Genomic DNA, 45,852 nt, shown 5'->3' on the forward strand with positions numbered 1-45,852 from the left:
CGCATCGTTCCGATCACCCAGAACGACGTGAACAGCGCCCGCTAGTTTCGGGTCGCAGCAAACAAAAAAGCCCTCCGGCGCCAGTCGTCGGGGGGCTTTGTCGTCTCCGATGAATACGGGTTGGCGCTGGTCCAGTGCTCGCTATCGACCGCGCAGGAAAACCTGCCCGTCGAAATAGCACTGGTTCGGATCGTTCGGGTTCAGCGCGTGACCGGCGGCAACGCAGCTATCGTAATCGGTGACATAGTCGCCGTCGAAGGCGTTGTTCGGGGTCGTGCACGCGGTTGCCAACAGCAGGGCCGACCCTGCAATCAGGCCCCGGATGATGCTCGCCATCCGCCGCTACATCATCTTCGGCGTCGAAAAGACGCGCACGATTTCCGGCTCGAAGCTTTCAAGGCTGTCGACTTCGAAATCGGGATCGAAGGCCGGCGCATCCCAATCGTCGACCAGCTTGCAGGCGAGGGGATACCAGCTCTCGTCCTTGTGATCCTCGCGCAGCGTCGTCGGCTTGCCCATGTAATTGTAGTAATAGGCGCCCTGGAAATCCTGGTGCCACTTGATCGTGTGGTAGAGATCGTCCGACACATAGGGCTTCAGCAATTCGGCCGCGATCGCGCCGTGGTTGGGCACCGACATCGTCTTGCCGATATCGTGGCAGAGCGCGGCGACGATTTCCTCGTCGCTCGCCTCGTCGCGCCGCGCCAGCGTCGCCGTCATCAGCGAATGGTGCAGCTGGTCGCAGCCGAAACCGAGCGTCAGCTCGCCCAGATCGCGCAGATGTTCGATGATCCGATAGGGCGCGGACGTCTTGTAATGCTCCTGGTGCTGCTTGCCGATTTCAATCCAATGTTCGGGTTTTCCGTCCTGCATCCGCGTGAAGGATCGGTTGACGGGGGCTTCGGGTGCATGGGTCGCCATGGTCGTTTCTCCTTGCCGCGACATCGCCTGCGGCTTTTCCTTTGTCCCGTCCGCTATTAAGAGGCGCAAAAGCCCAAGGGGGACGGTTTGGATTTTATCATAGCATCGATTGCCGCGTCAGGCGATACATTGCGCTGGGCCGAGCTCGGCCTGTCGCCGGTCGCGCTCGATCTCGGCTTCTTCCAGCTGCGCTGGTACAGCCTTGCCTATATCGCCGGGATCATCATCGGCTGGTGGTATCTGCTGAAGCTGATCGCGAAGCCCGGCGCGCCCATGGCCCGCCGCCACGCCGACGACCTGGTATTCTATGCGACGCTCGGCATCCTGCTCGGCGGCCGGCTCGGTTATGTGTTGTTCTACAAGCCGCTTGAATATCTGAACAATCCGATCGAGATCGTGCGGGTCTGGGACGGCGGCATGTCGTTCCATGGCGGCGTCATCGGCGTCAGCCTCGCTATCATTTTGATGGCGCGCAAGCACAAGCTCGATTGGCTGCGGATCCACGATTATGTCGCCTGCACCATCCCCTTCGGCCTGTTCTTCGGGCGGCTGGCGAATTTCGTGAACGGCGAGCTTTGGGGCCGTCCCGGCGATGTTCCCTGGGCGATGGTCTTCCCGCGCGCCGACGAGCTCGCCCGCCATCCGAGCCAGCTTTACGAAGCGGGTCTCGAAGGCATCGGGCTGTTCCTGCTGCTCTGGTATCTGTTCTGGAAGACCGAGGCCCGGCTGCATCCGGGCAAGCTCGTGGGCGTTTTCCTGGCCGGATACGGCGTCGCGCGCTTCACGGTCGAATTCTTCCGGGAGCCCGACGATCATCTCGGCTTGCTCTGGTTCCAGATGTCGATGGGGCAGTTGCTGACGATCCCGATGCTGATCGGCGGCATATGGCTGATCGTCACTGCAAAGGGCCGCTATGAGCAGGCGAAACCCGATCGCGCGGGAGCCGAGGCGGCGGGATGATATTCGCCGGCAATATCCTCCCCTGCAAGGGGAGGGGGACCGCGAAGCGGTGGAGGGGTATGACCATCGGCGATATGCGCATCGCTGATGTTTACACCCCTCCGTCAGCCCTCCGGGCTGCCACCTCCCCTTGCAGGGGAGGATTTGTACCCGCGCCGCGATGAGCGACACCGATCTCGCCGAGCGCTTCGCCCGAGAAATCGCGGCGGAAGGGCCGATGCCGCTCGTTCGCTTCATGGCCGGGGCGAACGCGCATTATTACGCGACGCGCGATCCGCTGGGCGCCGAGGGCGATTTCGTCACCGCGCCCGAAATCAGCCAGATGTTCGGCGAGCTGATCGGCCTGTGGCTCGCCGATCTGTGGACGCGTGCAGGAAGCCCGCAGAACGCGCATTATGTCGAGCTGGGGCCGGGGCGCGGGACGCTGGCCGAGGACGCGCTGCGGGCGATGCGTGCGGTGCGATTCGAACCGCCGATCGATCTGGTCGAAACCAGCCCGGTGCTGCGCCGGATGCAGGCGGAACGGCTGCCGACCGGACGGTGGCACGACGATTTTGACGAGGTTCCGAAAGGCGGGCCGCTGCTGATCGTGGCCAATGAATTTTTCGATGCCCTGCCGGTCCGCCAGCTTTGTCGGGACGAAAATGGCTGGCGCGAACTGTCGGTCGGATACGGAGACGAGGGCTTTGCCCCGGTGATGTCGGGACCGGACCTGACGGCGCTCGTTCCCCCGGCCTTGCGCGATGCCGAGCCCGGCAGCGTGATCGAAACGTCCGCCGCGACGACGGCCGTTGCCGGAGCGCTGGCTTCGCGGCTGGCCGAACATGGCGGCGCCGCACTCGTCATCGACTATGGCTATGAGGGCCCGGCACTGGGCGATACGCTGCAGGCCGTATCGCGTCACGCCTATGCCGATATCTTCGCTGCGCCCGGCACGCGGGACCTGACCGCCCATGTCGATTTTGGCGAATTGGCGCGGATCGGGAGGGAGGCCGGTCTGCAGGTTCACGGCCCGGTCGAGCAGGGCATGTGGCTCGAATCGATGGGCCTCGGCGCGCGCACCGCGGCGCTGGCCAAGGCCGCGCCCCATTGCCGCGAGGAACTCATCGCGGCGCGCGACAGGCTGACGAATCCCACGGAAATGGGGCGGCTTTTCAAGGTTCTGGCATTTACGTCACAGTCCTGGCCCGATCCGGCGGCATTTTGATTTCCATGCGTTGCATCACGCGGCATGACCGCTAAAGAAGCGGGCCGTTTGCGACGATTGAGACGATGACGAGCAAGATCGATATCATTGAGGCTGATGCGCTGTCGGGCGTACGGCACGGCTTTCTGGGCCGGACCGGCGGCGTTTCGACGGGCCTGTACGAGAGTCTCAACGTCGGAATCGGCTCCGACGATGTGCTGTCCGACGTCGAGACCAATCGCCGCCGTGCGCTCGAGGCCGTGGCGAAACGCGCCAAGCTGGTCACGCTGCATCAGGTCCATTCCGCTGATGCCGTGATCGTCGACAAGCCATGGCCGGACGACATGCGTCCTGAGGCGGATGCCATGGCGACGAACCGCCCCGGCATCGCGCTCGGCATCCTCTCGGCCGATTGCGCGCCGATCCTGCTCGCCGACACCGAAGCCGGCGTCATCGGCGCGGCCCATGCCGGGTGGAAGGGCGCGATGACCGGCGTCACGCGCTCGGTCGTCGAAAAGATGGAAGAACTCGGCGCCGAGCGCAGCCGGATCGCTGCCGCGATCGGCCCGTGCATCGGCCGCGGCAGCTACGAAGTCGACGATGCCTTCCGCAAGCGCTTCGAAGCGATCGAGGAAGAGAATGAGCAGTTCTTCCGCGAAGGCGCCCCGGGCCACCATTATTTCGATCTCGAAGCCTATGTCGCCTCGTGGCTCACCTATCTGGAGGTGGGCGCGATCGAGCGGCTCGAACTCGATACCTATGCCAATGAGGACCGCTTCTTCAGCTATCGCCGCGCGACGCACCGGGAAGAGCCCGATTACGGGCGGCAATTGTCTTTGATCGTGTTTTAACGGCGCGCACACCGCCATGCTGAACTTGTTTCAGCATCCATATGCTCTACCGTCTCGAGAATACGGCAAAAGCCGAGCATATAGACCCTGAAACGCGTTCAGGGTGACGGGGGAGCGCAGATGTCGGCCAAAACCTACGGCTTTTTTGGTGGGCTGATCGCATTCGCTGCGATACTCGCATTGCCTGCGCCCGAAGGGATGACGCCGGAAGCCTGGCGCGTCACTGCGCTCACCGTGCTGATGGCGAGCTGGTGGATGACGCAGGCGCTGCCGCTCACCGCGACGGCACTGCTGCCGTTCGTGGCGCTTCCCTTTATGGGCGTGATGACGACCGGCGAGGTGGCCGGGGCCTATTATTCGCCGATACTTTTCCTCATTCTGGGCGGGGCGTTCGTAGCGCTGGCGATCGAGCGGACGGGGCTGCACCGGCGGCTTGCGCTCGCCATCATCTCGCGATCGGGCAAGACGACATGGGGGCTGCTGCTCGCCTTCATGACCTCGACCGCGATCCTCTCGATGATCGTCTCCAATACCTCCACCACGCTGATTATGGTGCCGATTGCCGTCGCCGTGCTCGCGGCGGGCGGGATGAAGGAGGGTGAGACAGACGGCTTTTGCGGCGCGCTCCTGATGGGCATTGCCTTTGCCGCCTCGATCGGCGGACTGGGAACGCTGGTCGGATCGCCGACCAACGCCATTGCCGCCGGGCTGATGAACCGGACGCTCGGCACCGAGATCGATTTCCTGACCTGGGCGACATACGGCATCCCCGTCGTCCTGATCGGAATCCCGCTGTGCCTCGCGATCCTCGTGCGCGTGCAGAAGGTCGGGCGGCGCGATTTCGATCTCGACCATGCACGCGAGGCGATCGGCGATCCGGGCGAATGGACGTCGCCCGAACGGCGGCTGGTGCCGGTGATCGCGCTCGTCGTCGGCGCCTGGGTGGCGCTGCCCTTCTTCCAGTCGATGCTGCCCGAAGGCGCGATCCATGACGGCACGATCGCGATCCTGGGCGGGCTGCTGCTCTTTGTCCTGCCCGACGGAACCGGGCGGCCGCTGCTGAACTGGCTCGAGGCGAATCGCGCGCCCTGGGACGTGATCATGCTGTTCGGCGGCGGGCTGGCGCTTGCTTCGGGCATTATCGAATCGGGTCTCGGCACCTGGCTCGGCGAAGCGCTCGAACCGCTGGAGACGGTCAACGTCATAGTCATCGCGCTGGCGTTGACGGCGCTCGTCGTCCTGATCACCGAATTCGCCTCCAACGTCGCCACGGCGAGCGGCGTCATGCCCGTCGTCGCGGCGCTGATCGTCGCGACCGGCGCCGATCCCATGGTCCTCGCCATGCCCGCCGCGCTGGCCGCGAGCTGGGGCTTCATGCTGCCATCGGGCACCGGGCCGAACGCCATCGCCTGGGCAACCAACCACATCGCGTTGCCGCGGATGTTGAAGTCCGGTTTCCTCCTCGATATTCTGGGTATCCCGATGATCGTCGGCGTGACGTTCATCGTGGCAAGTTTGGCCGGATGAGGGAGAGGCGTTCCTGCGGAGGTTAGGAACGCGCAGCGCAGGCTGGGCCCCTCCGGTCAATTCGGCTCCTGCCTTCCTGGGAGCGTGACAAGGAAGGATACTCCCCATGGCGAAGACCCCCAAGATTCCCGATACGACGCTCAGCCCCGACGAGACCGAGGCCGATCTCACCGGCACGACCCCGCGCCGCAAGCCCAAGCCCGAGGTCGAAAAGATCGGCAACCGCAAGCTGAAGCCCGCGACGCTGATGATGGGCCATGGCTTCGATCCGACGCTGTCCGAAGGCTCGCTCAAGCCGCCGATCTTCCTGACATCGACCTTCGCCTTCGAAAGCGCGGCCGCCGGCAAGCGGCATTTCGAAGGCATTACCGGCAAACGCCCGGGCGGCGCCGAGGGGCTTGTCTATTCGCGCTTTAACGGCCCCAACCAGGAAATCTGCGAGGATCGCTTGAGCGTCTGGGAAGATGCCGAGGAAGCGCTCGTCTTCTCCAGCGGCATGTCGGCGATCGCAACGGTGCTGCTCGCCAATGTCCGGCAGGGCGATGTCGTCGTCCATTCGGGCCCGCTCTATGCGGCGACCGAAACGCTGATCAACCGTGTGCTCGGCCGGTTCGGCGTGACCTTTATCGATTTCCCCGCCGGCGCGAGGCGCGAGGAGGTGGACGCGGTCCTCGAACAGGCCAAGGGCCGCTGCATGGGATCGGGCCGCGTCGCGATCGTCTATCTCGAAAGCCCGGCCAACCCGACCAACGCGCTCGTCGATATCGAGATGGTGCGCCAGGCCGTCGACGCTGCGTTCCCGGACGATCCGCCGCCCGTCGCGATGGACAATACCTTCCTCGGCCCGCTCTGGCAGCAGCCGCTGAAGCATGGCGCCGATATCTCGATCTACAGCCTCACCAAATATGTCGGCGGCCATAGCGATCTCGTCGCCGGCGGCGCGATGGGCGACAAGAAGTGGCTCGATCCGATTCGCGCGATGCGCAACACGATCGGCACGATCACCGATCCGAACACAGCGTGGATGTTGCTCCGCAGCCTCGAAACGGTCGAACTGCGGATGACGCGGGCGGGTGAGAACGCGCAGAAAGTGTGCGAATTCCTGCGCGATCATCCCAAGGTCGACGGCGTCGGCTATCTCGGTTTCCTCGAGGAAGGGTCGAGCCAGCGCGATATCTACGACCGGCATTGCTCGGGCGCGGGCTCGACCTTCTCGGTCTTCATCAAGGGCGGCGAGGAAGAGAGCTTCCGCTTCCTCGACGCGATGAGGATCGCCAAGCTCGCCGTCAGCCTCGGCGGCACCGAAACGCTCGCCAGCCATCCTGCGGCGATGACGCATTTGTCGGTTCCCGATGCGCGCAAAAAGGCGCTCGGCATCACCGACAATCTCGTGCGTGTGTCGATCGGCGTCGAGGATGCCGACGATCTGATCGCGGACTTCATGCAGGCGCTGGAAAAGGTCTAGGCGCTGGGCAACCCGTTCGCCGCCATCGAATCCGATGCCGAGCTTCTCGCGAGGGCCGAACAGGCCAGCCGCGAAGGAGACCGGCGCACGGCGATGATGGCGGCGAAGGTGTTGCAGAGCCGCGGTCATGCGGCCGAGGCGTGGCGGCTGTTCGCCGATCTGCGTCAGGCGAAATGGGCACGGCCCGATGTTGCGCCCGCCTGGGACGGCGAGCCGCTCGACGGCAAAACGCTACTGGTGGCGGATGCCGACCGGCAGATCGTGCCGCTGATGCGGATGGCGCGGTTTCTGGGTCCGGCGGCGGAGCGGGTGGCGAAGGTCGTCGCGCTGACCGACCCAAGGCTGGTTGCGCCACTGCAGCGGACATTTCCTACGGTGGATGTGCGGGCGCATGGCGATGACGAGGCGTTGCCGCCTGTCGATTTCGTCGCGTCCTATGATAGGCTCGGTCAGCATCTGCTGGGCGACAGGGATGCGCGGGACGGCTTCGTGCCGCTGCTTGCCGATCCCGAACGGGTGGCACGGTTCCGGCAAGCCGCTGCCGGTGGCGGACCCCGCATCGGCATTGCGTGGCACAGCACCAATGACGACAAGGCGCTGCCCGCGCTAGGCGACTGGGCGGCATTCATGGCGCAAACCAACCCGCAATTCGTCTCGCTGCAATATCGCGAGGACGAGTTCGGTTTCGCGGAGCTGGAGGAGCGATCCGGCGGCAAGCTGGCCCGCGTCGAAGGTGTCGACCATTTCCACGATATCGACGCGCATTTCGCGGCCATCGCCAGCGTCGACCTGCTCGTTTCGATCAGCAACACCACTGCGCACGCGGCAGGGTGTCTCGGTGTGCCGGTCGTCGTCCTGCTCGACGAGGGTCAGGTGAATATGCACTGGGCGGCGCAGGGCGAGGCGGACTGGTTCTTCCCGAGCGCGCATCTGTTGCGCCGGGCCGGGCGGCCGTGGGGCGCGGTCTTCGAAGAGGCGGAGCGCGCCATAGACCGGCTTGGCCGCTGATTTCGATTGCGTGCTGGACAGCGCGGCCCCCTCTATGGTGAAGACCCGCCATGGCGAAGCCGCTCAAGATTTTCATCGGCTATGACAGCCGCGAAGATATCGCCTGGCGGGTCTGCCGCCACTCGATCCAGCGCCATGCCAGCGCCGACATCGAAGTCTACGCCATCCGGCAGGACGAGCTGCGTCGTCGCGGCCTCTACACCCGCCCGCCCGACGCCGCGACGACGGAGTTTTCGCTGACGCGCTTCCTGACCCCGCATCTCGCCGATCATGACGGCTGGACGATCTTCGCCGATTGCGATTTCCTGTTCACGGCCAACATTACCCGCGTGTTCGACGATCTGGAGCCGGACAAGGCCGTGCATGTCGTCAAGCACGACTATGAACCCGTCCGCGCGACGAAGATGGATGGCCGCAAGCAGACCGCCTATCCGTGCAAGAACTGGTCGTCCTTCATGCTGTTCGATGGCGCGCACCCGGCCTGCAGGGCGCTGACACCGCAGGTGGTGAACAGCGCGACGCCACTCTTCCTGCACCAGTTCCAATGGCTTCCCGACAAAAACCTGATCGGATCGCTGCCGCTGACCTGGAACTTCCTCGAGGGTGAATATCCGGTGCCCGATGCGCCGCCCAACGCCATCCATTTCACCAATGGCGGGCCGTGGTTCGATGAGTGCCAAGACGTCGCCTTCGCCGATCTGTGGCGCGAGGAAAAGGCATTGATGGAGCAGGTCGCCGCGTGATCGACTTTCTCGGCCTCGGCGCGATGAAGGCGGGGAGCAACTGGCAGCGCCGCTGGCTCGCCACGCATCCCGGCATCTTCGTCGCGCCAGAGGAAATGCATTACTGGACAGGCCGCAGCCGTCTCTCCCGCGAACAATATCACGCGGCTTTCGCGGAGGCGCGAGAGGAGCAGGTCGTCGGCGAGATCACGCCCAAATATGCGGTGATGGACGATGCAGGCGTCGCCGCTTTGCGCGACTACAATCCCGATCTGCGGCTGTTCTACTGCCTGCGCAACCCGATCGACCGGGCCTGGGCGCATATTCGCATGGGGCATATGCAGGAGCGGCTCGACCTGACCCGCGCCAGCCATGATCGCATCCTTAAGCTATTCGTGCGCTGGGTGCGCCATGGCGAATATCGCGAGAATATCGCGCGATGGCGGCGGCATTTCAGCGCCGAACAGCTGCACGTCTTTCTGTTCGACGACATGATGGCCGATCCGGTCGCAACGCTCGAAGCTATCGCCCGCCATATCGGCGCCGCCCCCGGCCATTTCGAGAAACTGCCCGAAGCGGACCACCGCAAGCTCACCGATCGCGTGTTCGCGGCGGACGAGATCGCCATCCCCGACAGCGTGCTCGATCATCTGCGTAAGGATTCTGCCGAACCGATTCGTGCGCTCGGTGCCGATCTCGGTCGCGATCTGAGCCATTGGGTGGAGCAGCCCCTCGGTGCGCCGCCTTCCTAAGCCTGCGCGAACGCCGCCGCGCGCTTCAGTTCCTGATAGGCTTCGATCACGCGCTGCAGCTTTTGCTCATAGCCGCGGTCGCCGCCATTGCGGTCGGGGTGATATTTGCGGAGCAGCTCGGCATAGCGTCTGCGAAGTTGCGCGCGATCCGCGTCGGTTTTCAGGCCCAGGATTTGCAAATTGCGGCGATCGCGGTCGGTGAGCGGGCGGCCGTCGGTGCGCGGGGCGCGGACGCCTTGGCGGAAGCGGGCGCCGATGGCGTCGAGCGGGTCGGTGAAGTCCTGCCATTTCGGCGTCGGGCTCGCGCCGCCGCTGGCGAAGGAGCGCGTCTCCCGGTCCCAGCCCGACCAGGGGCGCTGCGCCTGCCAGATCGCGTCCTCGTCCATCCCTTCGAAATAATTATAGCCGGCGTTGAATTCGCGGACATGGTCGAGGCAGAGCATGTAATAATCGCCCGGCCCGTCGAACCCGCCGCGCCGGTGCCGTGTTCGGGGCGCGCGAAATTCGCCGGCCTCCATGCAACCCGGATGGTCGCACGTCCGTTCGTCCTCATGGACGCGGCCGTGAAATCGGTCTCTGTTGGGGTTCGAGGCCAAGGGTGCTCCTGATTGGCAAAGCCGTGCGCGAAAGGACTATATAAGGACGATGACCGACGAACCGAAAGGCCCTGTTGCCGCAGAAATCGAAAAGCGTCTCATCGACGCGCTCGGCCCGACGCATTTGCGCGTCGTGAACGAGAGCGACCAGCATGCCGGCCATGCAGGTTCGCCGGGGACGGGCGAATCGCATTTCGCGGTCGAGATCGTCGCGCTGCAGTTCGAGGAGATGAGCCGCATCGAACGCCAGCGCGCCGTGAACAAGGCGCTGGGCGACCTGATGCGGGACAAGGTCCATGCGCTGCGCATCAATGCGCGGGCGCCGGGCGAGATCGCGGAGTGAGCGCAGTGCGAGACAGGCACGCGGCGCGCCTGCTCGTGATCGACGCGGCGGACAGGCTGCTGCTGTTCCGCTTCGATCCCGGCGACCGGCCGCCCTTCTGGGCGACGGCGGGCGGCGAATGCGAGGCGGGCGAGAGCTATGAGGATGCCGCACGTCGCGAACTGCTCGAGGAAACGGGAATCGCGGCCGAACCCGGCGAGGCGGTCGATGCCAGGGATTCGATCTTCGTGACGTTCGAGGGCGAGAAGGTGCATGCCGTCGAGCGCTATTTCGCGATCCGCGTGGCCGAGACCGCAATCGATGTTTCGGGCCATAGCGACATGGAGCGCCGCGCGATGCGCGAATATCGCTGGTGGACCGCCGACGAACTCGCCGCGTGCGAGGAACGCTATTACCCGCCCGACCTGCCCGATCTATTCGCTCGCCAGAGGGAGAACGCCGCATGACCAGCCCGATCATCCAGACCGTCGAACCCGCCACGCACGATCTCGGTGGTTTCAAGGTGCACCGCGCGCTGCCGTCGCGCGACCGCACGATGGTGGGGCCGTTCGTCTTCTTCGATCAGGCGGGCCCGGCGACGCTCGATGCCGGGAAGGGCGTCGATGTCCGCCCGCATCCGCATATCAACCTCGCGACGGTGACTTACATGCTGCGCGGCCGCTTCGAGCACCGCGATTCGCTCGGCACGGTGCAGGTGATCGAGCCGGGCGCGGTGAACCTGATGACGGCGGGGAAAGGCATCGTCCATTCCGAACGCTCGCCGGAAGAGGACCGCGCCGGTGCGCAAGACCTGTTCGCTGTCCAGACCTGGCTCGCGCTGCCCGAGGCCGACGAGGAGATGGACCCCGCCTTCCAGCATGTCGCCAAGGCGGACCTGCCGGTGATCTCCGGCGACGGCGTGGAGGCGCGGATCATCATGGGCAGCCTGTGGGGCGAAACCGCGCCGACCGCGACCTATGCCGGGACGATCTATGCCGACATCCTGCTCGACATCGGCGGCGCGATCGAAATCGAAGCCGAGGCCGACGAGCGGGCCCTCTATTTGCTCGATGGCGAGGCGAGCCTCGACGGCCAGCCGCTCGAACAGGGACGGCTCTATGTGCTGCGCCCCGGCACGGAAGCGATGCTGCGGAGCGAGCGGGGCGGGCGGATCGTGCTGCTCGGCGGCGAAGCCTTTGCCCGGCCGCGCCATGTCTACTGGAATTTCGTCTCCTCGCGCCGCGACCGGATCGAACAGGCGATCGAGGACTGGAAGCAAGAGCGGTTTCCGCTCGTCCCCGGCGATGCCGAGGAGCGGATTCCCTTTCCCAAGGACAAGCCGAAGACGGTGAGTTATCCGTAGTGTCTGCAGTGCCCACCATTGCGAGCGGAGCGAAGCAATCCAGAGCCACAAGGCGCATCGCTTGCGGCTCTGGATTGCCGCGTCGCTTTGTTCCTCGCAATGACGACCGAATTGAGCGGAGATTCAGATGCGCGAACTGAACCAGCAGCCTGTCGACCTTTCTACCGGAGTCACGCTCAACGTCGCTATCGAGGGGCCGGAGGATGGCGAGCTGATCATCTTCCTTCACGGATTCCCCGAATCGCACCGGACATGGCGGCACCAGATCGGCGCGCTGAAGGATCGCTATCGCTGCATTGCGCCGGACCAGCGAGGCTTTGCGAAGTCGGAAAAGCCCGAGGGCGTCGAGAACTATACCGTCGACAAGCTGTTCGCCGACATCGATGCGCTCGCCGATGCACTCGGGATCGACCGGTTCACGCTGGCGGGGCACGATTGGGGCGGGGGCATCGCCTGGGGCTATGCGATGATGCGGCCCGACCGCGTCGCGCGGTTGATCATCGCCAACGCGCCGCACCCGGTCGTCTTCCAGCGCGAGATCTGGGCGAACCCGGCGCAGCGCGAATCCTCGCAATATTTCCGCGATTTCCGCGACCGGTCGAACGATGCCGAGATCGAAGCGAACGGGCTGGCATCCTTCCTGATGCGCGTGTTCGGGGCGGGCGAAGAGGGGCTCAACCTGCCGCCGGACGAGCTGGCGCGCTATCTGGAGGATTGGGGGCGTCCGGGCGCGGCGTTCGGCATGCTCAACTGGTATCGCGCCTCGCAGGTCGAGGTGCCGGCGATGGGCGAGGAGATGGCGCGGCCCGTTATGCTCGACATGGACTGGCCCAAACTGCCGATGCCCGTGCTCGTGACATGGGGCGTCGATGACATGGCGTTGACGCCGGGCAATCTGGAGGGTCTCGAGGATTTCGTCGGCGATCTGACGATCCGCAAGATCGATGCGGGCCATTTCGTGCCGTGGGAAGCGCCGGAGGAGGTGACGGCGGCGATCGAGGAATTTCTGGCTTAGCTTTCGTCCCCAGGACGGGGAGGGGACCGGCGAAGCCGGTGGAGGGGGTTTGCAGCAGGTACAGCGCCAGAAGGATAGCCCCCACCGTCAGCCCTTCGGGCTGCCACCTCCCCGTGCCGGGGAGGAACTCAAACGAGCCACTTCACCCGGTCGCCATGCGGGTGGGCGTTGGCGAGGTGGAGGTTCTCGCCCGAAGGCCATAGCCGAAGACGCAGTTCGTAATTGTCCTGGGCATCGTTGAGTTCGAACGATAGCCATCCGAAGGGATGTTCCCTATCCGCCTGCGCGCCCGCCTGTTCCACCGCCCGTTCGACGCGGCCGCGATCCTCGGCGGAAAAATATTGCAGCGTGATCGTGTGAAACAGCACGCGCAAAATGCCGTCGGCCTGCTGTGTTGCCAGCCGCTTCTCGATCCAGTCGGCCGCCTCGCCCGCGACGATCGGCGGAGAGAAGGCGCGGGCGAGGCCGATGGCGCGTTCGAGCCGCTCGATCCGGTGCGGCTGGTCCGGCCAGACATAGGCGATAAGCCGTTCGGCCGCTTCGGGTGAGGAGAGGTAAATCGGGTTGCGGTCGACGCCGCGTTGGGCAACGACTTTGACATCGGCTTGCGGAGGAGGCGCGCCGTGCCATTCGGGCTTGAGCAGCAGCGGCGAAGTGTCTTCGCCCGTTTCCAGCCCGCCCAGATCGTAGCGATAGCGATTGCAGTTGAGCACCAGCCCGGCCGAAGACCCGATTTCAAGCAGATCGATGGGGAGCGGGTAGCGGCTCGCGGCGACATGGAGCCCCGCCATGATCAGTGCCGCGCGGCCGACTTCATTGGTCTGCGGCGGATGCTTGAGCCAGTCGTACAACTCCGCGTCATGCTCGGTCAGCGCCGCCTCGACGGCAGGGGCCACGGGGGCTTCTCCGGCATAGGCCGCTTTCAGCGCCTGGTCCTCGCCCTTGCGCGCGATCGCATGAAGCCCGCCAGCAAGCCGCAACGAGACGGCGTCTCCGGACCCTTTGGGATCGCCTTCCCAATGCAGAAGGCGCGTGCCCGTTCGTGTGTCGGGCGATAGCTTTTCCGCTGCCGTTTCCAACGCTTCGGCGGTGATCGGGCTGTCCATCTTGCGGCAAACCTCGGCCTGCCGGCGAAAGGAATCGCGAATCTCGGTCTCTTTATCGGCCATAGCCCTAGCTTGCCCGTTCCCGCGCCCCCAAGTAAAGCGCGACCCGCCCATGACCCAGTCCGCCCCCGATCCCATCGTCTTCGCCATCCCGAAAGGCCGCATCCTCGATGAAGCGCTACCGCTTCTCGCTAAGGCCGGAATCGTGCCGGAAGAGGATTTCCACGCGAAGGACAGCCGGGCACTGCGGTTCAAGACCAATCGCGCCGATCTCGACATCATCCGCGTGCGCGCCTTCGATGTCGCGACCTTTGTCGCCCATGGCGCGGCGCAGCTCGGGATCGTGGGTTCGGACGTGCTCGAGGAATTCAAATATTCGGAAATCTACGCGCCGGTCGATCTCGATATCGGCCATTGCCGGCTGTCGGTCGCCGAACCGCGCGAAATGGCGGCAGGCGACGATCCGCGCGAATGGAGCCATATCCGGATCGCGACCAAATATCCCAATTTCACCCGCCGTCATTTCGAGGCGAAGGGCGTGCAGGCTGAATGCGTGAAGCTGAACGGCGCGATGGAGATCGCCCCTGCGCTCGGGCTGACCAAACGGATCGTCGATCTCGTGTCGAGCGGCGGGACGCTGAAGGCGAACGACCTCGTCGAGGTCGATGTGCTGTGCGAGGTCACGTCGCGGCTGATCGTCAACCGCGCCGCCTTCAAGACGCGGCCCGAAATCCTGCCGATCGTCGACCGGTTCCGGGAGATTGTGGCGGGCGCGATAAAAGCCCCTCCCCTTCAGGGGAGGGGTTGGGGTGGAGACCCTCCACAGGCGTCCGGCGAGCGGATAGCCCCCACCCCCGACGCTCCTGAAGGGGAGGGGTGAGTATGACGCTCCGCCTCTCCACCGCCGACACAGATTTCGGTGAACGCTTCGATGCCCTTGTCGAGGCGCGGCGCGGCGCGGACGAGGACGTCGCTCGCGACGTGGCCGCGATCATCGCCGATGTGCGCGAGCGCGGCGATGCGGCGCTGGACGACTATACGACCCAGTTCGACGGCTATGATCCCTCGAGTATCGACCGCACCATCGCCAAGACGGCGCGCTGCATGGCGCTCGACGGGCTCGACGACGATCTGCGCGAGGCGCTGGCACTCGCCGCCGCGCGCATCCGGACCTATCATGCGGCGCAGCGCCCCGAGGACAGCGAAACGACCGACGAAGCGGGCGTCCGCATGGGTGCGCGCTGGCAGGCAGTCGAGACGGCCGGTCTCTACGTTCCGGGCGGCCGCGCGGCCTATCCGTCCTCGGTGCTGATGAACGCGATTCCTGCGCTCGTCGCGGGCGTGGAGCGTGTCGTGATGGTGACGCCGACGCCGGGCGGCGTGATCAATCCGCTGGTGCTGGCGGCGGCCGAGCTTGCGGGCGTGCACGAAGTGTATCGCGTCGGCGGGGCGCAGGCGATCGCCGCGCTCGCCTATGGCACCGACACGATCCCGCGCTGCGACGTCGTCGTCGGCCCCGGCAATGCCTGGGTCGCCGAGGCCAAGCGACAGCTTTACGGCACTGTTGGCATCGACATGGTCGCCGGCCCGTCCGAGATCGTCGTCGTCGCCGATGGCGAGAACGATGCCGGCTGGATCGCCGCCGACCTGCTGAGCCAGGCCGAACACGATCCGACGAGCCAGTCGATCCTGTTTACCGACGATGCCGGGTTCGCCGATGCCGTGGCCGCGCAGGTCGAGGCACAGCTCGAACGACTGGCTACCGGCGAGACGGCGCGGCAAAGCTGGGCCGATCATGGCGCGATCATCGTTGTGGACCGGCTCGAGGACGCCATGCCGCTCGTCAATCGCCTCGCGCCCGAACATCTCGAACTGGCGGTTGCCGACCCCGAACCGCTTTTCGCAAAGGTGCGTCATGCCGGATCGGCCTTTCTCGGCCGCCAGACGCCCGAAGCGATCGGCGATTATGTCGGCGGGCCGAACCATGTGCTGCCGACGGGGCGGCGGGCGCGCTTTTCATCGGGGCTCTCGGTGCTCGATTTCATGAAGCGGACGAGTTTCCTCGAATGCAGCGATGCAGGCCTGGCCGCCATCGGCCCCGCCGCGCGGCGGCTGGCCGAAGCGGAAGGACTGCCTGCCCATGCTGTCTCGATCGCCGTCCGGCTCGACACCAACAACGCATCATAACAGGAGAGAGACATGACCTTTTCACTCTACGACGCCATCATTCCCGGCAACCAGCAGATCGTCGGCGCCGTCATCGGGCTGATCGAGAAGGCCGAGGCGCATTGCGCCGAAACCGACGGCTGCACCGAGGAGGATCTCGTTCAGGCCAAGCTCGCCGAGGACATGCTGCCGCTGGGTTTCCAGGTCAAATGGGTCACGACCCACTCGATGGGCGCGATCGAAGGCGTGCGCGAGGGCAAATTTTCGCCCGACGTGACGCCCCCGCCCGCCACGCTAGCCGACCTCAAATCCGGCCTTGCCAGGACGCGCGACGAGCTCGCGGCGCTGACGGCGGCCGAGGTGAACGGCTTTGTCGGCAAGGACATGGTCTTCGCGTTCAACGAGATGGAAATCCCGTTCACGGCGGAGAATTTCCTGCTCTCCTTCTCGCAACCGAATTTCTATTTCCACGCGACAACGGCGTACGACATCCTGCGCCATCGCGGCGTGAAGCTCGGCAAGCGCGATTTCCTCGGCCAGATGCGGGTCAAGGCGGGCTGATGGCTGCGAAGGCCCGATCCCGTTCGCGTTCGGCGGCGCGCCTCGCCGCCGTCCAGGCGCTCTACCAGCAGGAAATGGAAAAGACCTCGCTGCCCCGCCTGCTGCGCGAATTCCATGCGCACCGGATCGGGCAGGTGATCGAGGACACCGAATATGAGGCGGCCGAGATCGATTTCTTCGACACGCTCGTCGCCGGGGTGGACGAGCGGCGCGAGGAGATCGACGCGCTGATCGTGCCGAAGCTGGCCGAAGGCTGGTCGTTCGAACGTCTCGACCGCCCCCAGCGGCAGATCCTGCGCTGCGGCGTCTTCGAACTGATCGCGATGCCCGACATCCCGACCGGCGCAATCATCAGCGAATATGTCGATGTGGCCGATGCGTTCTACGAGAAGCGGGAGAAGGCGTTCGTGAACGGGTTGCTGGATGCTGTGGCGAAAGAGGTGCGCCACTGAATTCCTCCCCGAAACGGGGAGGTGGCAGCCCGCAGGGCTGACGGAGGGGCGCCCGCCTCTTGGCGATGCGCTGATGTGGCGAACGCCCCTCCACCATGCTGCGCATGGTCCCCCTCCCCGTTCCGGGGAGGAATGTTAGGGATTTGTGGAGTTCTTCGCCGCCTATTGCTGCTAGTCTCCATCCATGTCGCGCGAATCCGACTATATCGAAAGCCTGAAGGCGATGGCCTCGCATCCCGCTGCTCGCGGGCTGACCGATGATGCGGCGGTGTTCGCGCACGGCGGACGCAACCTTGTCCTCACCCATGATGTGCTTGTGGAAGGGGTGCATTTTCTCTCCGACGACCCGCCCGAAGATATCGGCTGGAAGCTCGCGGTCGTGAATCTGTCCGATCTCGCGGCGAAGGGTGCGCGGCCGCTTGGCGCGCTGGCGGCGCATAATCTCTCCGACGATGCCGAATGGGACCGGCGTTTCGGCGAGGGGCTCGGCGCGGCGCTCGCCGAATATGGCTGTCCGCTGCTGGGCGGCGACACGGTGCGCGTTCCCGAGGGCAGTGCGCGGCAGTTCGGCCTGACCGCGATGGGGGAGGCCGAAATCTCCCCGACGCGCGACGGTGCGCAGGCGGGGCATGAGCTCTGGGTCTCGGGCACGATCGGCGATGCGCGCGCCGGGCTCGATATCGCGAAAGGCGAAGGCGAGGGCGACGATGCGCTGCTCGCCGCCTATCGCCGGCCGCGCCCGCAACTGTCGCTCGGCCAGCAGCTCGCCCCGCTCGTCAGCGCGATGATGGACGTGTCCGACGGGCTGCTGATCGATGCGATGCGCATGGCAAAGGCGAGCGACGTCACGGTGATCGTCGAGACCATCGATGTCCCGCTTTCCGACGCCTTTGTCGCGATGCGCGGCGATACCCGCGATTCGACGCTCTACGCGGCGACCGGCGGCGACGATTACCAGCTTCTCTTCGCCGCGCCCGAACGCTCGCGCCGCCAGATCGAAAGCGTGGCTGAAGAGTGCGGCGTGCCGATCCACTGCATCGGCCTTGTCCGCGAAGGGGCGGGGCTTTCCATTGAGGAAGGCGGCCGTCCGCTGCCGCTTCCCGAACGGCTCGGCTGGGAGCATTGATCGCGGCGCAGCAAATGCTTGCACAATCGGCAACTTACATCTTATAGCGCGCGCAAACCGCTAGGCGCTCGATTCCGGGCGCGTTTCTTTATGCGGGGAACCATAATCAGGGGGGCTCAAACCCAAATGACTATCGATCCGATGACCATTGTGGTCGCGGCCATCGTATGTGGCCTTATCGCCGTTCTCTACGGCATCATCACAAGCCGGCAGGTGCTTGCTGCCAGCGCCGGCAACGAAAAAATGCAGGCGATCGCCGGCGCCATCCAGGAGGGCGCGAAAGCCTATCTGGGCCGCCAGTATCGCACCATCGCGCTGGTCGGCGTGCTGGTCGCGGTGCTCGTCGCGGTCTTCCTGACCTGGATTTCGGCTGTCGGCTTCGTCGTCGGCGCCGTTCTTTCGGGCGTCGCCGGTTATATCGGCATGAACATCTCTGTCCGGGCGAATGTCCGCACGGCTGCTGCGGCTGAAAAGGGCCTGCAACAGGGCCTGACTGTCGCGTTCCGCGCCGGCGCCGTCACCGGCATGCTCGTTGCCGGCCTCGCGCTGCTCGCCATCGCGGTGTTCTTCTACGTGCTCGTCGCGGTCATGGGTCTCGATGTCAGCAACACGGTCGAAAAGCGTGAGATCATCGACGCGCTTGTCGGGCTCGCCTTCGGCGCTTCGCTGATTTCGATCTTCGCGCGTCTCGGCGGCGGCATCTTCACCAAGGCCGCCGATGTCGGCGCCGACCTTGTCGGCAAGGTCGAGGCCGGTATTCCCGAGGACGACCCCCGCAACCCGGCGACGATCGCCGATAATGTCGGCGACAATGTCGGCGACTGCGCGGGCATGGCCGCCGACCTTTTCGAAACCTATGTCGTGACCGTGGGTGCCACGATGGTGCTGACGGCGCTGCTGTTCACCGGCATGGAAAGCGCTTCGCTGCTCGGCCTGATGGCGTTGCCGCTGGCCGTCGGCGGTGTGTGCATCATCACCTCGATCATCGGCACCTACATGGTTCGCCTCGGCTCTTCGAACAACATCATGGGCGCGCTCTACAAGGGCTTCATCACGACCGCGGTGCTCTCGATCCCGGCAATCTATTTCGCCACGCAGTTCGTGCTCGGTGACATGAACGCCTATATCGGCGGCGCTCCGCTGGCGGGCGAGACCGGGCTCACGACCGAAACCGGCGCGGCGACCGTTGCCGCGTTCACCGGCATGGACCTGTTCTGGTCGATGCTCATCGGTCTCGGCGTCACCGGCCTGATCATCTGGATCACCGAATATTACACCGGTACCGAATATCGGCCGGTCCGCTCGATCGCCAAGGCATCCGAAACCGGCCATGGCACGAACGTGATCCAGGGCCTCGCGATCAGCCTCGAGGCGACGGCGTTGCCGACGCTCGTGATCGTGATCGGTATCGTCGTGAGCTACCAGCTCGCCGGTCTGATGGGCATCGCCTTCGCCGCCACCTCGATGCTGGCGCTCGCCGGCATGGTCGTTGCGCTCGACGCCTATGGTCCTGTCACGGACAATGCCGGCGGCATCGCCGAAATGTCCGAGCTCGACCAGAGCGTTCGCGACAAGACCGACGCGCTCGACGCGGTCGGCAACACGACCAAGGCGGTGACCAAGGGCTATGCCATCGGTTCGGCGGGTCTTGCGGCGCTGGTGCTCTTCTCCGCCTATACCGCGGACCTCGAAGCCTTCTTCCCGACGGTCGATGTGAGCTTCAGCCTAGAAAACCCCTATGTCATCGTCGGCCTGCTGCTCGGCGCGCTGTTGCCCTATCTGTTCGGCGCGATGGGCATGACGGCCGTGGGCCGTGCCGCGGGTGACGTCGTGAAGGACGTGCGCGCACAGTTCGCGGCGGACAAGGGCATCATGGACGGCACCAGCCGCCCCAATTACGCCCGCACGGTCGACCTGGTGACGAAGGCGGCGATCAAGGAAATGATCATCCCGTCGCTCCTGCCGGTGCTCGCACCGATCGTGGTGTATTTCGTGGTGACTGCGGTCGCTGGCCAGGCCAATGGCTTTGCCGCGCTTGGCGCCTTGCTGCTCGGCGTGATCATCTCGGGCATCTTTGTCGCGCTTTCCATGACCGCCGGCGGCGGTGCCTGGGACAATGCCAAGAAGTATATCGAAGACGGCAATCACGGCGGCAAGGGCTCGGAAGCCCACAAGGCCGCGGTGACCGGCGATACGGTCGGCGATCCCTATAAGGATACGGCCGGCCCGGCGGTGAACCCGATGATCAAGATCACGAACATCGTGGCCCTGCTGCTGCTCGCGGCGCTTGCCGGAGGTTGATCTTGCGGGTTCGGCCTGACGGTTGAGCGCGGCACCGGCCCTCTCCCCCTCCCGGCCTCCCGATCAGGATATGCTCATGGGAGGCCGGGAGGGGGAGAGGGCCGGTGCCGCGACCTCGCGCCAGCGAGGTTCTGACAAAAATTCGGCCCGTCCGGAGCGATCCGGGCGGGCCTTGTCTTTGCTGCACCGCAAGATGCGCTTCTTGCAAAGTTTACACTTTCGTGGCAGTCAGACATTTCCTGAACCTTGGCCCTGCTGGATTCGTCCGGCGGGGCTTTTTCTTTATTCGGCCCGCATTGCGCGAAACCCACGATTCCGGCCCGCCGCCCGGTTTCACTGTCCTGAAACACAGGCTAAGGACCAAGGCTCCAAGGGGAGCAGCGATTCATGAAATTACTGTCGGGCAATTCGAACCTGCCGCTGGCGAACGCGATTTCGCAATATCTCGAAATCCCGCTGACCGATGCGAATGTCCGGCGCTTTGCCGATGAGGAGATCTTCGTCGAGATCCTCGAAAACGTCCGCGGCGAAGACGTGTTCGTCATCCAGTCGACGAGCTATCCGGCGAACGACAATCTGATGGAATTGCTGATCATGGTCGATGCGCTGAAGCGCGCGTCGGCCAAGCGGATTACCGCCGTGCTCCCCTATTTCGGCTATGCGCGGCAGGACCGGAAGCCCGGCCCGCGCACGCCGATTTCGGCCAAGCTCGTCGCCAACCTCATCACCACGGCCGGCGCCAATCGCGTGCTGACGATGGATTTGCACGCAGGCCAGATTCAGGGCTTTTTCGATATTCCGACCGACAATCTCTACGGCGCCCCGGTCATGGCGGCGGACGTGCTCGCGCACTATTCGGGCAAGGAGATCACCGTCGTCTCTCCCGATGTCGGCGGGGTGGTCCGCGCCCGCGCGCTCGCCAAGCGGCTCGACAACGCCCCGCTGGCGATCATTGACAAGCGGCGTGAGCGCCCCGGCGAATCGGAGGTCATGAACATCATCGGCAACGTCGAAGGCCGCTTCTGCATCATCGTCGACGATATCGTCGATTCGGCGGGAACGCTCTGCAACGCCGCCGCCGCGATGAAGGAATCGGGCGCCGAGGACGTCATCGCCTATTGCTCGCACGGCGTGCTGTCCGGCGGCGCGGTGGCCCGGGTCGACGGATCGGTGATGAAGGAACTGGTGATCACCGATTCGATCGGCAATCACGAAGCGATCGCCGAGGCCGAACGCATCCGCCACCTCCCCATCGCGCCGCTCTTCGCCGAAGCGATCCGCCGCATCGCCGACGAAAGCTCGGTCTCGAGCCTGTTCGACTGATCGGGCGGGGCCGGTGCCGCGCCTGCTGATCCTCGGCGCGACCGGCTTTATCGGCAGCGAGATCGCAAGCGCGCTGATCGCCGATGGGCATGACGTGCGGCTCGCGGCGCGCGATCTCGATTATGGCCGGCGGCTCTTTCCCGATGCCGACTGGCGCCTTGCCGATCTCAACCGGTTGACCGCGCAAGGCGATTGGGCGCCGCTGCTCGAAGGGGTCGACATCGTCGTCAACGCGGCAGGACTGTTGCAGAGCGCGCCCGGCGACGATGTGACGCGGGTCCAGCGCGATGCCGTGATGGCGCTGGGTGAGGCGTGCCGGGATACCGGCGTTTCGCGCATCGTGCAGATTTCCGCCGCCGGGGTCGCGGGCAATGACAGCGACTTCATGACGAGCAAGGCGGAGGCCGATTCGGCGCTGCTGGCCGGGCCGGTGCCGGCGATCGTGCTGCGACCGGGTCTCGTCATCGGCCGCAACGCCTATGGCGGGACGCAGCTCATCCGCATGGCCGCCGCGCTGCCTTTCGGGCTGTTCCCGCCGCTCGGCGCGCCGATCCGATGCATCGCGCTGGCGGATGTCGTCGCGGCGGTGCGCCTCGCCGTCGCTGCCGATCCGCCGCCCGATGCGCCGGTCGATCTCGTCGGCGAGGAAACGCACGCGCTGCCGGGCATCATCGCCGCGCACCGGCGCTGGCTCGGCCTTCGCGACTGGAGGCGCCCGATGCGGCTGCCGCGCCCCTTTCTGACCGTGGCAATGCGCGCATCGGACGCGCTCGGCCTGCTCGGCTGGCGTTCGCCCTTGCGCAGCAATGCCGTTGCCGCGCTCGCCAACGGCGTGGAGGGCGATGCGGCGGCGACGCGCACTTGGCTCGACCGCGCACCGCTGACCCTCGACCAGACGCTCGCCGCCATGCCCTCGGGCAAGCAGGATCGGCTGATGGCCTGGGCGACCGCGCTGCTGCCGGCCGCACTGCTCGCGCTCGGCATCATGTGGCTGGTGTCGGGCATCGCCACGCTCGCCGATATCGACCGCGCATCGGCCGTCATGCGACAGACCGGGATCGGGGCGGGGGCCTCCTGGTGGCTCACCTTTGGAGGCGCAGTCGCGGATATCGCATTGGCGCTGATGCTGGCGGTGCGCCGATGGGTGCGCCCGGCGCTGATGGGCATGGTGCTGCTCGCTGGCGGCTATCTCCTGCTCGGCACCGTGCTGCTCCCCGCCCTCTGGGCCGATCCGCTGGCGCCGCTCGCCAAGGTGCTGCCGAGCATCGTGCTGGCGCTGCTAATATTGCCGATGATGGAGAAGCGCTGATGGCGGGCATGGAATATATCCAGTGGCTGCGCTGGGCGCATGTGCTGGGGGCGTGCGTCTTGATCGGCACGGGGGCCGGGATCGCCTTTTTCATGCTGATGGCACACCGGACGCGCGATGCGGCGGTGATCGCGCATGTCGCGGGCACCGTGGTGATCGCCGATTTCCTGTTCACCGCGACCGCCGTCATCGTCCAGCCGATCACCGGCGCCCTGCTCGCCAATGCCTTTGGCTGGCCGCTGACGAGCAAGTGGATCCTCTGGTCGGTCGGGCTCTATTTCTTCATCGGCGCCTGCTGGCTCCCCGTCGTCTGGATGCAGAAGCAGATGCGCGATCTCGCCCGCGCCGCCGCCGCCTCGGGCGAGCCGCTGCCGCCGCGCTATTTCCGGCTCTATCGCTGGTGGTTCGCACTCGGCTGGCCGGCCTTCGGCGCGATCGTCGTCATCGTCGCGCTGATGATTGTGCGGCCCGTCTGAGCTGTCCGGTCGCAAAGAACGGCCTGTTCGTATCGGCCAAGCCCGCCTAGAAGCGAAGCCGGAGGCCCGCCATGACGAACCCCGATATCGCGAAACAGCCTATCCATCTCGGCCTCGGTGCCAAGGCGGTTGTCCAGCCCGAATTTACGGGACTCGAATGGTATGCCGATTATGGGGCGCGTCATACCGCCGATGGCGCCGAGGGGCGGCTCGTCGCGATGCATAGCTTTGCCGAGGACTGGGACAGCTGGGAAATGCATCCCAAGGGTGACGAGGTCGTGCTGTGCCTGTCGGGCCGGATGACGCTCCATCAGGAAATGGCCGATGGCGAAACGGCGACGGTGACGCTGGGCGAGGGCGAATATGCGATCAATCCGCCCGGATGCTGGCACACCGCCGATATCGCGAGCGAGGCGACCGCGCTGTTCATCACCGCGGGCGAAGGCACGCAGCACCGGCCGCGCGACTGACCCGATGCCGACGCTCACCGACGACCTTGCCCTTGCCGAACGCCTTGCCGATGCGGCCGGCGAGGCAATCCGCCCGTTTTTTCGCGCCGATTTCGCGCAGGAAACCAAAGCCGATTCGTCCGCCGTCACCGAGGCCGATCGCGCCGCCGAACAGGCGATGCGCGCGATTCTCGAAGAAGAACGGTCCGAAGACGGGATTGTCGGCGAGGAATTCGGCAGCGTGCGCGAAGAAGCGGAGCGCCAATGGGTGCTGGATCCGATCGACGGGACGCAAAGCTTTATCGCGGGGCGGCCGATTTTCGGCACGCTGATCGGGCTGCTGCAACAGGGCTGGCCGCTGCTTGGCGCGATCGACCAGCCGATCTCCGGCGAGCGCTGGATCGGGGCGATGGGGCGCGAGACGCTGTTCGGCGGCAAAGCAGCACAGACGCGCCGGTGCCGCGCGCTCGAAGGCGCCAGCGTCGCGACGACGAGCCCGCATTGCTTTTCGGAGGACGAGGCCGACGCCTATCTCCGCCTGATCGCGCATTGCTATGGCGAGCGGCCCTGGCCGGTCTATGGCGGCGATTGCTACAATTACGGCCTGCTCGCCGCCGGGCATCTCGACATCGTCATCGAAACCGGGCTCAAGCTCCACGATTTTGCGGCGCTGATCGCCGTCGTCGAAGGGGCGGGCGGGCAGATGTGCGACTGGCAGGGCGAACCGCTCAACGCCGACAGCGACGGCCGCGTGATCGCGCTTGGCGATCCGGCGCGGCTCGACGATGTGCTGGAGGCCTTGCACGGATAGGATGATGGGCCTGCGCTACAGCGCCCGGTCTAGCTTTTGACCGGCGCGCCGATCGACCAGGTATAGCCATAGGGATCCTTGAGGTGACCATAGCGGTCGCCCCAGAATTGATCCTCGAGCGGCTGGGTGATCTCCGCGCCCGCGGCAACCGCCCGCTCCCACCAGCGATCGGCATCGTCCACCGCCAGATGCAGCACGGCCGATGCGGGCTCCGGCGCGGGATCGCCGCCGCGATATTCCGGAAAATCGTCGTGCATCAGCAGGAAATCGCCGTTGATGACGAGCGCCGCATGCATCAGCCGGTCGCCGTCCTGCTCCGCCTGGCGCGATTGCTCCTCGGCGCCGAACGCTCTTGCGTAGAAATCGATCGCTTCGGCGCATTTTCCGTCGCGGATGGTGAGATGCGGCGTGATCCCGCTGTCGGGCCGATCCTGGGGCATGTGTCTCTCCCGAGTCGTGAAGTCGCGATCATAGCAGATCGGCGAACCGCCGGGGGCTAGAAGATGCCGAGAAAACCGCCATCGTCGTCGTCATCGTCTTCTTCTTCCTCGACATCGTCGCGGCTCGCGCGGCCGTCGCCGACATCGTCGCGCGGGTCGCCATCCTCCTCGCGCTGGTCGCGGGCCCGCGCGCCCTGCAGCACAGGACCACATTGCGCGGCTTCGGCATCGCCGAGATCGACGAACGACACGATCGCGGCAAGCGGGCTGACCGCGATGCCGAGCCCCAGGGCAATGCCCGCGCGCGCGACGAGTTCGCCGGAAATCGGATCGATGCCGGGTGAGGCGAAATGGCCGTTGATGCCGACCGGCGACTGGCCGGAGAACAGGCTGAAATCCTTGCCGTCCGCCTCGATCGCGATATCGATCGCCTCGTTCCGGAAGCTGAAGCCACCGCGCCCGACGATCACATTCTTGCGCGTGTCGATCAGGATCGGATCGGTGGCCGCAAGACCGTTACGCACGGTGAAGGCGATCAGCCCGCAATTGACGTTGATCGGATCGTTCGTCTCATCCTCGAACATCAGCTGCAGGAACGTCCCGAGGTCGAGTTCGGCGAGTTGTGCATTACCCGCTACGACCGTGCCCTCGGGAATGATGATCGCGATACGGCCGTTCGAGGTGCTCAGCGATTCATGGATCGTATCGCCGGTCCCAGTCATCTGCGCGCGGCCGGCGATGGTGCCGGTCGTGCCGTTCTCCTCGACGCCGAAACGGGCCAGCAGCGTCCCCATCGGCGTCGGAGAGAGGCGGATGTCATAAGCGGTCCGCACCGGGCGCTCGCGCGCGTTGATCTGGATATCGGAGGTGACGTGGCCGCCCGACAGATCGAATTCGAACGGGGATAGGCGCAGGAAGCTGTTATCGAGATCGAGGGTCAGCGAAACGTTGGAAATCGGCAGGCTTTCGGCGCGGATATTGCGGACGCGATAGTCGACATGTGCGTCGAAGCGCGAGATGGCGTCGACGCGCAGCGGCGCATCGGGGAGGACGCGCGGCGTGCCGCCCGCCTGCGTGATCGCCCCCGATCCGCCTTCGGCCTCCAGCCGCTCGGGATCGTAGCCGAGGAAGGGGCCGATATCGATGATATCGACCGTGTCGGAGGCGAGGTCGGCGGTAATCATCATCCGGTCGCGCAGCGCCACCGTCATCGATCCCGCCAGATCGCTGTCGCCGAAGCGGCCCGTCATCCTCGTGAAGCGCCATTCGTCTCCTGCCTTGGTCAGCGCCGATTGCAGGCGGTAGGCGCGGGTTTCCGGGACGGCGATGCCGGCAAAGTCGAACAGCTGCGCCATGTTCTGCCCGCGCACCTGGACGGCGAGCTCGGCACCCTCGATCTCGGTCAGGCCGGGCAGTTCGCCCGACACGTCCATCACGGTGCCGACGCCTTCGGCGTGGAGCCGGAAATCGTTGCGGCCGCCCGCAATCGCCGCATTGGGCGAGAAGAAACCGCCGTTCAGCGTGAATCCCTCGCCCCGTGCGCTGCCGCGGCCGGAAAATTCGATCGAATTCTCGATCTCATTGTCGCGCGCGCTCACGGTTTCGAAACCGATATCGGCGCTCAGCGTCGATCGGGGATCGCGATAATGGAGCCGGGTGCCGGAGATCGAGGCATAGCGGATCAGCGGCAGCTCCAGCGGCTCTCCGGTCGGCTCGCCGAACGTCCAGCTATTCTGTTCGCCGGCCCGGTCCCATTCCAGCGCGACATCGCCATTGTCGAGCTTGAGGAAATTGATGGTCCGGCGGCCGAAGATCAGCGGGATCGTATCGACGCGCATGTGAACGAGATCGGCGGCGAAGAAGGTATCGCTCTCGGCCCATTCCGGGTTGGAAATCATCATCCCCTCGGCGACGAACTTGACGTCGATCGGATCGAAATAAAGCTGGAAATCGCCCTCGACCTGCACCTCTCGTTCGAGCTGGGCGCTCATGATGCTCTCGAACGGCTCTTTCAGGAACCGGCCCTTGGTGATGTAGAGGATCAGCCAGCACAGCAGGATCAGCGCGAAAAGGCCGACGATCGTGTAGAGGATCCGCCGCACGATATGGTCGGGAATGCGGGCGAACCAGGCGCCGACGCGCCCCGGCAACGCGCCCAGCCACGCGCCGGTTCGATCGAGCAGGGTCGCTTCGCCATGAGCCATGATTTACAAACCTTTAGCCGATGCGCCGGTTCCCGTGCGAACCATTGCATTGCCGCGCTCTTTCGCCTATAGGCCCCGGCTTCCAACGATTTCGAGGGAACTGTCCGGCCAGTATGGGCTGCCGAGGCCGTTCGCAGATCGTCAGACTTAAGGAGACGAAAATGCCCAAGCTCAAGACCAAGAGCGGTGTGAAGAAACGCTTCAAGATCACCGCGACGGGCAAGGTGCTGCACGGCGTCGCCGGCAAGCGCCACCGCCTGATCAGCCATAACGCGAAATATATCCGCCAGAATCGCGGAACCACGGAACTCGCCGACGCCGATGCGAAGACGGTGAAGAAGTGGGCTCCCTACGGACTGAGGAAATAGCGCGATGGCACGGGTAAAAAGAGGCACGACCACCAAACAGAGCCACAAGCGCCTGTTGAAGCAGGCCAAGGGCTATTGGGGCCGCCGCAAGAACACGATTCGCGTCGCGCGCCAGGCCGTCGAAAAGGCCGGCCAGTATGCCTATCGCGATCGCAAGGTAAGGAAGCGGAATTTCCGCGCGCTGTGGATCCAGCGGATCAACGCGGCGGTGCGGACCGAGGACCTGACCTATGCGCGCTTCATGCACGGGCTGAAGCTCGCGGGCGTCGAGCTGGATCGCAAGATCCTCGCCGATCTCGCGATGAACGAGCCGGAGGCGTTTAGCGCCGTCGTTGCCCAGAGCAAGGACGCGCTCGCTAAAGCCTGAGGCAGCGACATTTAGCCGGTTGACGGATCGAACCGTCGACCCGAACAGTTGAAGGGCGCGCGGGATGCAACAATCCCGTCGCGCCCTTTGTCGTTTGCGGCGCGGAGCCCGTTTCATTTTTCGGATTACGTCGATGAAAGAGGATTTCCAGCCGACGGTCTACATTCTTGCCAACCGCAGAAACGGTGCATTGTATGCAGGCGTGACTTCGCAACTGCTGCAACGCATAGGCCGGCATCGCGATGAGAGCTTCGGTGGCCATAGCAAACGGGTGCAGGCGAAAATGCTGGTCTGGTTTGAACAGCATGGGACAATGGAAACGGCCATCAGGCGGGAAAAGCAGATCAAGAAGTGGAACAGACTGTGGAAAATCAATCTGATCGAGAAGACCAATCCGGATTGGCGAGATCTGGCGGTCGATTTCGGCTTTCCGCCAGTCTGGGCGATTAGGTAATCGGACTCGTCACCCCCGCGAAGGCGGGGGTCCATCACCGGAGATGCAAACCATGTGTGCGGGAGATGGATTCCCGCCGTCGCGGGAATGACGAGAATTGAGTGAGATTGAAGGATGTTGAACCGATGACTGAAGACAAGCCGGACATCCCCCAGCTGAAGGAGGATCTGTGCGCGGCGATCGATGTTGCGGCCGGCCTTGAAGGGCTGGAAGCGGTGCGCGTTCATGCGCTCGGCAAGAACGGCGTCGTCACGCAGCTGCTGAAGACGCTCGGCGGCATGTCGCCCGAGGAGCGGCAGACCGAGGCGCCGAAGATCCAGGGGCTGCGCCATGACATTTCGGCCGCGCTCGACGAAAAGCGCGCCGCGCTCGAGGAAGCGGTGCTGCAGGAAAGGCTGGCGTCCGAAGTGCAGGACATGTCGCTGCCGCCGCCCGAGCCGTTGATGGGCAGCATCCATCCGGTCAGCCAGGTGATGGACGAGCTGGCTGAAATCTTCGCCGATCTGGGCTTCGCCGTTGCGACCGGGCCGGAGATCGAGGACGACTGGCACAATTTCACCGCGCTCAACATCCCCGAAAGCCATCCGGCGCGGGCGATGCACGACACTTTCTATTTCCCGTCGGGCCAGCAGCTGCATTCGGGCAGCCCGGCCAATGGCGACGGCGCGCCGATGCTGCTGCGTACGCACACCTCTCCGGTGCAGATACGCACGATGACGAGCCAGGAGCCGCCGATCCGCATCATCGCGCCGGGCCGTACCTATCGGTCGGATTCGGATGCGACGCACACACCGATGTTCCATCAGATCGAGGGGCTGGTAATCGACAGGGACATCACCATGGGGCATCTCAAATGGACGCTCGAGACGTTTTTGAAGGCGTTCTTCGAGCGCGACGATGTCGTGCTGCGTTTCCGCCCCAGCTATTTCCCCTTCACCGAACCTTCGGCCGAGGTCGATGTCGGCTATTCGATCGACGACAAGGGACGGCAGGTGATCGGCGGGGCCGATCACTGGATGGAGGTGCTCGGCAGCGGCATGGTCAACCGCCGCGTCATTGCCGCCTGCGATCTCGATCCCGACACGTGGCAGGGCTTCGCTTTCGGCACGGGCGTCGACCGGCTCGCGATGCTCAAATACGGGATGGACGATTTGCGCGCCTTTTTCGACGGCGATCTGCGCTGGCTTCGTCATTACGGTTTCTCGGCGCTCGACGTGCCGACGCTGAGCGCGGGAGTGGGGGCGTGATGGCGGCGCCGGCACAAACCTTCTCCCATTGGGAGAAGGATACGAAAACTTGGTCTCGCGTAGCGAGGCCTAGTTGGAGTTGGATGAGGGGTTCGGCCGCTCCATCCAACGTGCAACCCCTCATCCAACTGCGCCTAATTCGCTTCGCTCATAAGGCTCCATATCCTTCTCCCCTTGGGAGAAGAGTGCTTCCGTGCGGGAAGGATTGTTCACGATGAAATTCACCCTTTCGTGGCTCAAGGAGCATCTCGACACCGATGCCGATCTCGACACGATCCTCGAGACGCTCACGGCGCTCGGGCTCGAGGTCGAGGGCGTCGAAAATCCCGGCGAAACGCTAGGCGGTTTTCGCATCGCCAGGGTGATCGAGGCGGGCAAGCATCCCAATGCCGACAAGCTGCAATTGCTGAAGGTCGATGCCGGAGACGGCGATCCGGTGCAGGTGGTGTGCGGCGCGCCCAATGCGCGCGAAGGGATGATCGGCGTGTTCGCGGCGCCCGGCACCTATGTGCCCGGCATCGATGTCACGCTGAAACCGGCGAAGATCCGCGATGTCGAAAGCTTCGGCATGATGTGTTCGGAGCGCGAGCTCGAACTGTCCGACGCGCATGAGGGGATCATCGATCTCGACGAGAGCGCAGCCGATGCAGTGGGCGAACCCTATGCCGCATGGGCCGGCCTCGACGATCCGGTGATCGACATCGCCATCACGCCGAACCGGCAGGATTGCATGGGCGTGCGCGGCGTCGCACGCGATCTCGCCGCCGCCGGTCTCGGCACGCTCAAGCCGCTCGCCGAAGCCTATGCACCGGCCGGGACCGAACCGGCCGACGGCAAGCACGACGTTTCGGGTCAGCGGATCGAAATCGCGCCGGTTCCCGGTGAAGGCAAGGGGCCCGACGTCCGCACCCACGATCCCGAAGGCTGCCCCGCCTTTTTCGGCCGCACGGTCACCGGCGTTACCAACGGCGAATCGCCGCCCTGGATGCAGAAGCGGCTGCGCGCGATCGGACAAAAGCCGATCTCCGCGCTCGTTGACATCACCAATTTCGTGATGATCGATCTCGGCCGCCCGCTCCACGTCTACGACATGGCGAAGCTCGCCGGCCCGTTGGTCGCGCGCCGCGCCAAGGCGGGCGAGCAGGTGCTCGCGCTCAACGGCAAGACCTACGGGCTCGACGAGACGATGACGGTGATCGCCGACGACAAGGCCGTCCACGATATCGGCGGCATCATGGGCGGCGAGGAATCGGGCGTCGAGGACGACACCACAGACGTCCTGATCGAATGCGCCTATTTCACGCCCGAGCGGATCGCGCGGACGGGGCAGAAGCTCGCGCTCGCCAGCGATGCGCGCATCCGTTTCGAACGCGGTGTCGACCCGGCCTTCCTCGAAGACGGCCTGCAGGTCGCGACGCGGCTGGTGCTGGCTTTGTGCGGCGGCACACCGAGCGAGGTCACGCGCGCAGGAACGCCGCCCGAAGGCACGAAGACGTTCGACTATGACCCGGCCTTCTGCGCCAAGCTCGGCGGGGTCGATGTGCCCGCCGCGAAACAGCGCGAAGCGCTCGAAGCGTTGGGCTTCGGCGTCGAGGGCGACGGCCCGTTCACGGTGGCCGTGCCCAGTTGGCGCCGCGATGTGGACGGCGCGCCCGACCTGGTCGAAGAGGTGCTGCGGATCGAGGGCTTCGATTCCATCCCGTCGACGCCGCTGACGCGCCTGCCCGGCGTGGCGCTCCCCACCGCCTCGCCCGACCAGCGGCGCGAGCGCAAGATGCGCCGCGCGGCGGCCGCGCGCGGTCTCAACGAGGCGGTGACGTGGAGCTTCATCTCGAAGGACGAGGCCGCGGTCACGGGCGATGCGCCCTGGTCGCTCGCCAACCCGATCAGCGAGGACATGAAGGTGATGCGGACCTCGCTGATCCCGGGCCTTGTTGCGGCCGCTCGCCGCAATCTCGATCGCGGCGCGCCGAGCGTGCGGCTGTTCGAGATCGGCCGGCGGTATCTGGGCGATGGCGAGCGGCCGACGCTGGGTATCGTGCTCGCCGGAACGCGCACCCACCGGCACTGGCAGGGCGGCGGCAAGCCGTTCAACGCCTATGACGCCAAGGCCGAGGCGATGGCGCTGCTCGAGGCGGCGGGTGCGCCGGTCGACAAGCTGCAATTGCTCGGCGATGCGGCCGGCCATTACCATCCGGGCCGTTCGGGGCGGTTGTGCCTCGGCCCGAAAAAGGTGCTGGCCGAATTCGGCGAACTGCATCCGTCCGCGAGCAAGGCGCTCGACCTCGACGGGGCAGCAATGGCCGCCGAAATCTTCATCGACGCCATTCCGCTACCGCGCAGCTCGGGCGGGCATCTGCGCGAGGCCTATGCGCCGCCCGCCTTGCAGCCCGTGACCCGCGATTTCGCGTTCCTCATCGATTCCGACGCGCCTGCGGGCGAGCTGCTTCGCGCGGTGAGCGGTGCCGACAAGACACATCTGATCGCGGCTCGTATCTTCGACGTGTTCGACGGCGACGGCGTGCCCGACGGCAAGAAGTCGATCGCCATCGAAACGGTGTTCCAACCGGGCGATAAGAGCTTCACCGATGAGGAATTGAAGAAGCTCTCGGATGCGGTCGTGAAGGCGGCGGAAAAGGCCGGGGGCGAGTTGCGCGGCTGACCCCGCGATTCTCGGACCAACGTCGATGAGACAACCGAAAATCCTCACGACGATGCGCGAATACAGCTGGGCGTTGTTTCGGGCGGACTGCATCGCCGGGACGACCGTCGCGATGGTCGCGCTGCCGCTGAGCCTTGCCATCGCCATCGCCTCGGGCGCCGATCCGGCGACCGGGCTCGTCACCGCGATTGTCGGCGGTTTCTTCATTTCGCTTCTTGGCGGCAGCCGGGTGCAGATCGGCGGGCCGACGGGCGCGTTTATCGTCGTCGTGTTCGGCGTGATCGCGGAACATGGCTATGACGGGCTGGTGCTTGCGACGATGATGGCGGGCATCGTGCTGCTGATCGCCGGTTTCCTGCGGCTAGGACGGTTGATCGCCTTCATTCCCGAAGCCGTCGTCCATGGTTTTACGATCGGCATCGCGATCATCATCGCGGCAAGCCAGCTCGCGGATTTTTTCGGCATGGCGGTCGCCGACCTGCCGGCCGAATTCTTCGCCAAGATCGCGGCGCTTTGGAAGGCACGCGACACGGTGTCGCTTTCCGCGTTAGCCGTCGCCGTTACTACGTTGGTGCTGATCGTCGGGCTTCGCAGGCTCGCGCCGCGCTTTCCCGGCCTGATCGTCGCCGTCGCGGCGGGATCGGCGCTGGCGCTCTACGGTGGGCTCCCGGCCGACACCATCGCGTCGCGTTTCGGCGAGCTGCCCGGCCAGCTTCCTGCGCCCGGCCTGCCCGACGTCACGCTTGCCCGGCTGCGGGAGCTGCTACCCTCGGCGCTGGTTATCGCCTTCCTTGCCGGGGTCGAGTCGCTGCTGTCGGCCATGGTCGCGGATCGGATGATCGGGAGCAGCCATCGCTCCAATGCCGAGTTGATCGCGCAAGGGTCGGGTAATATCGCCTCTTCGCTGTTCGCCGGCCTGCCGGTGACAGGCGCTATTGCGCGCACCGCGACCAATATCCGTGCGGGCGGGAAGACGCCGGTCGCGGGCATCGTCCATGCGCTGGTGATCCTGATCGTCATGCTCGTCGCCGCGCCGCTGGCGGGGCAGTTGGCGATGCCCGCGCTCGCCGCGCTGCTGATCATCACCGCCTGGAATATGAGTGAGCCTGGCAAATGGCGAGGCTATCGGGCGCTGCCGCGGCGCGATCTCGTGCTGCTGCTGACGACGATGGTGCTGACGGTTGCCGTCGATCTTACCGTGGCGATCGGCGTCGGCGTGACGCTCGGCCTAGCCTTCCGCTTGCTCGACCGGCAGCAGGAACCCGAAGACTGGAGCCAAACGGAGCGGTAATCACCGCCCCAGCAGGAACACCGCCTGTTCGGCCATCAGGTTCGCCGCCGCCGCGCTGCGCTGGCGGGCGCCGGTCAGGTACCAGGCATCCTCCACGCTCGTGCCGCGTTCGCGCAGCAGGGCGCGGAAATCGTCGATCGTCACGTGGTGGATATTGTCGGTCTCGTACCAGCTCACCGGCAGCGCCTGCGTCACCGGCATGCGGCCGCCGAACAACAGGCTCATCCGCACGCGCCAATAGGCGAAATTGGGGAAGGAGACGAAGGCGCGCGGCGCGATGCGGAGCAGCTGGTCGAGAATCGCATGCGGCGCGCGCGTCGTCTGCAGCGTCTGGCTGAGTACGGCATAGTCGAACGCGCCATCGGGATAGTCGGCCAGGTCGGTATCGGCATCCCCCTGCACGACCGAAAGCCCGCGCGCCATGGCTTCAGCGACGGCGGTAGGATCGAGCTCGACCCCGCGCGCATCGACGTGCTTTTCATCGCGCAGCGCCGCCATCAGATCGCCCGCGCCGCAGCCGATATCGAGCACGCGCGCGCCCTTGGGAATCTGCGCTGCGATGATCGCGAGGTCGGGGCGGAGATCAGGCATTTCCCTTCTCCCATGGGGAGAAGGATATGGAGCCTTGGCGAGGAACGAGCCTAGGCGAAGTTGGATGAGGGGCTCTTCGCCCGCTGGAGTGAGAACCCCTCACCCAGCTCCGACTAGGCAGCCCTTCGACAAGCTCAGGACTGTCAAGTCTGCACAACCCTCTCCCCATGGGAGAGGGGCCATGGCTGAAACCGTGACTATTATTCACGACCTTTCCCCCGCTCGCAGAAATCCGTCGATCGTCGCGTTCATCTCGGGCGTGTCGAGCAGGAAGGCGTCGTGACCGAAGGGCGAGGACAGTTCGACGAAGCTGACCTCGGCCCCCGCCGCGTTGAGCGCCTTGACGATTAGCCGCGATTCACTGGTCGGGTAGAGCCAGTCGCTGTCGAAGCTGATGACGCAGAAGCGCGTCCGGCTGTCGGCAAAGGCGTTGGCGAGCAGGCCGCCATGTTCCTCGGCGAGGTCGAAATAATCCATCGCGCGCGTGATGTAGAGATAGCTGTTGGCGTCGAACCGGTCGACGAAGCTGATCCCCTGATGCCGCAAATAGCTTTCGACCTGGAAATCGGCATCGAAGCCGAAGCTCTTGGCGTCGCGCGCTTGCAACCGCCGTCCGAATTTCTCGGTCAGCCCTTCCTCGGACAAATAGGTGATATGCGCGGCCATGCGCGCGACCGAGAGCCCCTTGGTCGGCACCGCGTCGTGCGCATAATAGTTGCCGCCATGCCATGCCGGGTCGGCCATGATCGCCTGACGCCCGACTTCGTGAAAGGCGATGTTCTGCGCCGAATGCCGCGCCGCCGTCGCGATGGCGACCGCCGCGCCGACGCGGTTCGGGTAGCAGGCCGCCCATTCCAGCACCTGCATCCCGCCCATCGATCCGCCGATCACGGCTTCGAGACGCTCGATCCCGAGATGATCGAGCAGCATCGCCTGGGCGCGGACCATGTCGCGGATCGTGATGACGGGAAAGCGCATGCCATAGGGCTTGCCGTCGTCCGCCGCGCTCGCCGGGCCGGAAGATCCCATGCAGCTGCCGAGGACGTTGGCGCAGACGATGAAATGGCGCTCGGGATCGACGGGTTTCCCCGGGCCGACCATGCGGCTCCACCAGCCCGGCTTGCCCGTGCGCGGATGCGTCGAGGCGACATGCTGGTCGCCGGTCAGCGCGTGGCAGATCAGAATGGCGTTCGATTTGTCCGCGTTCAGCGCGCCATAGGCCTCATAGGCGATGTCGACGGGCGCGAGGCTGCCGCCGCCGTCGAGCGAGAGCGGGCCGGGCAGCGAAACCGAACAGGCCTCGCCATCGAGAGAAGCGGAAAGCGCCATGACCAGCGGCGCTATGGCCGAGGGCCGTGGATTGTCAACGCAAAGCGCAGTAAGGCGGCGCGCATGACCGGCCCGACCCCCAAACCGTGGATCGACGCGATCCACCCCTATACGCCCGGCCGATCGGTCGCATCGGGGGTGGAGCGACCGGTGAAGCTGTCCTCGAACGAGAACCCGCTGGGGACGAGTCCGGCGGCACAAAGGGTGCTGGCGGAAGCGCAAGGCGGGCTGTCGCGATATCCCGATCCGCGCTCGACGGCGCTGCGCGAGGCAATCGGCGTTCGCTACGGCCTCGATCCCGAGCGCATCATCTGCGGCACCGGGTCGGACGAGCTGCTGCATCTTGCCGCGGGGGCCTTTGCCGGGGTCGGCGACGAGGTGCTGTATGTGCGTTACGGCTTCTCGGTCTATCCGATCGCGGCGCGGCGGGTCGGCGCCGAGCCCGTCGAAGCGCCGGACACCGACTATGCGACCAATGTCGATGCGCTGCTCGAGGCGGTGACGTCGGCGACGCGCGTCGTCTTCCTCGCCAACCCGAACAACCCGACCGGCACCTTCGCGCGCCGCGACGATATCGCGAGGCTGCACGCCGGGCTGCCCGAAGATGTGCTGCTTGTCGTCGACCAGGCCTATGCCGAATATCTCGACGAAGCGGATGACGACGGCGCGCTCGTCCTCGCCGGCAACGCACCGAACGTCCTCGTCACGCGGACCTTCTCCAAGATCTACGGCCTGGCCGCCGAGCGGATCGGCTGGGGCTACGGCCCGGCGCCGGTGATCGCGGCGCTCGACAAGATCCGCGCGCCGTTCAACGTGACGAGCGCGGGTCAGCAAGCGGCCGTTGCGGCGCTTGGCGATACCGATTTCGTGGAAGCGAGCCGGACGCACAATGCCAAATGGCGCGGCTGGTTCGAGGAACGGATCGCGGGCTGGGGCAATGCGGGTTTGCGCGCCGTTCCGTCCAAGGCGAACTTCGTGCTCGTGGAGTTCAACGGCCCGGTGACCGCCGAGCAGGCGTTCGAGGCACTGCTTCAACGTGGCTATATCACGCGGTGGCTGCCGGGGCAGGGGCTGCCCGATGCGCTGCGGATCACAATCGGGACGGAAGAGGAGATGGCGGGTCTGGTCGCGGCGTTGGATGAAGTTCTCTCAAACGAACCATGATCTGCGAAATTCACCCCTCCCCTTCAGGGGAGGGGCCGGGGGTGGGGGCTATCCGCATTCCCTGCGCTTGAGGCACTCCCCCACCCCAACCCCTCCCCTGAAGGGGAGGGTCTATCCCTGTTGGGGCGTCACACCCTCATTCTCCAAGGCATTGATCCGCCGATGCACCTCGGCCTCGATCTCCTCGCGCGGGAGGCCGGGCGGGATCGGCTCGAAGAAGCGGAAGGTGACAATGCCCGGCCGTTTGATCCAGCTCTTGCGCGGCCAGACGGGGCCGCTGTCCAGCGCGATCGCGACCACGGGCAGCTTCAGCATCTTGTAGAGCCCGGCAAAGCCCGATTGCAGCGGCGGCGTTTCCCCGGGCAGCACGCGTGTGCCTTCGGGAAATATGACGACCGAGCGGCCCTCGCTCAGCACCTCGCGCGTCCGCTTCAGCATCGCCCGCATCGTCTTCGCGCCGCCGCTGCGATCCACGGGAATCCCGCCATATTGCTTGGCCAGCCAGCCCCAGGCGAAGATGTCGGTCAGCTCCTTCTTCAGCACCGGCGCCGGCGTGTCGAGCATGTTGAGCAGCTCCATCGTCTCGTACATCGCCTGATGCTTGGCGGCGAAGAGGAACTGGCCTTCGGGGATTTCGCCCTCGATCCGCATCCTGATGCCGAGGATATGGCGGCTGCACCAGTCGAGCAGGCGCACCCAGCTATGGATCACCGCATGCATCGGGCGCGGACCGATCGCCGCCCCGATCAGCGCGGCGGCCACATAGGGCACGGTCAGCCCGTAAAAGACGAGCATGAACACCGCCGTCCGGATCACCGCCATCGGATCAGACGCCGATCAGCACGCCGCCGCGCCGCAGCAGATATTTGTTATATTCGAGGAAGAGCTGCATGAAGCTGGGATCGCTCTCGATGGCATCGGGGTAGATCGAGACATCCTCGTCGATCTCGCGCGACAGCTCGAAGCGGGCGCGCGGCATGTGCCAGTCGGTCGTGATCAGCCGGACCGTCTTGAAATCGTTCCGGCGCAGCCATTCCCCCGCCTGTTCGCCATTGCTGCGGGTGTCGACCGAATCCTGGTCGAGATCGATGCAGCAATCGAACAGCGCGACATCGGCGCCATTCTCCTCCGCCAGTTCGACCGGTCGGACGGTGCGGTTGACGCCCGACACCAGCATCCGTTCGGCCCGGCTTTTTTCCATCAGCTCGATGCCGCGTTCGATACGGTCCTTGCCGCCGGTCAATACGATGATCGCATCAGTTTCCCGCTCGTCGTCCCCCACGCCCGGCAGCCAGAGCACGAAGGCCGCGAAGCCGAAGACCCAGGCCAGCACCAGCAGCGAGGCGATCCGCCGGATCACAGCATCTTCCTCAGCGCGCCGACCATCGTGTAGCGCGCGACGAGCGTCGCCAGACCCGCGCCGGCAAGCGGCAGTAGCGCAAGAAGGATCCATGCGGCCCAGGGAAAGGATATCCCGCCGAGCAGGTCCGATCCCACCGCCGAAATCCGCTGGCCCAGCAGCAGGATCACGATGGCGGCGGCGAGGAACCCGACGATCCCGCCGAACAGCGCGTCGAGCGCGATCCGTCGTTGGAACAGCCGGGCGATTTGCGCGTCGGTTGCGCCCATCAGGTGCAGCACCTCGATCGTCGCGCCATGGGTGTTGAGCGCCGAACGGACGGCCAAGATTACCGCCGCCGCCAGCGCACTCGCCGTCAGGATCACGACGGCGAAAGCCAGCCATGTCAGCGTTCCGATCAGCCCTGTGAGCGGCGCGAGGAATTGCGCATGGTCGTCGATCCGCGCCGATGGCGCCACATCGCCGACCACGGCCTCGATGGCATCGAGATCGGCATGCGCCGCGTCGGTCAGGTCGGCATCGATCAGGGCGGGAACGGGAATGCCCTCCTGCGATCCGTTGGCGCCGATATAGGGTTCGAGCAGCGCGTCGATCTCCTCATCGGGTACACGGCGGACATTCGAAACACCGGGAAGGTCGCGCAGCTGTTCCGCCGCGAGCCGGGCCTGCACCGCGCGTTCGTCCGGATTGGCCTCGACGATCTGCACGGTGATGCGGTTGGAGAGACCTGTCGTCAGGTTGCGCGCGGCATGGTTGAGGCCGATCCCGCCCGCCGCCGACAGCACCGTCATGAACATCATGATCGCGATCACCCAGGGCATCGGCCCCGCGAGCCTGCCTTCGGTCAACAGGCGCCGGTCGGCCTGGCTGGCGGAGAAGAAGGGCAGGTTCATGAGTCGCGGCGCCGGCGCGGCTCGCGCGGCGGATTCTTGAGCAGGCCCGTGGGGTCGGACAATCGCCCGCCATCGATCCGGATCATCGCGGCATTGGCGACGCGGCTCAGCAGGTGGACGTCATGGGTGGCCACCACGAGCGTCGTGCCGAGCTTGTTCAGCCCGTCGAACAGATGGAGCAGGCGCGCCGCCATTTCGGGGTCGACATTGCCGGTCGGCTCGTCGGCGACGAGAATTTCGGGCCGCCCTATCACGGCACGCGCGATGGCGACGCGCTGCTGCTCCCCGCCCGAAAGCGTCGCGGGTCGGGCGCTCGACCGGTCTGCGAGGCCCACCCAGGCCAGCATTTCGCTGACCGGCTCGAACAGGTCCTTCTCCTCGACCCCCGATACGCGCAACGGCAGCGCGATATTGTCGAAGGCGGACAAATGCGGGACGAGCCGGAAATCCTGGAAGACGACGCCGATGCGGCGGCGAAAGCCGGGCAGGCGGCCGCGCGGGAGCGTCACCACATCCTCGTCGAAAAGGCGGATCAGCCCGCGGCTCGGGCGCAGGGCGAGGTAGAGCAGCTTGAGCAGCGAGGTCTTGCCCGCGCCCGAGGGGCCGGTCAGGAAATAAAAGCCGCCCTCGTCCAGCGTGAAGCTGATATCGGACAGCGTTTCCGCTCCGGTGCCGTAACGCAGCCCGACATTTTCGAACTGGGCAATCGATTTCGCCATGCCGGGGCAATGGCACAGGCATTAACCCCCCGTAAAGCGCGCGTTGCACCGGGCAAATCATCGCGGATATCCCGATGCGCGCGGATGGACCTCCTTGCCAGCGCCACCCCGCTCTGCGTAGATCGCCGCGACCCATTTCAACTGACTGGCGCGTAGCTTCCCTGATGATCCTTCAATGCCCTGCCTGTGCGACCCGCTACCTGGTGCCGGACAATGCGGTCGGGCCTGAAGGGCGGCAGGTTCGCTGCGCCAATTGCAAGCATAGCTGGTTTGCCGAGGGGCAGGAATCGCCCGGTCATATCGACGTCGTCGCCCCGCCAAAGGCAAAGCCGCCCGAGCCCGAACAGCCCGAACTCCCGGTGCAGCCGCGCGAGGATCGGGAAGAACGCGTCGCGCGCCCCCCTCCGCCGATCCGCGCGGACGACGATCGCGATCCCTTTGCGCACGAACCGCCCTTCAAGCCACGCCGCAATCCGGCACGGATGTGGACGGCGATTGCTGTCGCCATATTCCTCGTGCTCGGCAGCGCGATCGGGGCGCTGCTCTATTTCGGCCCGGACAATGTCGCCGCGCAATTCGGGTTCGGCGAGGCGGACGTCAATTCGTCGCTCGACGTCCAGCTTGTGCGCAGCCCCGAACGCCGGATCCTCTCCAACGGCCACCAGCTGCTCTCGATCACCGGGCGGATCGTCAACATGACCGACGAGGAACAGCCGATCCCGCCGATCCATGCCGAGTTGCGCAATGCGCAAGGGACTGTCGTCTACGACTGGACTATACCGGCGCCGCAGCGCGTGCTGCCGCCGCGCGAAATGGTCGAGTTCAACTCGGCCGAGGTCGATATTCCCCGCAATGCGGAGGAACTGAACCTGCAATTCGCGCCATCCGGCGGCTAGGGGAGGAGAACCGGCCATCCATATCGGAATTTTGACCGGGGGCGGCGATGTGCCGGGGCTCAATCCCTGTATCCGCGCGATCACGCTCGCGGCACTCGATCAGGGATGGACGGTCACCGGTTTCCGCCGCGGCTGGCACGGCCTTTTGCGGATCGATCCCGACGACCCCGAAACCATCGACGCCCAGACCTGGAATCTCGATCGCGAGCGTGTGCGCGGGATCGATCGCAGCGGCGGCACGATCCTCCACACCTCGCGCACCGATCCGCGCACCCAGCCCGAGGGCGACCGGACCGATCATGTCCTGAAGGTTCTCGACGCACTCGGCATCGATGCGATGGTGACGCTGGGCGGCGACGGGACGCTGCGCTTCTCCGCGCATCTGGCGGGGCTGGGATTCCCCGTCATCTCCGTGCCCAAGACGATGGACAACGACGTCAACGGCACCGATTATTGCATCGGCTTCTCGACCGCCGTCAGCCGCTCGGCCGAGGCGATCAACGCGCTCCGGACGACGACGGGCAGCCATGAGCGGATCGCCGTGGTCGAACTGTTCGGCCGCCGTTCGGGCGAAACGGCGCTGCTAGCGGGCTTTCTCGCGCAGGTCGACCGCACCGTGATCGCCGAGGTGCCGGCCGATCCCGATGTCCTGCTACCGCTGCTCGCCGAGGATCGCCGGTCCAACCCGGCGAACTATGCCGTCTGCGTGATTTCCGAAGGCGCGAAGATCGAAGGGCAGGGGCGCAGCGACGAGATCGGCAAATCGGCGACGCACCGGATCGATCCGGGGATCGGGCAACAGCTCGCCGGGATCATCGAGGAGGAGACCGGTATCGGCACGGTAGTGCAGGAACTTGCCTATCTGATGCGATCGGGCGAACCCGATGCGCTCGACCGGATGGTCGGCTTCGCATTCGGCGGCATGGCGGTGCAACTGCTGCGCGATGGCGAAAAGGGACGGATGGTGGCGCTCAAGGACGGCAATTACTGCCATGTCCCGAACGATTGCGTCGTCGCCGGGCAGAAGATCGTCGATGTCGAGCGGCTCTACGACCGCGAAGCCTACCGTGCGCGCATCCAGCGCGTCGAAGGCATGCCGATGTTTTTATATTAGGTTTGCGGCGCTCGACCGATCGGTCGAGTCTGACAAAAACTCTACTCGAACTCGATCAGCCGCAGTTCGCGCGGCGCTTCGCCGTCGTTGGAGGCGGGCGTCCGGTAGCGCCCATAAACCCAGCGCCCCGCCGTTTCCGTAGTCTCCGCATCGAACCGGACGAAATCCACGCGCGCGGCCGGCAGGATCGTGGCCGTAGCCTGCGCCTGGGCGGTTGCGCCCGGTGCAGGGGCGGCGGCGAGCATGAGGGCGATCAGCGTCGGCATGCCTCGACCGCTATCGGCGCGGTAACGCCCCGTTAAGGTCAACAGCTGGTTAAGCCCTCCGGAAAGAGGGTAAATGCCCGGCGAGGCTGCTCAGGCTCGGCCGCTCAGCTTCCGGAAGGACTTTCGTCTGCCGCGCCCGCCTCGCCGGTCGCGCGCGCCACGTTCATGTCGATATCCTCTTCCGACATCGCGCCCGCCGCATCCCGCTCGTCGCGATCGCGCTTCCTGTCCCAGAGATGCTTGGCCAGGAACCCGCCGCCGACGAGCAGCGCGCCCGGCACCGAACGCGTGGCGATCCGCGCCGCGATGGCGCCCAGCGCCAGTCCCGCAATACCGCCACCGGCGCGGCGACGGGCCGTCCTGCCGAGGATCGAGCGGCCGATGCTTCCGAACAGGCTCATGCGTCATCTCCAGCCGATGCCAGCGGCACCGGTTCCTTGAAGGTGTGCGTGACATAAGGGAAGGGGATTTCGATTCCCGCATCGTCCAGCGCCCGCTTGATCGCGCGCACGACCTGATCGCGGCTCTCATGCCCCGAACGCGGAGTCGATCCCGACCACCAGCGGACGAGAAAATCGATCGAGCTCGAATTGAATTCCTTGGCGAAGATGTCGATCCCCTTGTCGGTATCGACGCGATCGCACGAACGCACGGCTTTTTCGATCACCTCGGCCGCCTGGTCGAGATCGGTATCGTAGGAGACGCCGGCGACGACCTCGTGCCGCCGCCCGCTCTCGTCGGTGAAGACTTCGACCGGGTTCTTGAACAGCATCGAATTGGGGACGATTGTCACCTCGTTCGAAAGCTTGCGGACATAGGTTTCGCGCAGGTTGATCGCCTCGACCCTGCCCGAAATGCCTTCGCATTCGATGACGTCGCCGATCTTCATCTTCTTGCGGACCATGATGAGCACGCCGGCGAGGAAATTCTCGAAGATATCCTGAAAGGCGAAGCCGATAGCGACGGCGCCGATACCGAGGCCGGCAAGGATACTCGCCGGGGTGAGGCCCGGCAGGATGATCGTAGCGGCGATGAAGATGCCGAGAATCCAGATCAGCACGGTGATCAGCGTTTCGACGAGCGTCAGCAGGCTCGGCCGCATATCGGTATGGCCGAACAGCTTTTGCGCGATTCGGCGGCCGCCCTTGGCGATCAGCCAGGTCACGAACAGAACGATGAATGCGATCGCGAATTGCGGCAGCATCCGGATCAGTTCCTCGGTCATGCCGAGCAGCTGGTCCTGCAACGTTCCTATAAAGCCGAGTTCCATGATTTCCCCTCTGATCGTCCCGTTTCCCTCTCCCAACGGGCCTCGGGCGCGCATTGTTCCGCGATGGCCGGGCGGGAATCAAGCCTCGGAGGCGGGTTTCACCGGGTTGATCTCGCTCTCCCATCGATCGGTCAGCCGCCGCATGATCGCTTCGACCGGGCCGCGGCTGTAGCGACGGCGCCAGAGCGTCGCGAACAGGATGGCGAAGAGGTAGAAGATCACGCAATAGGTCAGGATCCATTCGAGGCTCTGATAGGGCTTGTAGCCCGCCCAGCCGACCGCCCAGACGCCGAAGGTGCCGTGGAGGATATAGATAGTCAGCGCGAGCTGCCCGGTATGGACGAACGGCGTTATCCAGCGCCGGTCGCCGAAACGCAGGCCGAACCCGAAGCACAGCGAGACGATCGTCATCGCCCAACCCGTGCCGACGAGCACGAAGAGCGGCATCGGCGGATAGGAATCGGTGTCAATGATCGGGTTCGCCTCGTTGAGATCGAGCGTCGGGAAGATATCCTCGAGCAGCTTGAAATAGCCGAGATCGAGCATGACGCCCGCCAGTCCTTCGCCGATGGCGATCATCGCGATCCCGGCGATCAGCAGGTTGCGGCGAATCTTCACGTCGGCGAGGTCGAGCCGGCCTACCGCCATGCCGATGCACATGAAGGCGAACCACGGTGCGATCGGGTGATAGCCCTGGAAGAAATAGTCGATGGCGATATCGCGCCAGGTGAAGGCGTTGGTCGTGTCCCAGAAGGTGATGCCGAGGGCGTCTGGCAGCACGAAGTAGAGAAAGGGGAAAATCGCGACCATCAACAGCGCGATGGCGATCAGCCAGACGCTGCGCACCGTCAGCACCACCGCCGCCATGATCAGCCATGCGCCGTAGAAATGCAGGATGTCGTATTCCCAGACCTGGCGGAACAGGAAGCCGATGGCGAGCAGGAAGAGCGCGCGGCGGAACAGGTCGCGCCGGTCTTCGCGGATCAGGTCCTTGTCGCCGCTCGTCCGCGATTTGCGGGAGAGGAGGGCGATACCGATCCCGGCGAGGAAAACGAAGGTCGCCGCCGCACGGCCGTTGACCTGGTTCGCCAGCGTTTCGAGCCAGGGCGGCGCTTCGCCGGTTTCGTGAAAAGTGCTGCGATAATTGACGATCACCATGCCGAAGATCGCCAGCGCACGCGCGATATCGAGGCCGGTGAGGCGGTGGAGGACGCGCTCGGTGGCGGTCTCCTCATGCGGCGCGGCCGTTGCCGCGACCTCGCTCATGCGCCCGTCTCCGCTGGTGCGGGGCCGCGTCCCCGGCCGATCGGGTCGGCGGAAAAGTCGGTGTCGCGGTCGCTGTGCCGGGCGGGCCCGCGCCCTTCACCCGCCGGATCGGCCTGCCGCCCGCGATCACTGTCGGTGACGGCCCCGCCGCCGGTGCCGCAGCCGGCCGGATCGGCATTCGGGCCGCCATCGCTGTCGCTGGCGCCGGTGTGGTTGCCGGTGCGGCCCTTGCCCGCGGCATCGGCGTTCGGACCCTCATCGCAATCGGTCAGCCCGGCGCGCTCCGCTTCGCCATCCGGATCCTTGCACCCCGTGACCAGCGCGACGGCCCCGATGGCGATGCCGCCCCCGGTGACGCGCGCCAGAAAAGACCGTCTCGACAGCCGTCCCCCGCCTTGCATATTTTCGATGTCCCCCTCGAAAGGCCGATTACGCCGCATTGCCGGGGGCGGCAATAACATTTGTCAGACCTTCGGCTTCGCCTCAGGCGCCGCACCAGCCCGCACCCCCACCCGGCCTCTCAAGTGAGTATCCTGAATGGGAGGTCGGGTGGGGGTGCGGGCTGGTGCGGCGATTTTCCGAAAGGAAAATTCTGACAAAAAAACCGGGCAGGATTGTGCCTAATCCCCAGTCGCGCTCGGCCGCGCAGACACGCGCTCGTGCCAATAGCGCAGATGATCGACATCCCCGGGCATCGGCAGCCCGATCCAGTCGGCGAAATCGACCGTCGTCAGCAGCACGATGTCCGCCATCGAGAAGTCGTCCCCGGCAACGAACTGCGCCTCGCCCAGCCGCCGGTCGAACCAGTGGAAGGCGGCGTCGACGCGTTCGCGGTTGCTTTCGCCATAATCGGGAAAGCGATTGGGAAGGCTTTGCGTGAACTGGTGCGTGTGAACCCAGACCATACCGACCGGCGTCATCAGCACATTCTCGACGCGGCGGATCCACATGTCGACCAGCGCAATCTGCTCGGCGCCCGTCCCGAACAGCGGCGGTTCGGGATGCAGCGCTTCCAGATAGCGGCAGATCGAGACGCTTTCCGAAATGACCGTCCCGTCGTCCAGCTCGAGCGCCGGCACCTGGCCGAGCGGGTTCTTCGCCATGAACTCGGGCGCCTTCTGCTCGCGCTGCGGGATCGACAGGTCCTGCATCGGCAGATCGATGCCCTTTTCGGCCAGAAACA

Annotated in this window: 50 protein-coding genes; 32 read left to right on the forward strand and 18 right to left on the reverse strand. The window is 65.4% G+C overall.

From position 1 onward, the window contains the following. Positions 1 to 141 precede the first annotated feature (141 nt). Together Q0139_RS02650 and Q0139_RS02655 are read right to left on the reverse strand one after the other, a co-directional pair. Complete coding sequence (locus Q0139_RS02650; RefSeq protein ID WP_298016900.1) at positions 142 to 336, reverse strand: hypothetical protein; 195 nt, start codon at positions 334 to 336, stop codon at positions 142 to 144. A gap of 6 nt (positions 337 to 342) precedes the next feature. Beyond that, positions 343 to 921, reverse strand: coding sequence for an HD domain-containing protein (locus Q0139_RS02655; RefSeq protein ID WP_298016903.1), 579 nt, complete (start codon positions 919 to 921; stop codon positions 343 to 345). Positions 922 to 1,017: 96 nt separating this feature from the next. On the opposite strand from Q0139_RS02655, the gene lgt reads away from it, so the two are divergent. The 8 genes from lgt to Q0139_RS02695 all read left to right on the forward strand — a co-directional run bounded on the left by lgt (position 1,018) and on the right by Q0139_RS02695 (position 9,392). Continuing rightward, positions 1,018 to 1,881, forward strand: a complete 864-nt coding sequence (gene lgt, locus Q0139_RS02660) for a prolipoprotein diacylglyceryl transferase (protein WP_298017033.1) — start codon at positions 1,018 to 1,020, stop codon at positions 1,879 to 1,881. Positions 1,882 to 2,041: 160 nt separating this feature from the next. Continuing rightward, entirely contained in the window at positions 2,042 to 3,088 is a 1,047-nt protein-coding gene (locus Q0139_RS02665; protein WP_298016907.1) for an SAM-dependent methyltransferase, read from the forward strand. Between the two features lie 65 nt (positions 3,089 to 3,153). Continuing rightward, complete coding sequence (pgeF, locus tag Q0139_RS02670) at positions 3,154 to 3,918, forward strand: peptidoglycan editing factor PgeF (RefSeq protein ID WP_298016908.1); 765 nt, start codon at positions 3,154 to 3,156, stop codon at positions 3,916 to 3,918. Between the two features lie 120 nt (positions 3,919 to 4,038). Continuing rightward, positions 4,039 to 5,445: a DASS family sodium-coupled anion symporter gene (locus Q0139_RS02675; protein WP_298016911.1), complete on the forward strand. Its 1,407-nt coding sequence runs from the start codon at positions 4,039 to 4,041 to the stop codon at positions 5,443 to 5,445. Positions 5,446 to 5,551: 106 nt separating this feature from the next. Then, positions 5,552 to 6,910: a cystathionine gamma-synthase family protein gene (locus Q0139_RS02680; protein ID WP_298016914.1), complete on the forward strand. Its 1,359-nt coding sequence runs from the start codon at positions 5,552 to 5,554 to the stop codon at positions 6,908 to 6,910. 93 nt (positions 6,911 to 7,003) lie between these two features. Then, the gene (locus tag Q0139_RS02685) at positions 7,004 to 7,918 is read left to right on the forward strand and encodes a hypothetical protein (RefSeq protein ID WP_298016917.1); all 915 of its coding nucleotides are present in this window, start codon (positions 7,004 to 7,006) and stop codon (positions 7,916 to 7,918) included. 50 nt (positions 7,919 to 7,968) lie between these two features. Beyond that, complete coding sequence (locus tag Q0139_RS02690; protein ID WP_298016920.1) at positions 7,969 to 8,661, forward strand: hypothetical protein; 693 nt, start codon at positions 7,969 to 7,971, stop codon at positions 8,659 to 8,661. Next, entirely contained in the window at positions 8,658 to 9,392 is a 735-nt protein-coding gene (locus Q0139_RS02695; RefSeq protein ID WP_298016923.1) for a sulfotransferase, read from the forward strand. The genes Q0139_RS02690 and Q0139_RS02695 overlap by 4 nt, the downstream gene beginning before the upstream one ends. On the opposite strand, the gene Q0139_RS02700 is transcribed toward Q0139_RS02695, so the two are convergent. Then, on the reverse strand, positions 9,389 to 9,910 hold the full coding sequence (locus Q0139_RS02700) for a J domain-containing protein (protein WP_298017035.1): 522 nt from the start codon (positions 9,908 to 9,910) through the stop codon (positions 9,389 to 9,391). The two genes, Q0139_RS02695 and Q0139_RS02700, sit on opposite strands and share 4 nt — an antisense overlap. A gap of 127 nt (positions 9,911 to 10,037) precedes the next feature. On the opposite strand from Q0139_RS02700, the gene Q0139_RS02705 reads away from it, so the two are divergent. The 4 genes from Q0139_RS02705 (at position 10,038) to Q0139_RS02720 (ending at position 12,688) form a co-directional block, all read left to right on the forward strand. After that, on the forward strand, positions 10,038 to 10,331 hold the full coding sequence (locus tag Q0139_RS02705) for a BolA family transcriptional regulator (RefSeq protein WP_298016926.1): 294 nt from the start codon (positions 10,038 to 10,040) through the stop codon (positions 10,329 to 10,331). A gap of 5 nt (positions 10,332 to 10,336) precedes the next feature. Then, the gene (locus Q0139_RS02710) at positions 10,337 to 10,777 is read left to right on the forward strand and encodes an NUDIX domain-containing protein (RefSeq protein WP_298016929.1); all 441 of its coding nucleotides are present in this window, start codon (positions 10,337 to 10,339) and stop codon (positions 10,775 to 10,777) included. Then, positions 10,774 to 11,673, forward strand: coding sequence for a pirin family protein (locus tag Q0139_RS02715; RefSeq protein WP_298016933.1), 900 nt, complete (start codon positions 10,774 to 10,776; stop codon positions 11,671 to 11,673). Before Q0139_RS02710 ends, Q0139_RS02715 begins: the two co-directional genes overlap by 4 nt. Positions 11,674 to 11,800: 127 nt before the next feature. Then, positions 11,801 to 12,688: an alpha/beta hydrolase gene (locus Q0139_RS02720; protein ID WP_298016936.1), complete on the forward strand. Its 888-nt coding sequence runs from the start codon at positions 11,801 to 11,803 to the stop codon at positions 12,686 to 12,688. Positions 12,689 to 12,816: 128 nt separating this feature from the next. On the opposite strand, the gene Q0139_RS02725 is transcribed toward Q0139_RS02720, so the two are convergent. Continuing rightward, positions 12,817 to 13,857, reverse strand: coding sequence for a DUF2332 family protein (locus tag Q0139_RS02725; RefSeq protein ID WP_298016939.1), 1,041 nt, complete (start codon positions 13,855 to 13,857; stop codon positions 12,817 to 12,819). A 49-nt stretch (positions 13,858 to 13,906) separates the two neighbouring features. Here Q0139_RS02725 and hisG point away from each other — a divergent pair, with 49 nt between their 5' ends. From hisG to Q0139_RS02780, 11 genes are all read left to right on the forward strand, one after another. Continuing rightward, entirely contained in the window at positions 13,907 to 14,674 is a 768-nt protein-coding gene (gene hisG, locus Q0139_RS02730; RefSeq protein ID WP_298016942.1) for an ATP phosphoribosyltransferase, read from the forward strand. A gap of 2 nt (positions 14,675 to 14,676) precedes the next feature. Next, positions 14,677 to 15,981, forward strand: coding sequence for a histidinol dehydrogenase (hisD, locus tag Q0139_RS02735; protein WP_298016945.1), 1,305 nt, complete (start codon positions 14,677 to 14,679; stop codon positions 15,979 to 15,981). Positions 15,982 to 15,993: 12 nt separating this feature from the next. Continuing rightward, entirely contained in the window at positions 15,994 to 16,521 is a 528-nt protein-coding gene (locus Q0139_RS02740; RefSeq protein ID WP_298016949.1) for a DUF1993 family protein, read from the forward strand. Then, positions 16,521 to 16,973 (forward strand): transcription antitermination factor NusB, encoded by a 453-nt coding sequence (gene nusB / locus Q0139_RS02745; protein WP_298016954.1) that lies wholly within the window; start codon positions 16,521 to 16,523, stop codon positions 16,971 to 16,973. Before Q0139_RS02740 ends, nusB begins: the two co-directional genes overlap by 1 nt. Before the next feature lie 184 nt (positions 16,974 to 17,157). Continuing rightward, positions 17,158 to 18,099, forward strand: a complete 942-nt coding sequence (gene thiL, locus Q0139_RS02750) for a thiamine-phosphate kinase (RefSeq protein WP_298016957.1) — start codon at positions 17,158 to 17,160, stop codon at positions 18,097 to 18,099. Between the two features lie 141 nt (positions 18,100 to 18,240). Continuing rightward, complete coding sequence (locus Q0139_RS02755; RefSeq protein WP_298017037.1) at positions 18,241 to 20,400, forward strand: sodium-translocating pyrophosphatase; 2,160 nt, start codon at positions 18,241 to 18,243, stop codon at positions 20,398 to 20,400. Positions 20,401 to 20,787: 387 nt separating this feature from the next. After that, a complete protein-coding gene (locus Q0139_RS02760; RefSeq protein ID WP_298016962.1) occupies positions 20,788 to 21,723 on the forward strand; it encodes a ribose-phosphate pyrophosphokinase in 936 nt (311 codons plus the stop codon). 13 nt (positions 21,724 to 21,736) lie between these two features. Beyond that, entirely contained in the window at positions 21,737 to 23,032 is a 1,296-nt protein-coding gene (locus Q0139_RS02765) for an SDR family oxidoreductase (RefSeq protein ID WP_298016965.1), read from the forward strand. Beyond that, complete coding sequence (locus Q0139_RS02770) at positions 23,032 to 23,508, forward strand: DUF2269 domain-containing protein (RefSeq protein WP_298016968.1); 477 nt, start codon at positions 23,032 to 23,034, stop codon at positions 23,506 to 23,508. The genes Q0139_RS02765 and Q0139_RS02770 overlap by 1 nt, the downstream gene beginning before the upstream one ends. Positions 23,509 to 23,579: 71 nt before the next feature. After that, the gene (locus Q0139_RS02775) at positions 23,580 to 23,978 is read left to right on the forward strand and encodes a cupin domain-containing protein (RefSeq protein ID WP_298016971.1); all 399 of its coding nucleotides are present in this window, start codon (positions 23,580 to 23,582) and stop codon (positions 23,976 to 23,978) included. Positions 23,979 to 23,982: 4 nt separating this feature from the next. Next, positions 23,983 to 24,768 carry an inositol monophosphatase family protein gene (locus Q0139_RS02780; protein ID WP_298016974.1) on the forward strand — a complete coding sequence of 262 codons (786 nt, stop codon included), beginning with the start codon at positions 23,983 to 23,985 and terminating at the stop codon, positions 24,766 to 24,768. Between the two features lie 29 nt (positions 24,769 to 24,797). On the opposite strand, the gene Q0139_RS02785 is transcribed toward Q0139_RS02780, so the two are convergent. Further along, positions 24,798 to 25,208, reverse strand: a complete 411-nt coding sequence (locus tag Q0139_RS02785; RefSeq protein ID WP_298016976.1) for a VOC family protein — start codon at positions 25,206 to 25,208, stop codon at positions 24,798 to 24,800. 56 nt (positions 25,209 to 25,264) lie between these two features. Next, on the reverse strand, positions 25,265 to 27,412 hold the full coding sequence (locus Q0139_RS02790) for an AsmA family protein (protein WP_298016979.1): 2,148 nt from the start codon (positions 27,410 to 27,412) through the stop codon (positions 25,265 to 25,267). A 161-nt stretch (positions 27,413 to 27,573) separates the two neighbouring features. Here Q0139_RS02790 and rpmI point away from each other — a divergent pair, with 161 nt between their 5' ends. The 6 genes from rpmI (at position 27,574) to Q0139_RS02820 (ending at position 33,801) form a co-directional block, all read left to right on the forward strand. Next, positions 27,574 to 27,780, forward strand: coding sequence for a 50S ribosomal protein L35 (gene rpmI / locus Q0139_RS02795; RefSeq protein ID WP_298016982.1), 207 nt, complete (start codon positions 27,574 to 27,576; stop codon positions 27,778 to 27,780). 4 nt (positions 27,781 to 27,784) lie between these two features. Further along, entirely contained in the window at positions 27,785 to 28,147 is a 363-nt protein-coding gene (gene rplT, locus Q0139_RS02800) for a 50S ribosomal protein L20 (protein WP_298016984.1), read from the forward strand. Positions 28,148 to 28,280: 133 nt separating this feature from the next. Then, entirely contained in the window at positions 28,281 to 28,601 is a 321-nt protein-coding gene (locus tag Q0139_RS02805; protein WP_298016988.1) for a GIY-YIG nuclease family protein, read from the forward strand. 125 nt (positions 28,602 to 28,726) lie between these two features. Further along, positions 28,727 to 29,848: a phenylalanine--tRNA ligase subunit alpha gene (gene pheS / locus Q0139_RS02810; protein WP_298016993.1), complete on the forward strand. Its 1,122-nt coding sequence runs from the start codon at positions 28,727 to 28,729 to the stop codon at positions 29,846 to 29,848. A 214-nt stretch (positions 29,849 to 30,062) separates the two neighbouring features. Beyond that, on the forward strand, positions 30,063 to 32,510 hold the full coding sequence (gene pheT, locus Q0139_RS02815) for a phenylalanine--tRNA ligase subunit beta (protein WP_298016997.1): 2,448 nt from the start codon (positions 30,063 to 30,065) through the stop codon (positions 32,508 to 32,510). Between the two features lie 25 nt (positions 32,511 to 32,535). Beyond that, a complete protein-coding gene (locus tag Q0139_RS02820; RefSeq protein ID WP_298017000.1) occupies positions 32,536 to 33,801 on the forward strand; it encodes a SulP family inorganic anion transporter in 1,266 nt (421 codons plus the stop codon). On the opposite strand, the gene metW is transcribed toward Q0139_RS02820, so the two are convergent. Then, the gene (gene metW / locus Q0139_RS02825; protein WP_298017003.1) at positions 33,802 to 34,392 is read right to left on the reverse strand and encodes a methionine biosynthesis protein MetW; all 591 of its coding nucleotides are present in this window, start codon (positions 34,390 to 34,392) and stop codon (positions 33,802 to 33,804) included. Positions 34,393 to 34,596: 204 nt separating this feature from the next. Continuing rightward, positions 34,597 to 35,721, reverse strand: a complete 1,125-nt coding sequence (locus Q0139_RS02830) for a homoserine O-acetyltransferase (RefSeq protein ID WP_298017005.1) — start codon at positions 35,719 to 35,721, stop codon at positions 34,597 to 34,599. A 63-nt stretch (positions 35,722 to 35,784) separates the two neighbouring features. Between Q0139_RS02830 and hisC the strand changes: the two genes are divergently transcribed. Further along, entirely contained in the window at positions 35,785 to 36,885 is a 1,101-nt protein-coding gene (hisC, locus tag Q0139_RS02835) for a histidinol-phosphate transaminase (RefSeq protein WP_298017007.1), read from the forward strand. A gap of 111 nt (positions 36,886 to 36,996) precedes the next feature. On the opposite strand, the gene Q0139_RS02840 is transcribed toward hisC, so the two are convergent. The 4 genes from Q0139_RS02840 to ftsE are packed head-to-tail and all read right to left on the reverse strand — an operon-like array spanning position 36,997 to position 39,857. After that, positions 36,997 to 37,707 (reverse strand): 1-acyl-sn-glycerol-3-phosphate acyltransferase, encoded by a 711-nt coding sequence (locus Q0139_RS02840; RefSeq protein WP_298017009.1) that lies wholly within the window; start codon positions 37,705 to 37,707, stop codon positions 36,997 to 36,999. A 4-nt stretch (positions 37,708 to 37,711) separates the two neighbouring features. After that, positions 37,712 to 38,245: a YdcF family protein gene (locus Q0139_RS02845; RefSeq protein ID WP_298017011.1), complete on the reverse strand. Its 534-nt coding sequence runs from the start codon at positions 38,243 to 38,245 to the stop codon at positions 37,712 to 37,714. Continuing rightward, positions 38,242 to 39,138: a cell division protein gene (locus Q0139_RS02850; protein ID WP_298017014.1), complete on the reverse strand. Its 897-nt coding sequence runs from the start codon at positions 39,136 to 39,138 to the stop codon at positions 38,242 to 38,244. Before Q0139_RS02850 ends, Q0139_RS02845 begins: the two co-directional genes overlap by 4 nt. Continuing rightward, positions 39,135 to 39,857, reverse strand: coding sequence for a cell division ATP-binding protein FtsE (gene ftsE, locus Q0139_RS02855; protein WP_298017016.1), 723 nt, complete (start codon positions 39,855 to 39,857; stop codon positions 39,135 to 39,137). The genes Q0139_RS02850 and ftsE overlap by 4 nt, the downstream gene beginning before the upstream one ends. A 164-nt stretch (positions 39,858 to 40,021) precedes the next feature. Between ftsE and Q0139_RS02860 the strand changes: the two genes are divergently transcribed. Next, positions 40,022 to 40,753, forward strand: coding sequence for an MJ0042-type zinc finger domain-containing protein (locus Q0139_RS02860; RefSeq protein ID WP_298017018.1), 732 nt, complete (start codon positions 40,022 to 40,024; stop codon positions 40,751 to 40,753). A gap of 31 nt (positions 40,754 to 40,784) precedes the next feature. After that, complete coding sequence (locus Q0139_RS02865) at positions 40,785 to 41,867, forward strand: ATP-dependent 6-phosphofructokinase (protein WP_298017021.1); 1,083 nt, start codon at positions 40,785 to 40,787, stop codon at positions 41,865 to 41,867. A 41-nt stretch (positions 41,868 to 41,908) separates the two neighbouring features. Here the strand turns inward: Q0139_RS02865 and Q0139_RS02870 are convergent, their stop codons facing one another. The 6 genes from Q0139_RS02870 to Q0139_RS02895 form a co-directional block, all read right to left on the reverse strand. After that, positions 41,909 to 42,133: a hypothetical protein gene (locus Q0139_RS02870; protein WP_298017023.1), complete on the reverse strand. Its 225-nt coding sequence runs from the start codon at positions 42,131 to 42,133 to the stop codon at positions 41,909 to 41,911. A gap of 104 nt (positions 42,134 to 42,237) precedes the next feature. Next, positions 42,238 to 42,534 (reverse strand): hypothetical protein, encoded by a 297-nt coding sequence (locus tag Q0139_RS02875; RefSeq protein WP_298017025.1) that lies wholly within the window; start codon positions 42,532 to 42,534, stop codon positions 42,238 to 42,240. Further along, positions 42,531 to 43,403: a mechanosensitive ion channel family protein gene (locus tag Q0139_RS02880; protein ID WP_298017026.1), complete on the reverse strand. Its 873-nt coding sequence runs from the start codon at positions 43,401 to 43,403 to the stop codon at positions 42,531 to 42,533. The genes Q0139_RS02875 and Q0139_RS02880 overlap by 4 nt, the downstream gene beginning before the upstream one ends. 78 nt (positions 43,404 to 43,481) lie before the next feature. Continuing rightward, positions 43,482 to 44,669 (reverse strand): heparan-alpha-glucosaminide N-acetyltransferase domain-containing protein, encoded by a 1,188-nt coding sequence (locus Q0139_RS02885; protein ID WP_298017029.1) that lies wholly within the window; start codon positions 44,667 to 44,669, stop codon positions 43,482 to 43,484. After that, positions 44,666 to 45,070: a hypothetical protein gene (locus tag Q0139_RS02890; protein WP_298017031.1), complete on the reverse strand. Its 405-nt coding sequence runs from the start codon at positions 45,068 to 45,070 to the stop codon at positions 44,666 to 44,668. Before Q0139_RS02890 ends, Q0139_RS02885 begins: the two co-directional genes overlap by 4 nt. A 219-nt stretch (positions 45,071 to 45,289) precedes the next feature. Continuing rightward, the coding region (locus tag Q0139_RS02895; protein WP_367180716.1) for a glutathione S-transferase family protein at positions 45,290 to 45,852 on the reverse strand (563 nt) is incomplete at its 5' end.

The sequence above is a fragment of the uncultured Parasphingopyxis sp. genome (genome assembly GCF_937129435.1).
Classification (GTDB): Bacteria; Pseudomonadota; Alphaproteobacteria; order Sphingomonadales; family Sphingomonadaceae; genus Parasphingopyxis.

What these genes read in the sequence shown, in the direction of transcription:
- Q0139_RS02755 (WP_298017037.1), top strand. Translation starts at nt 18,241, where the DNA reads ATGACCATTGTGGTCGCGGCCATCGTATGTGGCCTTATCGCCGTTCTC.
- pheT (WP_298016997.1), top strand. Translation starts at nt 30,063, where the DNA reads ATGAAATTCACCCTTTCGTGGCTCAAGGAGCATCTCGACACCGATGCC.
- Q0139_RS02675 (WP_298016911.1), top strand. Translation starts at nt 4,039, where the DNA reads ATGTCGGCCAAAACCTACGGCTTTTTTGGTGGGCTGATCGCATTCGCT.
- Q0139_RS02850 (WP_298017014.1), bottom strand. Translation starts at nt 39,138, where the DNA reads ATGAACCTGCCCTTCTTCTCCGCCAGCCAGGCCGACCGGCGCCTGTTG.
- Q0139_RS02655 (WP_298016903.1), bottom strand. Translation starts at nt 921, where the DNA reads ATGGCGACCCATGCACCCGAAGCCCCCGTCAACCGATCCTTCACGCGG.
- Q0139_RS02820 (WP_298017000.1), top strand. Translation starts at nt 32,536, where the DNA reads ATGAGACAACCGAAAATCCTCACGACGATGCGCGAATACAGCTGGGCG.
- Q0139_RS02875 (WP_298017025.1), bottom strand. Translation starts at nt 42,534, where the DNA reads ATGAGCCTGTTCGGAAGCATCGGCCGCTCGATCCTCGGCAGGACGGCC.
- Q0139_RS02685 (WP_298016917.1), top strand. Translation starts at nt 7,004, where the DNA reads ATGATGGCGGCGAAGGTGTTGCAGAGCCGCGGTCATGCGGCCGAGGCG.
- rplT (WP_298016984.1), top strand. Translation starts at nt 27,785, where the DNA reads ATGGCACGGGTAAAAAGAGGCACGACCACCAAACAGAGCCACAAGCGC.
- Q0139_RS02840 (WP_298017009.1), bottom strand. Translation starts at nt 37,707, where the DNA reads ATGGCGGTGATCCGGACGGCGGTGTTCATGCTCGTCTTTTACGGGCTG.
- Q0139_RS02665 (WP_298016907.1), top strand. Translation starts at nt 2,042, where the DNA reads ATGAGCGACACCGATCTCGCCGAGCGCTTCGCCCGAGAAATCGCGGCG.
- Q0139_RS02650 (WP_298016900.1), bottom strand. Translation starts at nt 336, where the DNA reads ATGGCGAGCATCATCCGGGGCCTGATTGCAGGGTCGGCCCTGCTGTTG.
- hisG (WP_298016942.1), top strand. Translation starts at nt 13,907, where the DNA reads ATGACCCAGTCCGCCCCCGATCCCATCGTCTTCGCCATCCCGAAAGGC.
- Q0139_RS02870 (WP_298017023.1), bottom strand. Translation starts at nt 42,133, where the DNA reads ATGCCGACGCTGATCGCCCTCATGCTCGCCGCCGCCCCTGCACCGGGC.
- Q0139_RS02830 (WP_298017005.1), bottom strand. Translation starts at nt 35,721, where the DNA reads ATGGCGCTTTCCGCTTCTCTCGATGGCGAGGCCTGTTCGGTTTCGCTG.
- metW (WP_298017003.1), bottom strand. Translation starts at nt 34,392, where the DNA reads ATGCCTGATCTCCGCCCCGACCTCGCGATCATCGCAGCGCAGATTCCC.
- Q0139_RS02885 (WP_298017029.1), bottom strand. Translation starts at nt 44,669, where the DNA reads ATGAGCGAGGTCGCGGCAACGGCCGCGCCGCATGAGGAGACCGCCACC.
- Q0139_RS02890 (WP_298017031.1), bottom strand. Translation starts at nt 45,070, where the DNA reads ATGCAAGGCGGGGGACGGCTGTCGAGACGGTCTTTTCTGGCGCGCGTC.
- ftsE (WP_298017016.1), bottom strand. Translation starts at nt 39,857, where the DNA reads ATGGCGAAATCGATTGCCCAGTTCGAAAATGTCGGGCTGCGTTACGGC.
- Q0139_RS02740 (WP_298016949.1), top strand. Translation starts at nt 15,994, where the DNA reads ATGACCTTTTCACTCTACGACGCCATCATTCCCGGCAACCAGCAGATC.
- Q0139_RS02770 (WP_298016968.1), top strand. Translation starts at nt 23,032, where the DNA reads ATGGCGGGCATGGAATATATCCAGTGGCTGCGCTGGGCGCATGTGCTG.
- Q0139_RS02790 (WP_298016979.1), bottom strand. Translation starts at nt 27,412, where the DNA reads ATGGCTCATGGCGAAGCGACCCTGCTCGATCGAACCGGCGCGTGGCTG.
- rpmI (WP_298016982.1), top strand. Translation starts at nt 27,574, where the DNA reads ATGCCCAAGCTCAAGACCAAGAGCGGTGTGAAGAAACGCTTCAAGATC.
- thiL (WP_298016957.1), top strand. Translation starts at nt 17,158, where the DNA reads ATGTCGCGCGAATCCGACTATATCGAAAGCCTGAAGGCGATGGCCTCG.
- Q0139_RS02775 (WP_298016971.1), top strand. Translation starts at nt 23,580, where the DNA reads ATGACGAACCCCGATATCGCGAAACAGCCTATCCATCTCGGCCTCGGT.
- Q0139_RS02760 (WP_298016962.1), top strand. Translation starts at nt 20,788, where the DNA reads ATGAAATTACTGTCGGGCAATTCGAACCTGCCGCTGGCGAACGCGATT.
- Q0139_RS02720 (WP_298016936.1), top strand. Translation starts at nt 11,801, where the DNA reads ATGCGCGAACTGAACCAGCAGCCTGTCGACCTTTCTACCGGAGTCACG.
- Q0139_RS02880 (WP_298017026.1), bottom strand. Translation starts at nt 43,403, where the DNA reads ATGGAACTCGGCTTTATAGGAACGTTGCAGGACCAGCTGCTCGGCATG.
- nusB (WP_298016954.1), top strand. Translation starts at nt 16,521, where the DNA reads ATGGCTGCGAAGGCCCGATCCCGTTCGCGTTCGGCGGCGCGCCTCGCC.
- Q0139_RS02805 (WP_298016988.1), top strand. Translation starts at nt 28,281, where the DNA reads ATGAAAGAGGATTTCCAGCCGACGGTCTACATTCTTGCCAACCGCAGA.
- Q0139_RS02705 (WP_298016926.1), top strand. Translation starts at nt 10,038, where the DNA reads ATGACCGACGAACCGAAAGGCCCTGTTGCCGCAGAAATCGAAAAGCGT.
- Q0139_RS02690 (WP_298016920.1), top strand. Translation starts at nt 7,969, where the DNA reads ATGGCGAAGCCGCTCAAGATTTTCATCGGCTATGACAGCCGCGAAGAT.
- hisC (WP_298017007.1), top strand. Translation starts at nt 35,785, where the DNA reads ATGACCGGCCCGACCCCCAAACCGTGGATCGACGCGATCCACCCCTAT.
- Q0139_RS02780 (WP_298016974.1), top strand. Translation starts at nt 23,983, where the DNA reads ATGCCGACGCTCACCGACGACCTTGCCCTTGCCGAACGCCTTGCCGAT.
- Q0139_RS02785 (WP_298016976.1), bottom strand. Translation starts at nt 25,208, where the DNA reads ATGCCCCAGGATCGGCCCGACAGCGGGATCACGCCGCATCTCACCATC.
- Q0139_RS02860 (WP_298017018.1), top strand. Translation starts at nt 40,022, where the DNA reads ATGATCCTTCAATGCCCTGCCTGTGCGACCCGCTACCTGGTGCCGGAC.
- pheS (WP_298016993.1), top strand. Translation starts at nt 28,727, where the DNA reads ATGACTGAAGACAAGCCGGACATCCCCCAGCTGAAGGAGGATCTGTGC.
- Q0139_RS02700 (WP_298017035.1), bottom strand. Translation starts at nt 9,910, where the DNA reads ATGGAGGCCGGCGAATTTCGCGCGCCCCGAACACGGCACCGGCGCGGC.
- Q0139_RS02725 (WP_298016939.1), bottom strand. Translation starts at nt 13,857, where the DNA reads ATGGCCGATAAAGAGACCGAGATTCGCGATTCCTTTCGCCGGCAGGCC.
- Q0139_RS02715 (WP_298016933.1), top strand. Translation starts at nt 10,774, where the DNA reads ATGACCAGCCCGATCATCCAGACCGTCGAACCCGCCACGCACGATCTC.
- pgeF (WP_298016908.1), top strand. Translation starts at nt 3,154, where the DNA reads ATGACGAGCAAGATCGATATCATTGAGGCTGATGCGCTGTCGGGCGTA.
- hisD (WP_298016945.1), top strand. Translation starts at nt 14,677, where the DNA reads ATGACGCTCCGCCTCTCCACCGCCGACACAGATTTCGGTGAACGCTTC.
- Q0139_RS02680 (WP_298016914.1), top strand. Translation starts at nt 5,552, where the DNA reads ATGGCGAAGACCCCCAAGATTCCCGATACGACGCTCAGCCCCGACGAG.